Origin of the sequence: Streptomyces sp. NPDC047049 (assembly GCF_040643995.1) — a bacterium.
GTDB lineage: Bacteria > Actinomycetota > Actinomycetes > Streptomycetales > Streptomycetaceae > Streptomyces > Streptomyces mooreae.
In genome coordinates this window covers 283,110-339,151 of sequence record NZ_JBEYVM010000004.1, presented here as the reverse complement: position 1 = coordinate 339,151, position 56,042 = coordinate 283,110, and the positions used below count along the sequence as shown (strand labels likewise).

General features: G+C 69.5%; 53 protein-coding genes, 3 pseudogenes and 1 riboswitch (2 of these 57 cut by a window edge). Of the genes and pseudogenes, 26 read left to right on the top strand and 30 right to left on the bottom strand.

Annotation, left to right across the window (positions count from 1 at the left end):
* The 3 genes from ABZ851_RS13005 to ABZ851_RS12995 form a co-directional block, all read left to right on the top strand.
* A protein-coding gene (locus tag ABZ851_RS13005) for a lysophospholipid acyltransferase family protein (protein WP_361125484.1) crosses the window boundary here: on the top strand, positions 1-627 show its 3' portion. 102 nt of this gene lie to the left of the window's left edge; only the last 627 of its 729 coding nucleotides appear in the window; its start codon lies beyond the left edge, outside the window; it ends in the stop codon at positions 625-627.
* An 85-nt stretch (positions 628-712) separates the two neighbouring features.
* Complete coding sequence (locus ABZ851_RS13000; protein WP_361125481.1) at positions 713-1,765, top strand: NAD-dependent epimerase/dehydratase family protein; 1,053 nt, start codon at positions 713-715, stop codon at positions 1,763-1,765.
* Positions 1,766-1,913: 148 nt separating this feature from the next.
* Positions 1,914-2,738, top strand: a complete 825-nt coding sequence (locus ABZ851_RS12995; RefSeq protein ID WP_361125478.1) for a TIGR02452 family protein — start codon at positions 1,914-1,916, stop codon at positions 2,736-2,738.
* 166 nt (positions 2,739-2,904) lie between these two features.
* On the opposite strand, the gene ABZ851_RS12990 is transcribed toward ABZ851_RS12995, so the two are convergent.
* On the bottom strand, positions 2,905-4,545 hold the full coding sequence (locus ABZ851_RS12990) for an alpha/beta hydrolase (RefSeq protein ID WP_361125475.1): 1,641 nt from the start codon (positions 4,543-4,545) through the stop codon (positions 2,905-2,907).
* A 640-nt stretch (positions 4,546-5,185) separates the two neighbouring features.
* Between ABZ851_RS12990 and ABZ851_RS12985 the strand changes: the two genes are divergently transcribed.
* The 4 genes from ABZ851_RS12985 (at position 5,186) to ABZ851_RS12970 (ending at position 7,401) form a co-directional block, all read left to right on the top strand.
* Complete coding sequence (locus ABZ851_RS12985; RefSeq protein WP_088801471.1) at positions 5,186-5,569, top strand: hypothetical protein; 384 nt, start codon at positions 5,186-5,188, stop codon at positions 5,567-5,569.
* A gap of 43 nt (positions 5,570-5,612) precedes the next feature.
* Complete coding sequence (locus tag ABZ851_RS12980; RefSeq protein ID WP_361125472.1) at positions 5,613-6,461, top strand: hypothetical protein; 849 nt, start codon at positions 5,613-5,615, stop codon at positions 6,459-6,461.
* 70 nt (positions 6,462-6,531) lie between these two features.
* A complete protein-coding gene (locus ABZ851_RS12975; RefSeq protein ID WP_311622147.1) occupies positions 6,532-6,912 on the top strand; it encodes a roadblock/LC7 domain-containing protein in 381 nt (126 codons plus the stop codon).
* A gap of 114 nt (positions 6,913-7,026) precedes the next feature.
* Positions 7,027-7,401, top strand: coding sequence for a hypothetical protein (locus ABZ851_RS12970; RefSeq protein WP_361125469.1), 375 nt, complete (start codon positions 7,027-7,029; stop codon positions 7,399-7,401).
* Between the two features lie 16 nt (positions 7,402-7,417).
* Here ABZ851_RS12970 and ABZ851_RS12965 read toward each other — a convergent pair whose 3' ends face one another.
* From ABZ851_RS12965 to ABZ851_RS12940, 6 genes are all read right to left on the bottom strand, one after another.
* Complete coding sequence (locus ABZ851_RS12965; RefSeq protein ID WP_361125466.1) at positions 7,418-8,260, bottom strand: urease accessory protein UreD; 843 nt, start codon at positions 8,258-8,260, stop codon at positions 7,418-7,420.
* Positions 8,257-8,952 (bottom strand): urease accessory protein UreG, encoded by a 696-nt coding sequence (ureG, locus tag ABZ851_RS12960; RefSeq protein ID WP_361125463.1) that lies wholly within the window; start codon positions 8,950-8,952, stop codon positions 8,257-8,259. The genes ABZ851_RS12965 and ureG overlap by 4 nt, the downstream gene beginning before the upstream one ends.
* Before the next feature lie 54 nt (positions 8,953-9,006).
* On the bottom strand, positions 9,007-9,681 hold the full coding sequence (locus ABZ851_RS12955; protein ID WP_336049662.1) for an urease accessory UreF family protein: 675 nt from the start codon (positions 9,679-9,681) through the stop codon (positions 9,007-9,009).
* A 147-nt stretch (positions 9,682-9,828) separates the two neighbouring features.
* Positions 9,829-11,550 carry an urease subunit alpha gene (locus ABZ851_RS12950; RefSeq protein WP_361125461.1) on the bottom strand — a complete coding sequence of 574 codons (1,722 nt, stop codon included), beginning with the start codon at positions 11,548-11,550 and terminating at the stop codon, positions 9,829-9,831.
* Positions 11,543-11,854, bottom strand: a complete 312-nt coding sequence (locus ABZ851_RS12945; protein ID WP_361125459.1) for an urease subunit beta — start codon at positions 11,852-11,854, stop codon at positions 11,543-11,545. The genes ABZ851_RS12950 and ABZ851_RS12945 overlap by 8 nt, the downstream gene beginning before the upstream one ends.
* A gap of 17 nt (positions 11,855-11,871) precedes the next feature.
* Entirely contained in the window at positions 11,872-12,174 is a 303-nt protein-coding gene (locus ABZ851_RS12940; RefSeq protein WP_006608038.1) for an urease subunit gamma, read from the bottom strand.
* A gap of 534 nt (positions 12,175-12,708) precedes the next feature.
* Between ABZ851_RS12940 and ABZ851_RS12935 the strand changes: the two genes are divergently transcribed.
* Positions 12,709-13,653 carry a M28 family metallopeptidase gene (locus tag ABZ851_RS12935; protein WP_311625526.1) on the top strand — a complete coding sequence of 315 codons (945 nt, stop codon included), beginning with the start codon at positions 12,709-12,711 and terminating at the stop codon, positions 13,651-13,653.
* Positions 13,654-13,692: 39 nt separating this feature from the next.
* On the opposite strand, the gene ABZ851_RS12930 is transcribed toward ABZ851_RS12935, so the two are convergent.
* The 3 genes from ABZ851_RS12930 to ABZ851_RS12920 all read right to left on the bottom strand — a co-directional run bounded on the left by ABZ851_RS12930 (position 13,693) and on the right by ABZ851_RS12920 (position 16,965).
* Complete coding sequence (locus tag ABZ851_RS12930) at positions 13,693-14,007, bottom strand: type II toxin-antitoxin system Phd/YefM family antitoxin (RefSeq protein ID WP_361125457.1); 315 nt, start codon at positions 14,005-14,007, stop codon at positions 13,693-13,695.
* 727 nt (positions 14,008-14,734) lie between these two features.
* A complete protein-coding gene (locus ABZ851_RS12925; protein WP_361125455.1) occupies positions 14,735-15,325 on the bottom strand; it encodes an isochorismatase family protein in 591 nt (196 codons plus the stop codon).
* Positions 15,326-15,780: 455 nt separating this feature from the next.
* Positions 15,781-16,965 (bottom strand): glutamate--cysteine ligase, encoded by a 1,185-nt coding sequence (locus ABZ851_RS12920; protein ID WP_361125453.1) that lies wholly within the window; start codon positions 16,963-16,965, stop codon positions 15,781-15,783.
* A gap of 51 nt (positions 16,966-17,016) precedes the next feature.
* Between ABZ851_RS12920 and ABZ851_RS12915 the strand changes: the two genes are divergently transcribed.
* The gene (locus tag ABZ851_RS12915; protein ID WP_361125451.1) at positions 17,017-17,406 is read left to right on the top strand and encodes a tryptophan 7-halogenase; all 390 of its coding nucleotides are present in this window, start codon (positions 17,017-17,019) and stop codon (positions 17,404-17,406) included.
* 96 nt (positions 17,407-17,502) lie between these two features.
* On the opposite strand, the gene ABZ851_RS12910 is transcribed toward ABZ851_RS12915, so the two are convergent.
* The 3 genes from ABZ851_RS12910 to ABZ851_RS12900 form a co-directional block, all read right to left on the bottom strand.
* Complete coding sequence (locus ABZ851_RS12910; protein WP_361125449.1) at positions 17,503-18,249, bottom strand: hypothetical protein; 747 nt, start codon at positions 18,247-18,249, stop codon at positions 17,503-17,505.
* A gap of 588 nt (positions 18,250-18,837) precedes the next feature.
* On the bottom strand, positions 18,838-19,542 hold the full coding sequence (locus ABZ851_RS12905) for a hypothetical protein (RefSeq protein WP_361125447.1): 705 nt from the start codon (positions 19,540-19,542) through the stop codon (positions 18,838-18,840).
* Entirely contained in the window at positions 19,539-19,886 is a 348-nt protein-coding gene (locus ABZ851_RS12900) for a PadR family transcriptional regulator (protein WP_361125445.1), read from the bottom strand. The genes ABZ851_RS12905 and ABZ851_RS12900 overlap by 4 nt, the downstream gene beginning before the upstream one ends.
* A gap of 59 nt (positions 19,887-19,945) precedes the next feature.
* On the opposite strand from ABZ851_RS12900, the gene ABZ851_RS12895 reads away from it, so the two are divergent.
* The gene (locus ABZ851_RS12895; protein WP_361125443.1) at positions 19,946-20,389 is read left to right on the top strand and encodes a hypothetical protein; all 444 of its coding nucleotides are present in this window, start codon (positions 19,946-19,948) and stop codon (positions 20,387-20,389) included.
* Between the two features lie 128 nt (positions 20,390-20,517).
* Here ABZ851_RS12895 and ABZ851_RS12890 read toward each other — a convergent pair whose 3' ends face one another.
* The 7 genes from ABZ851_RS12890 to ABZ851_RS12860 form a co-directional block, all read right to left on the bottom strand.
* A complete protein-coding gene (locus tag ABZ851_RS12890) occupies positions 20,518-21,084 on the bottom strand; it encodes a hypothetical protein (RefSeq protein WP_208679798.1) in 567 nt (188 codons plus the stop codon).
* Positions 21,081-22,478 carry a hypothetical protein gene (locus tag ABZ851_RS12885; protein ID WP_361125441.1) on the bottom strand — a complete coding sequence of 466 codons (1,398 nt, stop codon included), beginning with the start codon at positions 22,476-22,478 and terminating at the stop codon, positions 21,081-21,083. Before ABZ851_RS12885 ends, ABZ851_RS12890 begins: the two co-directional genes overlap by 4 nt.
* Positions 22,475-23,284, bottom strand: coding sequence for an ABC transporter ATP-binding protein (locus ABZ851_RS12880; RefSeq protein ID WP_361125439.1), 810 nt, complete (start codon positions 23,282-23,284; stop codon positions 22,475-22,477). The genes ABZ851_RS12885 and ABZ851_RS12880 overlap by 4 nt, the downstream gene beginning before the upstream one ends.
* A gap of 32 nt (positions 23,285-23,316) precedes the next feature.
* On the bottom strand, positions 23,317-24,141 hold the full coding sequence (locus tag ABZ851_RS12875; RefSeq protein WP_361125437.1) for a zf-HC2 domain-containing protein: 825 nt from the start codon (positions 24,139-24,141) through the stop codon (positions 23,317-23,319).
* A complete protein-coding gene (locus ABZ851_RS12870) occupies positions 24,138-24,698 on the bottom strand; it encodes an RNA polymerase sigma factor (protein ID WP_361125435.1) in 561 nt (186 codons plus the stop codon). The genes ABZ851_RS12875 and ABZ851_RS12870 overlap by 4 nt, the downstream gene beginning before the upstream one ends.
* A 360-nt stretch (positions 24,699-25,058) precedes the next feature.
* Positions 25,059-25,814, bottom strand: coding sequence for a hypothetical protein (locus ABZ851_RS12865; protein ID WP_361125433.1), 756 nt, complete (start codon positions 25,812-25,814; stop codon positions 25,059-25,061).
* Between the two features lie 1,154 nt (positions 25,815-26,968).
* On the bottom strand, positions 26,969-27,265 hold the full coding sequence (locus ABZ851_RS12860) for a hypothetical protein (protein WP_361125431.1): 297 nt from the start codon (positions 27,263-27,265) through the stop codon (positions 26,969-26,971).
* A gap of 291 nt (positions 27,266-27,556) precedes the next feature.
* Here ABZ851_RS12860 and ABZ851_RS12855 point away from each other — a divergent pair.
* Positions 27,557-29,498 (top strand): annotated as a pseudogene (locus ABZ851_RS12855) (Tn3 family transposase).
* A gap of 96 nt (positions 29,499-29,594) precedes the next feature.
* Here the strand turns inward: ABZ851_RS12855 and ABZ851_RS12850 are convergent.
* Positions 29,595-30,197, bottom strand: coding sequence for a TetR/AcrR family transcriptional regulator (locus ABZ851_RS12850; protein WP_361125429.1), 603 nt, complete (start codon positions 30,195-30,197; stop codon positions 29,595-29,597).
* 153 nt (positions 30,198-30,350) lie between these two features.
* On the opposite strand from ABZ851_RS12850, the gene ABZ851_RS12845 reads away from it, so the two are divergent.
* Positions 30,351-31,196 (top strand): ferredoxin, encoded by an 846-nt coding sequence (locus ABZ851_RS12845; protein ID WP_361125427.1) that lies wholly within the window; start codon positions 30,351-30,353, stop codon positions 31,194-31,196.
* Between the two features lie 873 nt (positions 31,197-32,069).
* On the opposite strand, the gene ABZ851_RS12840 is transcribed toward ABZ851_RS12845, so the two are convergent.
* From ABZ851_RS12840 to ABZ851_RS12830, 3 genes are all read right to left on the bottom strand, one after another.
* The gene (locus ABZ851_RS12840) at positions 32,070-33,290 is read right to left on the bottom strand and encodes a hypothetical protein (RefSeq protein WP_361125425.1); all 1,221 of its coding nucleotides are present in this window, start codon (positions 33,288-33,290) and stop codon (positions 32,070-32,072) included.
* A 446-nt stretch (positions 33,291-33,736) separates the two neighbouring features.
* On the bottom strand, positions 33,737-33,937 hold the full coding sequence (locus tag ABZ851_RS12835) for a hypothetical protein (RefSeq protein ID WP_361125423.1): 201 nt from the start codon (positions 33,935-33,937) through the stop codon (positions 33,737-33,739).
* A gap of 321 nt (positions 33,938-34,258) precedes the next feature.
* A complete protein-coding gene (locus ABZ851_RS12830; protein ID WP_361125421.1) occupies positions 34,259-34,384 on the bottom strand; it encodes a hypothetical protein in 126 nt (41 codons plus the stop codon).
* 95 nt (positions 34,385-34,479) lie between these two features.
* On the opposite strand from ABZ851_RS12830, the gene ABZ851_RS12825 reads away from it, so the two are divergent.
* The 3 genes and pseudogenes from ABZ851_RS12825 to ABZ851_RS12815 all read left to right on the top strand — a co-directional run.
* On the top strand, positions 34,480-34,761 hold the full coding sequence (locus ABZ851_RS12825; protein ID WP_361125419.1) for a hypothetical protein: 282 nt from the start codon (positions 34,480-34,482) through the stop codon (positions 34,759-34,761).
* 70 nt (positions 34,762-34,831) lie between these two features.
* A complete protein-coding gene (locus ABZ851_RS12820; protein ID WP_361125417.1) occupies positions 34,832-35,473 on the top strand; it encodes a hypothetical protein in 642 nt (213 codons plus the stop codon).
* A gap of 205 nt (positions 35,474-35,678) precedes the next feature.
* Positions 35,679-35,978 (top strand): annotated as a pseudogene (locus tag ABZ851_RS12815) (site-specific integrase); the annotation flags it as partial.
* Positions 35,979-36,075: 97 nt separating this feature from the next.
* Here ABZ851_RS12815 and ABZ851_RS12810 read toward each other — a convergent pair.
* On the bottom strand, positions 36,076-36,699 hold the full coding sequence (locus tag ABZ851_RS12810) for a LysE family translocator (protein ID WP_361125415.1): 624 nt from the start codon (positions 36,697-36,699) through the stop codon (positions 36,076-36,078).
* A 43-nt stretch (positions 36,700-36,742) separates the two neighbouring features.
* A pseudogene (locus tag ABZ851_RS12805) lies at positions 36,743-38,367 on the bottom strand (transposase); the annotation flags it as partial.
* Between the two features lie 886 nt (positions 38,368-39,253).
* Between ABZ851_RS12805 and ABZ851_RS12800 the strand changes: the two are divergent.
* The 3 genes from ABZ851_RS12800 to ABZ851_RS12790 all read left to right on the top strand — a co-directional run bounded on the left by ABZ851_RS12800 (position 39,254) and on the right by ABZ851_RS12790 (position 42,741).
* The gene (locus ABZ851_RS12800) at positions 39,254-39,958 is read left to right on the top strand and encodes a hypothetical protein (RefSeq protein WP_361125413.1); all 705 of its coding nucleotides are present in this window, start codon (positions 39,254-39,256) and stop codon (positions 39,956-39,958) included.
* Between the two features lie 618 nt (positions 39,959-40,576).
* Complete coding sequence (locus tag ABZ851_RS12795) at positions 40,577-40,951, top strand: hypothetical protein (protein ID WP_361125411.1); 375 nt, start codon at positions 40,577-40,579, stop codon at positions 40,949-40,951.
* A gap of 2 nt (positions 40,952-40,953) precedes the next feature.
* On the top strand, positions 40,954-42,741 hold the full coding sequence (locus ABZ851_RS12790; RefSeq protein WP_361125409.1) for a glycine betaine ABC transporter substrate-binding protein: 1,788 nt from the start codon (positions 40,954-40,956) through the stop codon (positions 42,739-42,741).
* Positions 42,742-43,014: 273 nt separating this feature from the next.
* On the opposite strand, the gene ABZ851_RS12785 is transcribed toward ABZ851_RS12790, so the two are convergent.
* Positions 43,015-43,695 (bottom strand): hypothetical protein, encoded by a 681-nt coding sequence (locus tag ABZ851_RS12785; protein ID WP_361125407.1) that lies wholly within the window; start codon positions 43,693-43,695, stop codon positions 43,015-43,017.
* 327 nt (positions 43,696-44,022) lie between these two features.
* Positions 44,023-46,245, bottom strand: a complete 2,223-nt coding sequence (locus ABZ851_RS12780; RefSeq protein ID WP_361125405.1) for an alpha/beta fold hydrolase — start codon at positions 46,243-46,245, stop codon at positions 44,023-44,025.
* A gap of 86 nt (positions 46,246-46,331) precedes the next feature.
* On the opposite strand from ABZ851_RS12780, the gene ABZ851_RS12775 reads away from it, so the two are divergent.
* The 4 genes from ABZ851_RS12775 (at position 46,332) to ABZ851_RS12760 (ending at position 49,896) form a co-directional block, all read left to right on the top strand.
* A complete protein-coding gene (locus tag ABZ851_RS12775) occupies positions 46,332-46,895 on the top strand; it encodes a TetR/AcrR family transcriptional regulator (protein ID WP_260634589.1) in 564 nt (187 codons plus the stop codon).
* A 1,095-nt stretch (positions 46,896-47,990) separates the two neighbouring features.
* Complete coding sequence (locus ABZ851_RS12770; RefSeq protein ID WP_361125403.1) at positions 47,991-48,626, top strand: ATP-dependent Clp protease proteolytic subunit; 636 nt, start codon at positions 47,991-47,993, stop codon at positions 48,624-48,626.
* A 5-nt stretch (positions 48,627-48,631) separates the two neighbouring features.
* Positions 48,632-48,940, top strand: coding sequence for a hypothetical protein (locus ABZ851_RS12765; protein ID WP_311625528.1), 309 nt, complete (start codon positions 48,632-48,634; stop codon positions 48,938-48,940).
* 278 nt (positions 48,941-49,218) lie between these two features.
* A riboswitch (cyclic di-AMP (ydaO/yuaA leader) is annotated at positions 49,219-49,418 on the top strand.
* Positions 49,419-49,422: 4 nt separating this feature from the next.
* Entirely contained in the window at positions 49,423-49,896 is a 474-nt protein-coding gene (locus ABZ851_RS12760) for a C40 family peptidase (protein ID WP_336049654.1), read from the top strand.
* A gap of 101 nt (positions 49,897-49,997) precedes the next feature.
* On the opposite strand, the gene ABZ851_RS12755 is transcribed toward ABZ851_RS12760, so the two are convergent.
* Complete coding sequence (locus ABZ851_RS12755) at positions 49,998-50,666, bottom strand: LysE family transporter (protein WP_361125400.1); 669 nt, start codon at positions 50,664-50,666, stop codon at positions 49,998-50,000.
* A gap of 71 nt (positions 50,667-50,737) precedes the next feature.
* Between ABZ851_RS12755 and ABZ851_RS12750 the strand changes: the two genes are divergently transcribed.
* Complete coding sequence (locus tag ABZ851_RS12750) at positions 50,738-51,670, top strand: LysR family transcriptional regulator (RefSeq protein ID WP_361125398.1); 933 nt, start codon at positions 50,738-50,740, stop codon at positions 51,668-51,670.
* Positions 51,671-51,688: 18 nt separating this feature from the next.
* Here ABZ851_RS12750 and ABZ851_RS12745 read toward each other — a convergent pair whose 3' ends face one another.
* Positions 51,689-52,915, bottom strand: coding sequence for an 8-amino-7-oxononanoate synthase (locus tag ABZ851_RS12745; RefSeq protein ID WP_361125397.1), 1,227 nt, complete (start codon positions 52,913-52,915; stop codon positions 51,689-51,691).
* Positions 52,916-53,071: 156 nt separating this feature from the next.
* On the opposite strand from ABZ851_RS12745, the gene bioB reads away from it, so the two are divergent.
* The 3 genes from bioB to bioD form a co-directional block, all read left to right on the top strand.
* Positions 53,072-54,253 (top strand): biotin synthase BioB, encoded by a 1,182-nt coding sequence (bioB, locus tag ABZ851_RS12740; protein ID WP_361125395.1) that lies wholly within the window; start codon positions 53,072-53,074, stop codon positions 54,251-54,253.
* Positions 54,246-55,550: an adenosylmethionine--8-amino-7-oxononanoate transaminase gene (locus tag ABZ851_RS12735; RefSeq protein ID WP_361125393.1), complete on the top strand. Its 1,305-nt coding sequence runs from the start codon at positions 54,246-54,248 to the stop codon at positions 55,548-55,550. The genes bioB and ABZ851_RS12735 overlap by 8 nt, the downstream gene beginning before the upstream one ends.
* Positions 55,551-55,657: 107 nt before the next feature.
* On the top strand, positions 55,658-56,042 hold the 5' portion of the coding sequence (gene bioD / locus ABZ851_RS12730) for a dethiobiotin synthase (protein ID WP_361125391.1). 317 nt of this gene lie beyond the right edge of the window; 385 of the gene's 702 nt are visible here — the first part of the coding sequence; the start codon lies at positions 55,658-55,660; its stop codon lies beyond the right edge, outside the window.

Here is a 56,042-nt window from a genome sequence, read left to right as displayed (position 1 = left end):
GCGATCATCGCGGGCAATCATCTGTCGTTCGCCGATCACTTCGTGATGCCGGCGATCGTGCCACGCCGGGTGACGTTTCTGGCCAAGGCCGAGTACTTCACCGGACCCGGTCTGAAGGGGCGGCTGACCGCGGCGTTCTTCCGGGGCGTCGGGCAGATTCCGGTGGACCGGTCCGAGGGCCGTGCCTCGCAGGCGGCGATCTCTTCGGGTCTCTCCGTGCTGCGCAAGGGCCGGCTGCTGGGCATCTACCCGGAGGGCACCCGCTCGCACGACGGCCGGCTCTACAAGGGGCGTACCGGCGTCGCCTCGATGGCCATCAAGGCCGGGGTGCCGGTGGTGCCGTGCGCGATGATCGGCACCTTCGAGGCGCAGCCGACGGGCCGGCGGCTGCCGCGCATCATGCGGATCACCATCCGCTTCGGCGCACCCCTGGACTTCTCGCGCTATGCGGGGCTGGAGGACGAACGCCTGGCGCTGCGTGCCGTCACCGACGAGATCATGTACGCCATCCTCACCCTGTCCGGCCAGGAGTACGTGGACACCTACGCGGGCGAGGCCAAGGCCGCGGCGCAGGCGCGGGGGCGGGCGCACGGACGGCGGGGGCACGGCAAGGGGCCCGCGGGCTGAACGGAGGCCCAGGTCCCGGGCGTTCCCCTTGCGCCGAGGGCGAACCGTACTGCCGCCGCCTGCTGACGCTCCGTAGGGTCCGGTCATGACTTCAGGCAGCGCAGTGGTGATCGGAGCGAGCGGGCAGATCGGACGGGCGGCGGTGCGGGCCCTGGCACGGGACGGCTGGGAGGTGCGGGCCGCGTCCCGGCGCGGCGGGCGCGATGACTCCTGGCCCGAGGAGGTCCGCCCCGTGGCCGTGGACCGGGAGGACGACGCGGCGCTGGCCGGGCTGCTCGGCGACGGCTGTGACGTGCTGCTGGACTGTGTGGCATACGGGGCCCAGCACGCACAGCAGTTGACCGCGTTGGCGGACCGGATCGGTTCGGCGGTGGTGATCTCCAGCGGCTCGGTGTACGCGGACGGCCAAGGGCGCGGCTTCGCCACCATGGGCGAGCCGGACGGCGCCCCGGCCTATCCGCTGCCCCTCCCGGAGTCCCAGCCGACCGTGCCACCCGGCGACGAGGACTACTGCACCCGCAAGGCGGCCCTGGAGCAGGCGTTGCTGGCACAGGGCGAGAGGCTGCCGGTGACCCTGCTGCGGGCCGGCGCCATTCACGGGCCGTACAGTCCCCTCCCCCGTGAGCTGTACTTCGTCAAGCGGGTCCTGGACGGGCGCCGGGTGCGGGTGCTCGCGTACGGCGACAGCAGTTTCCACCCCGTGCACGTGGACAACCTCGCGGAGCTGGTCCGGCTGGCGGCTCGCCGGCCGGGCACCCGGGTGCTCAACGCGGGGGATCCGCAGGCGCCGACGGTCGCCGGTATCTCGGCGGCGGTGGATGCCGTGATGGGTGCGCCCCGGAGCGAGGTGGTGGCGGTGGACGGTGCCCCGCCCTCACCCGGTGTCGGCGACACCCCGTGGTCGGGCCCGCACCCCATCGTCTACGACCTGGCCGCGGCGGAGCGCGAGTTGGGCTACCGCGCGGTGACGACGTACGAGGAGTCGCTGCCGGAGACGGTGCGATGGCTGACCGACCGGGTCAAGGGGCGCAACTGGTGGGAGGTGTTCCCGATGCTGGCCGGCGTCTACCCCGACGAGAAGCTGTTCGGCTATGCGGCCGAGGACCGCTGGCTGGCGGAGCGGGGCCGGCAGGGCTGAGGACAGCGGCGGGCCGGCGGCAGGCGGGCCGGCGGCGAGCGGCTGGCAGGCAGGCAGGCAGGCAGGCAGGCAGCGAAATCCGATCGCGCGGCGCGCCACCGGCCCTTACCTTGATCACCATGACGCATCGGATACGGGGGTGCCGACGATGAGCGCCCGGCTGCGTGGCATCGCACAGGAAACGGAACGGATCGTCGCGGAGGGTGCCTACCGCGCACCGGACGGACGGCTGGTGGAGATCGCGGCGGCGGTCGCACGGGCGCGCGCTGAGACGCGGTTGTACGGCCCGGAGCCGGTCGCCGTGGCCGGGCCCTCGCCCGCTGTGCGCACGGAGTTCGAGGTGACGGGGGAAGGCAGCCTCACCGCCGGCCGGCGGCTCGCCGAGACGGGTGAGGGTCCGCTCGCCGTGCTGAATTTCGCCTCCGCGCGCAATCCCGGCGGCGGATATCTCAATGGTGCGCAGGCCCAGGAGGAGGCGCTGTGCCGGGGGTCGGCGCTCTACGCCTGTGTGCGCGAGGCCCCGGACTTCTACGCCGCTCACCGGGCGGATCCGAGCCCGTTCTACAGCGACCGGGTGATCCTCTCCCCCGGTGTACCGGTCTTCCGCGACGACCGTGGCACCTTGCTCGACGTGCCGTACGAAGCGGGCTTCCTGACGGCGGCCGCGCCGAACGCGGGGGTGATCGCGCGGCAGCGGCCGGGCGAGACGGGCCGGGTGGCGGCGGCACTGACGGTGCGCGCGGAGCGGGTGCTGGAGGTCGCGGCGGCCGCCGGGCACCGTCAGCTGGTGCTCGGCGCCTGGGGCTGCGGGGTGTTCCGCAATGAACCGTCCGACGTGGCACGGGCCTTCGCGGCCGCGCTGCTGGACGGCGGCCGCTTCGCCGGCTGGTTCGACCGCATTGTGTTCGCCGTGCTGGACCGCCGGGAGGACTCCCCCACCAGAGCCGCCTTCTCCGCGGTGTTTTCGGCGTAAGCAGCAGTGGTGGTGGGGCGGTGGGGCAAGCCGGGCCGAGCGGGCCGGGCACCCTCGCGCCCCGGTGACGGAAGCGGCGGCCGGGGGGTTTCCCGGCCGCCGCTCCGTACCGTCACCTCACGCCGTCATGTCATGACGGCATGACCTGCCGGTGGTGTCCCCGCCGTTACCAGGCAACGCCCGGAAGGTCGGAGGCACCCTTGGCGGCGGCCTTCCCCGTCGACTTGCCCGGCTGGGGGGTGGCGTGCGGAGCGCACGTCACGTCCTTCGCGTCGGTCTTCCCTTCCAGGAAGTACGCGTCGACCCGGTCGTTGATGCAGGGGTTGACCTGGCCGGTGACACCGTGCGATCCGGCGTCCCGCTCGGTGATCAGACGCGAGCCCTTGAAGCGGTGGTGCAACTCGACCGCACCGTCGTACGGCGTGGCCGCGTCACGGGTGCTCTGCACGATCAGAACACTCGGCAGCCCCTTCCCGGTCCGGACCTCGACCGGTCGCTGCTGCTTGGCCGGCCAGGTGGCGCAGGGCAGGTTCATCCAGGCGTTGGACCAGGTCATGAACGGTGCCTGCTGGTGGATGCGGGTGTTGTCGCGGTCCCACTTCTGCCAGCTGGTGGGCCACTTGGTGTCGTTGCACTCGACGGCCGTGTAGACGGCGTTGCCGTTCTCCGCCGCTTTGTTGCCCGCGAGATCCAGCAGGTTCGGGCCGGCGTTCTCCACCAGTGGCTTGGTGTTACCGGAGACGTACGCGCTCCAGACCTCGGCGACCGGGGCCCACATGGAGTCGTAGTACGGCGCGTTCTGGAAGAAGCCGGTCAGCTCGGCGGGGCCGACGACACCGCTGATGGGGTTCTTCTTCGCGGTCGCGCGCAGCTTCTCCCACGCCGCCTGAACCTTCTCGGGGGTGTCCCCGATGTGGTAGGTGGCGTCGTTCTTGGCGACCCACTTCTTCCAGTCGCCCCAACGGGTCTCGAAGGCGACGTCCTGGTCGAGGTTGGCCTGGTACCAGATGTTCTCGCGGGCCGGGTTGACGACGCTGTCGACGAGCATCCGGCGCACATGGCCCGGGAAGAGCGTCCCGTAGACGGCGCCCAGGTAGGTGCCGTACGAAACTCCCAGGTAGTTGAGCTTCTTCTCACCGAGCCCGGCCCGGATCACATCGAGGTCGCGGACGGTGTTCTTGGTCGTCATGTACGGCAGCAGGCCGCCGCTGCGCTCGGCACAGCCGTCGGCGTACTCCTTGGCGAGCTTGCGCTGGGCGAGCTTGTCGGCCTCGCTGCCCGGCACCGGGTCGGCCTTGGGTGCCTTGACGAACTCCTGCGGGTCCATGCAGGAGATCGGCGCGGAGTGGCCCACGCCCCGGGGGTCGAAGCCGACAAAGTCGTACGCCTTGGCGGTCTTGGCCCACAGGGCGCTCTTGTTGGTGATGCGCGCCGGGAACTTCATGCCCGAACCGCCGGGTCCGCCGGGGTTGTAGACGAGGGCGCCCTGACGTTCCTCCTTGCTGCCGGTGCTGACGGCCCGGTCCACCGCGACCTTGATCGTGCGGCCGTTGGGCCGTGCGTAGTCGAGCGGGACCGTGACATAGCTGCACTGGATGGGCTGCTTGAGGCCCCAGTCGGCGGGACAGGCCTGCCAGTTGATGCCTTTCTTGGCCGCGCGCGCGGCGGCGATCGCCACACCGCGCGCTTCGGCAGAACCGCGCTGGTGCTTGTCGCCCGCGCTGGCGGGCGTGGCGGATATCGCTCCGGCGAGGAGCGCGCCGGTCACCAGGGTGCCGGCGGCGCCGAGCGCTGCTGTTCTTCTCACGTGGCTGATTCCCCCTGCGTGGGATGCACTGGTGGCGGGATGGTTCACGGACTTACGGAGGGATCCTGACGTGTGGCCTCCCCTCCTGAACAGGCCTGACGCACACTTCTTTACCAACCTGTAGGTTTTTTCGACGCCGCCGGAGGCGGTCCGCGGGAGTACGGGCGGCCGCCCGGCCGCGGAGTGCCGCGAGTGCCGCGCCGACGCCCCGGTGGCGCGGACACGGACCCCGCCGAGCGGCGGCGAACGGCCGGAGAGCGCAGCGGAACCTCACCATTCCGGCCAACGAATCAGGGCGTCCGGTCGGAATCCCGTGTCACCCCCACCCCACCCGTGGGACGCTCAACGGGGCTGCGATGACGTGGCGTTGACGGGCCAACAGCGCAGCTCGCTGCCGGGTGAGGCCATTCGGCGCAGGGTTCACCACCCTGGCCTGACCTGCTGAAGTGCGGAGCGGCGCAATGGCTCCCGGAGGGGCGCGCAGGGGCGAGAATTCGTCAATTGCCGTGGACCTGCCCATCGGGCATGTGCCAGTCGCACGCCTTCAGTAACCTTCCGTGAAGGCTCTCCCACTCACCGCCACAAGGGAGGGCTTCGGCGTTTTCACGCCGCGTCCGGACCGTCGCGAAGGAGAGCCGAAGTGCCGGGAATCGATCAGGTGTTGTCCCAAGCAATGGGGATCCCCGGCGTCCGGTGCGCCGGACTGATCGACTGGACCAGTGGTCTGACTCTCGGCACGGCCGGGCAGGCACCGCATGACGATCACGACGCGGCCGCCGCGGACACCGCCGAGGTGGTGCAGACCGTCGCGCGCAACGCCACCTTCGACACCACCGGCGCCGCCGGCCCGGACCTCGAAGACCTCATCATCACGGCTGCGGGAAGCTACCACCTCATCCGTTTTGTGCACACGGCCTTCGACAGCCAGACCTATCTCTACCTCTGGCTGGACCGCACACAGGCCAATCTCGCCGTCGCCCGGCTCCGACTGCGCGATCTGGCGGCGGAGCTGGTCGCGTCCTGACGGCGCGCCCCGGTCACACCGCACGAACGGTAAGGGAACCGCCATGGGCCTGCCCATATCTCCTCACCCGCCCGCCCCGGCCGGGCTGCTCGACCGGTGCGCCGCCGAACGCGTCACCGGCGCCCTCAGCGGCCCGCACGGCTGCCTCTACCTTCTCGACGGTGCGGTGTACTGCATCGAGAGCACCACCGCCCCCGGACTCGGCCCACGGCTCACCGCGTCCGGCAAACTGCCGCCGCAGGGCTGGCAGTACGCCGCCGAAACGGCAGGGCCGCAGCAGGACGGCGGCCAATTCCTGGTCAGCGAGGGCTGGCTGTCGCAGGGGGAGCTGGAGATATGCCACCTCGCCGCGCTGCTCGACGCCGCGTTCTTCGCCCTGCCACTGGCCCCCGAGGCCACTTCCTTCACCCCCGGTGCCGGGCACTGGCTGGGCGTCATACGCCCGGTCAGCGTCGTCGCCCTCCAGCAGGCGACGGCCCGCCGCCGCCTGCTGCTCGACCGGCTCCTCCCCTGGTCGGCGGTCGACTCCTCACCCGTCGTTCCCGTCAGCCCGCGCATCCCGGCCCCCACCACCGGCCGCCAACGACGGCTGCTCGACCACGCCGACGGCCGGCACACGCCCCATGAACTCGCCCGGGCGCTGGGCCAGTCCGCGTTCGGGACCCTGCTCGACATCCGCCGCCTCGCCGCCGTCGGCCTCGTCCACGTCCCCCGGGCGCCCACCCCGCTCCCCCGGCGGCGGCCCGGCGCCTGCCTGAACGGCCCCGAACCCGTCGCCGCAGGAGACACCCCCGCGGCCTGGCACCTACCGGCACCGGATGTCCTCGATACCACCGATCCGGATATTGCCCTCCTTGTCCGACTGCGTACGGCGTTGGAGGAAAACCTGTGAGCCCTTGCGCACGAAGACCGTGCACCCCATGAGGCGCGTCATCAGAAGGCACGCCGTGAAAAGGAGACTGATGACGATAGAACCCCGGATACGGGAGGAATTGCATACGCTGCGCGATCAAGTACGCCATTTCCAGGGCGGGATGGTGGCGAGCGTGGACGGCATGGTGATCGCCCATGATCTGCCGGATATCGAGCCGGACGGCCTGGCCGCCCTCACCGCCGCGGCGATCGGCGTCGCCAAACGACTCACCGACGCGACCGGACAGGGCGCCTTCGAGGAATCCCTGACGCGCGGCGCCGACGGCTATATCGCGGCCTATTCGGCCGGACGGCGGGCGGTGCTGACCGCCGTGGCAAGCCCGGACACCAACGTGGGGCGGCTCCATCTGCAGGCCCGAAGGGCCGCGGAACGGATCGGCGCCCTGGTGGACGCACAGCCCCGCCGGTAGGCGTTCCCCGCCCGCACCCGCACGACCGCAGTTCCCGGACGTCCGGAGACCCGCACACCGCACACCGTGAACACCCGGCTTAACCATCAAGGAATCGAAAGGTCTGAACCCCTCATGGCTCAACTGGAAACCGCTCTCGCCGACGCGATGTCGACCATCGAGGGCGCGGTCGGCGTCGCCCTCGTCGACTACACCAGCGGAATGGCCCTGGCCACCCTGGGCGACAAGCAGGCTCTGGACCTCAATGTCGCGGCGGCCGGCAACACCGATGTCGTACGGGCCAAGATGCGCACCATGGAGATGCTGGAACTCCAGGGCGCCATCGAGGACATGCTCATCACCCTGACCGGGCAGTACCACATCATCCGACCGGTGACGGGAAAGAACGGCAGCGGCCTCTTCCTCTATCTGGTGCTGGACCGCAAGCGCGCCAACCTTGCGCTGGCGCGCCTCCGCCTCGCCCGCTTGGAGGCCGATCTGGAGGTGTGAGGCGGCGCGGCCGCCGTCACTCGGCGGCCGCACTCCCCACGGCCGCGCTCCCGGCGGCCTCGTCCAGCAGGCGCCGCAGCCGCAGCGCGTCCGGGGCCACGGCCGTGGCCAGGGCCCCCGGGCCCGCAAGCGGCGCCAGGACGCCCTGCCCCACGGCGCCGTCGGGCCGCTCGCCCGCCGCGCCGCCGAGCAGCCGCACCTCGACCGGTCGCTCCTCGAACTCCGGCCCGATGACCAGAAGTTGGCCGAGAGCGCGGTGCCCGTCCAGGACGGCCGAGGTGTCCCAGCCGGGGACGCCGGGCCCGTACGCCGTCTCCTGGTCGAGCAGGGTCCGGCCGGCCCGGCGGACGGTGAGCCGGCTGCGCAGGGCGCCGGTCGGCTCCCCGCTGCGGCCCAGGACCTGTTCCTCGCGGAGCACCAGGCATGCGGTGGGGGCCAGCTCGACGGTGGTGGTCATCCGCAGGTCGCTGCCCGCCGCCGAGATCAGCGGTTCGGGCAGCCAGTCGAGGCGGGCGCCCTCACCCACCGTCAACCACACGTCGTAGCGGGCGTGTTCCCCCGTACGGCCGGGCAGCGCGACGGTCGCGGCGGCGGCCGTGAGGTGCAGGGCGCTGCCCGCCTCGGCGGTGGCTTCGATGCCCAGCCGGTCGCCGCCGAGCGGGGCGCTCATGGCGCCCACGACGCAGACCCTGGCCTGGTTTCCGTGCCCGCGGATACGGCGCAGGGCGAACGGGCCGTCGCCGTCGAGGACGGGCAGCCGGGTGATCCCCTGCCCGTCGGCCCGCGCGACGATACGGGCGGTGGCGCACAGCCCGGCGACGGCGCGGCCCGCCTCCGGCGTGGGGAGTGCGAGGGTCATGCCGGGCTCGCGGTCCAGCCGGCCAGCCGTCCGCGGACCCACTCCGCCACCGGCCGCACGCCGTTCTCCGACTTCAGAGCGGTGAAGGCCACGGGCAGCTCGCCGCGCTGCGCCTTGGCGTCGCGGGCCATGCCCTCCAGGTCCACGCCGACGTAGGGCGCGAGATCGGTTTTGTTGATGACGAGCAGGTCGGCGGTGGTGACGCCGGGACCGCCCTTGCGCGGGATGTCATCGCCGCCGGCCACGTCGATGACGAAGATCTGGGCGTCGACCAGGCCCTTGGAGAAGGTGGCGGTGAGGTTGTCACCGCCGGATTCGACCAGGACGAGATCGAGCGGGCCGGCCGCCTCCTCCAGGTCCTCGACGGCTTCCAGGTTGGCGGAGATGTCGTCGCGGATGGCGGTGTGCGGGCAGGCGCCGGTCTCGACGGCGGAGATCCGTTCGGCGGGCAGGACGGCCTCGCGGAGCAGGAATTCGGCGTCCTCGCGGGTGTAGATGTCGTTGGTGACGACGGCGATGGACAACTCGTCGCGCAGGGCGCGGCACAGCGCGGCGACGGTGGCGGTCTTACCGGTGCCGACCGGGCCGCCTAGACCGATCCGCAGGGCGCGGCGGGTGCCGTCGGAGCGTACCGGGTCGGCGGCGCTGTAGGTGTGGCGCTCGCGGAAGGTGTCCTGGTGGTCGAGGTGCATGGTCACTCCGGTGGTGGGTGCAGCGGGGCGGGTCGGGTGGGGCGGCCGCCCGGGTCAGGACGCGAAGAGCCGAACCGGCCAGGCGGCGTGCTGTTGGGCGGTGATGTCGAGCAGCGGCGCGGAGGCCGCGGGCAGTGCGCCGGTTCCTTCGGCCGCGATCCGCAGCGCGGCCTCGGTGGCCTGCTGTGCGACCTGGTCGAGCTCGGCGGTGAGACGTGCGAGCACGGCGGTGGCGTCGAAGGGGTCCAGGCTCAGCAGCCGGACGGCCGCGGTGGCCGGGCCGCTGATGTTCTCGTAGGCCACGGCGTATGCGGCATCGAGCGGCGGCAGACCCGCGGAGCGGGCGGCCAGGCCCAGGACGACGGGCTGATGGGCGCCCCGGGGACGGGCCGCGGCGAGCGCGTCCAGCGCCTGACTCGGCCAGGTCGCACGGGCGGCCCGCATCATCTGCCGGCCGAGCCGCCGGGCGACCTGCCGCAGCGCGGGTACGGGCGTACGGGCGTCGGCGGCGTCGTCCAGGAGGAGCGGGTCGTGGCCGTCCGCGGCCGCTGCGGCGAGCCCCGCGGCGACCAGGCCCGCGGTGTGCAGCCGGCCCCGGCAGAAGGTCTCCAGGGTGGCGGCGTCCTTGATGCGTCCCGCGGTGACGGCCGGTTCGGCGCCGCCGGAGTGGGCGTGCCCTCCGGCGGGGAACCGGCCGTCGGCGAGGACGAGCAGCGCTGCGCGGCTCATCGGTGGTACGTGTCCTTCATCGCGGTGCTCATCGGGGTGTTCATCAGGGTGCTCATCGGGTCGCTGATCGGGGTGTTCATCGGCGCGCCTCCTCGGGCTCCTGGGGGCTCCGCGGATTCCTCGGATGCCTCGGATGGCTCGGTAGCCTCAGAAGAGGAAGTACCGCTGGGCCATGGGGAGTTCGGCGGCAGGCCGCGGCTCGATCACCTCGCCGTCGATGGTCACGGTGAAGGTGTCGGGGTCGACATGGACGCGCGGCAGGGCATCGTTGTTGCGCATGTCGGCCTTGGTGAGGCCGCGGGTGCTGTGGATCGCCTCGAAGGGCTTGTCCAGCACGAGGCGTTCGGGAAGCGCGTCCTCCAGGGCCTGCCGGGAGACGAAGTTGACCGAGTTGCCGCCCGGGGCCTTGCCGGTGGCGCCGAACATCGGCCGCGGCAGCACCGGCTGCGGCGTGGGGATGGAGGCATTGGCGTCACCCATCTGCGCATAGGCGATCTGGCCGCCCTTGATGACCAGCTGCGGTTTGACGCCGAAGAACGCCGGGTCCCACAGCACGAGGTCGGCGAGCTTGCCGTCCTCGACGGAGCCGACGACATGGTCGATGCCCTGGGTGAGGGCCGCGTTGATGGTGTATTTGGCGACATAGCGGCGGGCCCGGTGGTTGTCGGCACGGCCGTCGCCCGGGAGAGTGCCGCGGCGCCGCTTCATGACATGGGCGGTCTGCCAGGTGCGCAGCACCACCTCACCGATCCGCCCCATGGCCTGGGCGTCGGAGGACATGATCGAGATGGCGCCGAGGTCGTGCAGGATGTCCTCGGCCGCGATGGTGGAGGGCCGGATCCGGGACTCGGCGAAGGCCAGGTCCTCGGGGACGGCCGGGTTGAGGTGGTGACAGACCATCAGCATGTCGAGGTGTTCCTCGACGGTGTTGACGGTGTGCGGCCGGGTGGGGTTGGTGGAGGCCGGGAGCACATTCGGCTCGGAGACCATCGCGATCATGTCGGGGGCGTGGCCGCCGCCGGCACCTTCGACATGGAAGGCGTGGATCGTACGGCCGGCGATGGCCGCGAGGGTGTCACCGAGGAAGCCGGCCTCATTGAGGGTGTCGGTGTGGATCGCGAGCTGGGCGCCGCTCTCCTCGCAGACCGTCAGGCAGGCGTCGAGGACGGCGGGCGTGGCGCCCCAGTCCTCATGGACCTTGAAGCCGAGGATGCCCGCCCGCAGCTGGTCACGCATCGAGGCGAGGGAGGTGGTGTTGCCCTTGCCGAGCAGTCCGACGTTGACCGGCAGGGAGTCCATCGACGCGAACATCCGGGCCACGTGCCAGGCGCCGGGGGTGATGGTGGTGGCCTTGCTGCCCTCGGCCGGTCCGGTGCCGCCGCCGATCATCGTGGTGACGCCGGAGGCCAGCGCCTCGTCCGCCTGCTGGGGGCAGATGAAGTGGACGTGGGTGTCGATGGCACCGGCCGTCAGGATCTTGCCGTTGCCGGCGATGATCTCGGTCTCCGGGCCGATGACCAGGTCGGGGTGGACGCCGTCCATGGTGTCGGGGTTGCCGGCCTTGCCCAGGGCGGTGATCCGTCCGTCGCGGATACCGACATCGGCCTTGACGATGCCCCAGTGGTCCAGCACGACCGCGCCGGTGATCACGGTGTCGGGGGCCCCCTCGGCGCGGGTGGCGCGGGACTGGCCCATCGATTCGCGGATCACCTTGCCGCCGCCGAAGACGGCCTCGTCGCCGGCCCTGCCGGGCCCGCCCGCGCGGTCTTCGGTGATCTCGATGACGAGGTCGGTGTCGGCGAGCCGGATCCGGTCACCGACGGTCGGGCCGAGAAGGTCGGCGTACGCCTGGCGGGTCAACTCAGCCATCAAGGGCTCCTCCGGTCTCGCCCCGCAGGCCCACGACGATGCGCTTGCCCCCGAGGGGGACGAGCTCGACCTCGGTGGGGATGCCGGGCTCGAAGCGCACGGCGGAGCCGGCCGGGACGTTCAGCCGCTTGCCGTGCGCGGCCGCGCGGTCGAAGTCGAGGCCGGGATTGACCTCGGCGAAGTGGTAGTGGGAGCCGACCTGGACGGGGCGGTCGGCGGCGTTGAGGACGGTCATGCGCGTGAGGGGAAGGCCTTCGTTGAGGCGCACCGGCTCGTCGGCGTAGAGGATCTGTCCCGGGATCATGGTCTGCGCTCCCGTGATCAGTTGATGGGTTCGTGAACGGTGACGAGCTTGGTGCCGTCGGGGAAGGTGGCCTCGACCTGCACGTCGTGGATCATCTCGGGGACGCCCTCCATGACCTCGTCGCGGGTGAGCACCTTGCGGCCGGAGGACATCAGCTCGGCGACGGTGCGGCCGTCCCGGGCGCCTTCGAGGATGTGCACGGTCAGCAGGGCGATCGACTCCGGATGGTTCAGCTTCACCCCCCGGGAGCGACGTTTTTCGGCCACGTCTGCCGCCACATGAATCATCAAGCGTTCTTGTTCATGCGGGGTCAGCTGCATACGTTCCACCTCACAGTCTTTCAGCCCGGACGCATTCGCCCAGGTCACAGGCGTGGACACACCCTGTGACGATAGATGTACCACGCAGTAATTAAAGGAGGAGCAAACCGACTTCCAGCACTTGGCCATCAACAGCCCCAGGTCCGGAGAGTAGTTCGGCGGGATTTCATCGGCGTTACGACCAGGGGCCTCTTCGTGTCCCCTCTTACGCCTGATGTAACGCGGTGTCATTACCGTCCGTTACGGCGCGACAACGGATTCCCGGGGCCGCTCGAACCCCGCCTTTCCCCCGCACGCGCGCGGCTCCGCGTGGCGAAATCCGCTCCCCGAGGGCTGCGGAGACCCGAGGGAACAGACCCCTCCCACGCCTCCCCCATCGCCATGATCCAGACATAGCGGGCAAGGCCCGCTCCGCGAACTCAACTGTCCGGTATGCGCTCTTGACGGTTTCCGGAGTGATCGCAATTCTCATGTGCGCGTCAATCCATGACGCGCATCGAATCAGCTCCATCCCCCCACACCAGGAGCCACATCGTGACTCGTTCCACCCGAATACGCCGGGCCGCGCTGGCCTCGGGCGCCGTCGCCGCCCTGGCCGCCACGCTCTTCACCACGGCCGGCGCCTATGCCGGCACCGCGCCGAAGGCCGCGCCGGACATCGACGTCAAGGCCGTCAAGGGCGACCTGGACCAGTTCCAGTCGATCGCCGACGCCAACGGCGGCAACCGCGCCCACGGCAAGCCGGGCTACAAGGCGTCCATCGACTTCGTCAAGGAGAAGCTGGACAAGGCCGGCTTCACCACCAAGGTCCAGGAGTTCGACGGCGGCGGCACCAAGGGCTACAACCTCGTCGCCGACTGGCCCGGCGGCGACGAGAGCAAGACCGTGATGGCCGGCGCCCACCTGGACTCGGTGCCCGCCGGACCCGGCATCAACGACAACGGCTCCGGCTCGGCCGGCATCCTCGAGGTCGCGCTGGCCGTCGCCAAGGCGGACCTCAAGCCCACCAAGCACCTGCGGTTCGGCTGGTGGGGCGACGAAGAGGACGGCATGGTCGGCTCGCAGGCCTATGTCGACAAGCTCGGCGCCGACAAGTCGAAGATCGACTCGTACCTCAACTTCGACATGATCGGTTCGCCGAACCCGGGCTACTTCGTCTACGACGACGACACCCGCCTGGAGAAGGTCTTCAAGGACTGGTACGCCAAGAAGAACATCGCCACCGAGAAGGAGACCGAGGGCGACGGGCGCTCGGACCACGCCGCCTTCAAGGACGCGGGCGTGCCCGTCGGCGGCCTCTTCTCCGGCGCGGACTACAAGAAGACCGAGGAGCAGGCGAAGAACTGGGGCGGTGAGGCGGGCAAGGCGTTCGACGCCTGCTACCACCAGGCCTGCGACACCTCGAAGAACATCGACGACAAGGCGCTGGACACCAACACGGACGCCATCGCCAGCGCACTGTGGGAGCTCAGCTCCTGAGCCACCCGCCCCACCGCACGGTCAGCAGTCGCTGAACCGTCAGCTCTCGCGACCCGGCCGCCGGTCCCCGGCAGCCGGGTCGCGGTGTTCTGCCGCGATACCGAAGCGCCGCCGTTCGCCCGGAGCAGACGGGAGGTGCCGCACGGACGAGACCGTGCTGATCACCTGCTCCTCCTCCGCACCCTCGTCACGCTGCCCCAGCTTTTCAAGTAGCTGCAGGTCAGCGGCGGACACCAACGCCACCAGCGGCTTGCCGTGACGGGTGACGACCACCCGCTCGCCGCCGTAGACGACGCGGTTGATCAGATCCGCCAGCTCCGCTCGTGCTTGCGTCACCGGAATTTCGTAGGCCATGCTGCTAGCCTACGTAATGTTTACCTGGTCTACCGTGGTCCGTGGCGACAGCGAATGTCCAGGTCAGAGGTTCTCGCGTGCTCCCGTGCGCTCTCGTTTGTGAGAGATGCGTGAGACGAAGAGTCTTCCGGTCGCACTGGATCCTGGCGGGTCCGGTGCGGCGGAGCGCCGCGCTCCAACGGCCCCGCACGGAGTTCCGGCCAGGCCGGTGCCTGCCCGTCGACGCACCGGAGGCGCCAGTCGATCAGCTCTGCCCTCACCCCCGGAACGTGTTCGAAATCAGGGGCGGTGTAGGCGGGCACGAGCGGGTCGTCGGGGCGGGTGACATGCACCGGCCCGTCCCGCCGGCGTCCTGGGCGTTCCCGCTTGCCGCGTGCGCCCCGGGCCCGGCTCGTCCTGGGACCCGGTCGGTCCCTGCGTGCCTCCCTGCCCCCAGGGACCAATCAGGTATGCGAGCCACACGGGCTCTGCGTGAGGTCTTCACGCGCGGGCGCGTGGTGAGCCCGCTGTCGTTCACCGACACCGGCCCGTCAGCCAGCCGCATCGCAGCGTAGGCCGCGGAGTACACGACAGAGCTGGGCCCGGATCCCCAGCGGATCCGGGCCCAGCACGGGCTTCGAGGTCATCTCGCTGCCCCTTTTGCGCTTACCTTCGCTCCCCCGCCTTCGGCAACGGCTCACGCGGCCGCGAGGGACCTGCCGGTCACCCAGCAGATTTGGCAGCTGTTTCAGGCGAGGACGACCGGCTCGCCGCTCAGCGTCACACCTGCGCGACGCAGCTCGCTGATTGCAGCGCTGGTCGTGTCGGCGGCAACGCCGGCGGTGTAGTCGAGCAGGACCCGTACCGCGAAGCCCGCTCGTACGCCGTCCAGTGCGGTGGCCTTGACGCAATGGTCGGTGGCGATGCCCACGACGTCGAGATCGCTGACGTCGCGGGCACGCAGCCAGTCGGCCAGCGACGTGCCGTCCTGGGCCGAACCCTCGAAACCGCTCTTCGAGGCGGAGTGCGCCCCCTTGTAGAAAACCTCGTCGACGGACCCGGAGACGACAGCGGGCGCGAAGTTCGGATGGAACTCGCTTCCCTCGCTGCCGACGACGCAGTGCACGGGGAAGGAGTTGTCGAAGTCCGGGTGCTCGGAGAAGTGGGCCCCCGGGTCGATGTGGTGGTCGCGGGTGGCGACGATATACGCGTAACTCCCGTCAGCGCGCCCAGCCAGATCGGCGATGGCGGCGCCCCTGTCCGCACCGCCCTTCACCGGAACACTGCCGCCCTCACAGAAGTCCTTCTGCACATCGACGACGATCAGAGCACGGCGCACAGCTCCACCCTTTCCTCGCAGGAACCCATGCCCATATCCCTGCCCATCCGCTATGAACCGGCGCACCACGGGGCCCCGTCATTCACCCGACCAGCCCGGTCGGCACGCGCTTGGTCCTCTCTGCCGCACGAGTTCGGCCAGCTCGTCGCCCTCCGGACGATCTGACGGAGTGACCGGTCGGGGCACGCGGATCATGGTGATTCGACCGAAAGGCAACGCTGCCAAGTGCGGCGGCCAGCCGCCAGAGCCGGCAACAACAGAGCCGAGTGGACGGCGCAGCAGCGGAAGTCGCTGGTCAGCCAGGCAGAGCGACACGTGCTGACCTGCACAGCGGGAGGTGATCTCGAGATGCCCGGGAACGATCAGCCGTGCAACGCCATATGACGCCAGCTCAACGCATTCCGCCGGTTGACCCCAGCGGGCAGCCGAGGCGGTGCCCGGAGGCTGACCGTTGATCAGTTGTGCCCCTCCACCTCGGCGGTGGCCTTGAGCAGGTGATCGACGACGTCACCGAGGCTCCCGCGGTTTCGGTATGCGGCACGCTGACGGTCGGCCCCGTTACCCTCGGCCCGCAGGCGCGCCCAGCCCGCGCGGACCAAGTCCAGATCACCGTGGCGCGACAGGGCGGGCCGCAGCTGTACCAGTAGCCTGCCCACGAGAGTGGTGGCGGGGACAAGGCGTCGGGTGTGCAGATCGATGCCCTTGCCTGCCAGTCCGTCGCGTGCCGCGCGCCAACAGGCGGCACGCAGTAACCCCGGTCGCGGACGGAAGGCGGGCTCGGTGTCGGTCAGGGCGGTGGCGACCAGCGCTTTGACGATTGCGGCGAGCAGGACGGTGTCCTGGGCGGTGGACGCGGCGTCGGCGACTCTCACCTCCACGGTGGGCACGTGATGGGAGGGTCTGATGTCCCAGTACAACCCTCCGCGGTCCATGATGGTTCCGGTCGCGGTCAGATCGGCAACGAGGTCGTCGAAGTGGGCCCGCGACTCGAAATACGGCGGAGGGCCGGCGGCCGGCCAGCGGGCCCACGTCATCGTGCGCCAGCTCGCGTACCGGGTGTCGCGCCCCTGCCAGTACGGCGAATTGGCCGACAATGTGATGAGGACCGGAAGCCAGTTCCGCAGGTGGTTGCTGACCCGCAGTGCCTGGTCCAGGTCCGGAATCCCGACGTGCAAGTGGCAGGCGCAGACGCTCTGTTCGTCGTCCAGGGCACCGAATGTCGCGATGCTCTGCGCGTAGCGGGACTCCTCGGTGAACGGCGGTGGTAGTAACTGCCCCAGGACGGGCGTGCCGCTGGAGACGATGCCCAGCCCGTGGCGCGCGGCGGCTCGTGCCACCGTCGCCCTCATCGACCGGATTTGGTCGGCGAACTCAGCGAGACTGGTGTGCGGGTCGGTCCGCACCTCGACCTGGTAGCGCGTGATCTCCATGGTGACCTGGTCGCCGAGCTCGGCGGCGGCATCGGCCACCACCTTCTCGGACTCCGGGCTGATCTCCCGGGAAACCGGGTCGACCAGCAGGTATTCCTCCTCTGCCCCCAACGTCAACCGCTCGGTGCCCCACGCGGCCGTGGGCGCGGCATCGGTGCCGACCGGGCGGGCGTCTTTTCGGATCGGCCCTCGATGCTCCCCATAAGGCATGTAATCATTCTGTCACAGAGAGCAATCCCCCGGCTTCCCCGTGGAGGGCACGTGCGCGAGCAGACACAGCTCCTGATCGCCGGCGGGGGCCCGGCAGGCTCGACCGCGGCCACGCTCCTGGCACGGCAGGGTTTCGACGTGCGGCTGCTGGAACGCGACCGCTTCCCCCGCTACCACATCAGCGAGTCCCTGCTGCCCTCTCTCCTGCCGATCCTTGACGCCATGGACGCCCGCCACCTGGTCGAGCATCCGCTTCGTCCGCAAGACCGGAGCCTTCTACGGCTGGAGCGGGCAGGCATGGCCCCTGGCTTCGACGAACCGGGCCGACCATCCCCCTACAGCTTCCAGGCCATCCGCTCGCAGTTCGACCACCTCCTGCTCAAGCACGCCCAGGACCAGGGTGCGCTCGTCCAGGAGGAAACCAGGGAGGAGGGCGGGTGAGCGAGATCCCCCCGTTTTGACGATGCCGGCCGTCAGGCGGTGAGCTCCTCGCAGTGTCGCGGGAGGCGGCCCGGCCGGCAACTCCTGATCCGGCGGCTACTGCACCGCGATTCGGGCGGTCGGGGCCTGGCCCGCGAGCACCGAGCGGATGCGCTGCTCCAGTACGCGCGCCCAGTCCTCGGCCGACGGGCTGTCGCCCGAGCGGGGCGTGTGGACGAAGACCTCCACAGGGCCGACCTGCATACGGACGTTTGTGAATCGGTCCGTGTCGTAGCTCAGGCTGTCGTCGCCGATGCCGGACTCCTCGGGGGAGAAACACGACCATAAGGCCCGCGCCCGGGTCATGTTCTCCGTCACGAGTTTGACGCGGTCCGGTTCGGTGAGCTCGGCATCCAGGTTGTCCGAGTCCATCAGGACCTTGAGGGAGAAGTCGGCGCCGTCGCCCTTGTCCTCGTTCCCGACGCTGGAGCCCACCAGGTCCTCGGAGCCGTTGAGGTCCGTGGCCTCCAGCGCAGTGGCCCCGCACGCGGCCGCGTCCTCGCCCTCCTTGACGGCGTCGGCGGCGTCCCGCCAACCAACGGAATGTTCCCCGGACTTGACCCATCCGGCGGGCAGTTCCCCCTTCTTCGGCAGCGCCGCGATGAGCCCGTCGCTCGTGGGGACGCCGTCGTCGAGCAGGGGGTCGGCCGGAGCGGGCGAGGAGTGTGCCGGTGTGGGCGATGAGTTCGTGGTCCCGTCGGAGCGCTTCGGAGACGTCGCCTTCCGGTCGCCCTTGTCGTCGGAGCAGGAGGCGGTTCCCGCGATCACCGAAGCGGCGATGCCCAGCCCCACCACTGTACGCACGACTCTGCCCCGCCTCATCGCTCCACAACCCCCCGTATTCCCGACGCGGCCATGTATCGAAGTGCTGCATAGTAGCCCGCAGTTCCCCAAGTCATAAGGGGCACAGGTCAGTTGTGCGGAGACGGTGGCCAGGGCTCGCGACGGCCGCCACCGAGCACAAAACCGACGGCGGTGTGTTACCAGCGCTTGAGGCCGTGCTCGCCGAGTCGGAGGCAGTAGCCGCCGAAGCGCTGGTTCGCGCACGGGGTGGATGTTCACCTGAGGTTCAGACGAGACACGCGGGTTCCGCGACTCGACACGGAACTCGCCCCCGCACCGGGGATCGAAAACAGGCACTTTAGAACATGTAGGACACGGTCTAAGGCGGCGCGCAGGTCGGGGGGCTCAGCGGGCGCCGCGGGGCGGCGGCCGCCGTCAGCGTCGGCACCGTGATCCGCGACGGCTACGGCGGCCCCGGCACCTGCCACGCCCTGTACTGCGCACTGTCACGCCCCGAGTTCACCGGATGCCGCGTACGTCGGGCCGAGCGCCTGCCGTGTGGGGCAGGCGCTCGGCCCGGCCGGGGCGCCCGGCGTCCATGGCATGGGTTCAGCTGATCGTGTCAACCGGCCGGCACGTGCGGTGCCGGATCCAGGCGGTGCCGGCCGCGACTGCGGCGGGCATGGCCGCGAGTGCCACGGGGAAGGCGAGGATACCGAGTTGCCCGAAGACGATGGCGCCGAGAAGTCCGATGCCGCCGCCGACCAGTGCGGCTGCCACCACGATGAGCGGCAGCGTCCTGAGCAGCGCCCGCCGGGTGGCGTCGCGTCCGGCCGCCAGGTGGTGTTCGAGGCGGCGTGACACGCTGCGCAGGACCAGCCAGTAGGCGGTGGCGGCGCACAGCGCCCAGCCCGCCCACATCCACCAGGCGTCGAGGGTGCTGCGGCAGCCGAGCACCTCCCCGTCGGGCCCTGTCCCCCAGCCGGCGCAGGGGTCCAGGAGATGGGACCAGGACACCCAGCACAGGAGCACGGCGAGCAGGGCGGGCAGGGCGGCGCCCTTGGCCGCCGCGGCAGCGGTCTCCTTAAGGCGCCGGTGCTGCACGGGCAGCAGATCACGTTCCATCGCCCAGGAGGTCGCCAGCGCCTCGATGTCACCGCCTATGTAGTCGGCGACCGACCGGCCGTCGAGGTCGGCGGCGACCAGGTCCGCGCTCAGCTCCTCCGCCATCTCCTCGGCCGCAGCCTTGTCGACTCCCAGGCGGGACCAGGTCTGCTTGGCCTGGCGGGTCGCGTTCTCGACGGTCAGCGTCATGATTCTTTCCTTGCGTTCTGGTTGATGATGGAGCCGATGCTCGTGGCGAGTTGGTTCCAGTCGTGGCTCCACGACCGGAGTGTCTCCATGCCTGCTTCACTGGGCCGGTAGTAGGTGCGGGCGGGCCCGCCGTCCCCGCTGCGGCGCTCCACCTCGACCAGTTTGCGCTTACGCAAGCGCGCCAGCGCCGGGTAGATCGATCCGTCAGCGACCTCCAGCCCGGCCTCGGCCAGCCGGACGGTCAGCTCGTAGCCGTAGACCGAGGACTCTGCCATCAGGGCCAGCAGGCACATGTCCAGCACCCCTCGCAGCCACTGAGCACGGGGGGTGGATGTCTCTTCCATGAGGCAGTACCTTACACAGCATGAGTCTTGCTCTGCAAGCTAGTGCAGTGCAAGGTAGCGTGCGTCAACGACAGCGTGAGCACCCCAAGAGACCGGCACAACAGTCCCTTGACCTGCGAGTTCAAGTTGGCGGAGGCTCCATCCCCCACATCCGGCTCACTCGTGCGCACTCGCTCGCGGGTGAGCCGGCCGCCGCATACCGGGCAATCGACGACGCACTGGCCGCCCACGGCAACAGCGCCCCCGCCGGCGCCGACCTGCCGTCGCCGTACTGGGCCAACGCGGGCGAGAACCACCAGGCCGCGGCGTCAGCCGCCTTGAGCCTGCACGATCCGGCCCGCGCCCTGGAGCATGTCACCGCCGCCGTGACGCACGCCGACCCGTACGACGTGGGTTACGCCCACCATGACCCTGCCGGGGTCGGCTCACCTCCGCCTGTGGGGGAACTACTGCGGGAGCAGATCAGGGCGTCTGAAAAGGACGAGATCCCGCAGCATGCCTGACGCGCGCGGCCGGCCCGCCACCCCTGACGCGGGGCGGCGGTTGCGCGGTGCTCGGGCGTCGTCGCGCTGACTGAGCGCTTCAGTCGGCGAGCTTCGCCGGCTGAAGCGCTCGGCGCGGGGCGGGTCCGTTACCGTCTTGGTCCTGCGATGGCGTACACCACGGTGCCGATCGCGAACAGCGCCCACGCGGTCCCGGTGGACGCCGTCGTGGCAGGGGAATAGATCATCCACATGACCACTTCCCCCGCGGTGCCGCCCGGAGGCGGTCCGAAGAGGGTGAACGCGAGCCAGCCGGTCGGCAGGGTCCATGCGAACTGTGCCCCGCACAGCGCCGCCCCGAGCGCGGCCAGGCCGACCAGGCCCGCGCTGTCCCGGACGACGACCTCGGCGGGGGCGAGCTTCACTCCCGCCGCCTGGACCGTCAGCAGCGCCGCACCGGCGCACGCGCCGGCCAGCAGCACGTGCGCCGCCCGGCGGGGCATCCACCGGATCGCGGCCGTCCTCTCCAGCACGACGTCCCACCCACCGAGCCCGACGGAAGCGGCCGCCACGTTCGCGGTGAGGAGCAGGACCGCCATCGCCTGATCCACCGGTCCTGGGCCGTGGAGGGCCCACACCGCCAGGGCGACGAGCGCGACCGCGGCGGCCGAGGCGGGCACCTGCCGTGAACGGGCGTGCAGGATCAGCCACCTCATCGCGTCGCCTTCCCCGCCAGCACCGCAAGCTGGTGGTCCGCCGGGCAGGAGAGGGCGGCGGTGTGCAGTTCGGCGATCCGCGAGCGCTGCTCGGCCGGTGACAGCGCCATCAGCCTCTGCCAGGCGACCTCGGCGTCCGGCCAGATCGTGCGCAAGTACGCGTCGCTGCCCCTCTCCGCCAGCGGTCGGAGCCGGGAATCGTGCAGGGCCCAGCTCACGGCGACGCTCTGGACAGGGACGTTGCCTTGCCCCCCGCCCTCCCAATCGTTGTTCCCGTAGCAGCTGGGTGCCAGACCCTGGGCGATCAGCGCGCGGGTCAGTTTCTCACCCGTCGCATCGGCGAGCAGCCGGTCGTCGAAATCGACCAGCACCACATCGCCGGAGGGTTCGCGTTTGCCGGCGATCGCGCGCAGCCTGGTGTCCTCCCGCACCGCGTTCGGCGCCTTGTCACCCAGGACCTCGTGCAGCACGCGCAGCGCCTCCTTGCCGCGTCGTGCGAACTCGGGCAGGCGTGCGCGATTCGCCTGCGTCACACACACCGGTCCGTCGCAGACCAGGGCGGCGGCGGCCTTGTCGACGACGTAGGTGTCGCGTGCAGCGACCGGGAGGACCAGCAGGGCCAGGGCCGCACCGGCCAGGACTGGGATCACCGCGAGCAGCCGGGCCCGGCGGGTCACGGCCGACAGCAGTGCGAAGCCGGTGGCGAGCAGGCCGAGCAGCCAGAGCGTCTGACCGAGGTGCACGGAGCCGGACAGGGTCAGCAGCATCTCCCGCGGCTCCGCGGTCACCGGGAGCAGCTGGGCGAGCCGGTTCGGCGCGACGCTCGACGGCAGTGTCTCGTCACTGTTCTGCCGTAGAAGGGCCGTCAGCATGAGGAAGAACAAGACCAGGCCCGGCGGGGTGAGCACGGAGGGCAGGGCTCGCGCGACGCCCATGCCGAACACGGCCCCCGCGACGAGGGCCAGCGCCGCCACGAGTGAGATCGGCAGCCAATCGAGCGGCGTGTAGGTGGTCCGGCCGAGGGCCACCTGGACCCCGCCCACGAGGACCAGGAGGCCGAAGCCCGACGCCAGCGCGAGCGCCATCGCACCGGCCGGCAGCGCCGCACGGCGCCAGGCCGGCCGCGGCACGGTCGTCAGCAGTTCGGCCATCCGCGAGCGGGGTTCGCGCAGCCCGTAGACCGCTCCCGTGCCCACCGCGAGCGGCCACAAAAAGGTCAGCAGGGACCGGGTCCACAGGGCCATGGAGGTCCACTGGGCCGTCCACCCCGCGGTGCCCCTCCACCAGAGCCCGTCGTACAGACAGAAGATCGCCAGGCTGCCGCCCAGGACGACGATGCCGGGCCACGGGGCGACGGAGCGCTTCAGCTCGATGCGCAGAACACGTCCGGTCACCAGGCGCCTCCCCGCTGCCCGGAGTTGCGGAGCAGCGCCGAGTAGCCACGCTCCAGGGGGCTGTCGCCCGGGAAGTCGGTGCTGCCCGCCGCGGCCAGGTCGTCCGGCGTGCCCTGGAAGACGAGGCGGCCGTCGGCGAAGAGCACCACGTCGGAGCAGGCCGCCGCGACGTCCTCGACCAGGTGGGTGGAGACGACCACACAGGTGTCGCGGCCCAGTTCCTGGAGCAGCTCGCGAAAGCGCAGTCGCTGCGCCGGGTCCAGGCCGGCCGTCGGCTCGTCCAGCAGCAGCACCGCGGGGTCGTTGACAATGGCCTGGGCGATGCCGGCCCGCCGCACCATGCCGCCGGACAGGGTCTTCATCCGATGGTCGGCGCGGTCCGCCAGGCCCACCCGTTCCACCGCTCGCTGGACGGCCGCGGGGACGTCCGCCTTCGGGACCTCCTTCAACCAGGCCATGTACTCGACGAACTCGCGCACCGTGAAGCGCTTGTAGTAGCCGAAGTCCTGCGGCAGGTAGCCGATCCGGCGACGCAGGGCCCGGTGGTCGACCATCCTGCCCAGGGAGGTGCCGAGCAGCTCCAGTTCGCCCTCGGTGGGGCGCAGCACGGTGGCCAGCGTCCGGATCAGGGTGGTCTTTCCCGCGCCGTTGGGCCCCAGAAGGCCGTGGGTGCCGACGTCCAGGGAGAGGTCCAGGCCGTCGACGGCCATCTTCTTCCGTCCGACGCGTACTCTCAGGCCACTGGCCCGGATCTGCCCGGCATAGGTTTTCGGCGCGGTGTCGGCTGCGCTCGTAGTGGGCGTCATGCGGTAGTCCCTTGCGAGGGTCGACGATGGTTTCACAGCGTTGAGTACACGTTTCTGCGGGCGATCACGGCGCCGATGCCGAGCGCCAAGAACAGCCCCCACGCGGGCAGTTGGTCCGGCTGTAGGACACGCTCCAGGTCCACGGGGCCGTGGTCGGTGGCCCACGCGAGTACCACGACGACACCCCAGGCGCCCACCAGCCCGGTGGCGGCGCGGGTCACGCCGACCACGCTGCCCAGCGCCAGGGCGGTGGAGGTGAAGGCCAGGGAGGGCAGCAGCCACTGCGCTGCCGACATCGTTCCGGTCAGCCATCCCTCCACCACGAGCGCGGGCAGGACCACCACGAGAACCGCCGCGGTGCGCCGGAGGAGCAGGGGCAGGCCGGCTCGGGCGGTCGAGGCCGTCAGTTCGTGCGCCGGGTCCAGGCCGCGCGACCACGATGCGGCGACACCGCACAGCGGCAGCACGGGTGCGATCGCCACCACGGGAGAGACGCCGCCGAGGAACATGGGGGGCGCCACTGCGTCCAGCAGCAGCGCCATCAGGGTGACGAGGACGGTCATGACCAACCACGGGGCCATAACCGGCGTCAGCCAGGCAGCGACCCACCTCGGGCGGTGTCGCCGCGAGGGCGCCCTGACGGCCGCATCCAACTGCGGTTCCAGACCGGCCCGGACGGTGTCGACGAGCGCGGCGATACCGGGCGCCTCGGTGGCCACACAGGCCGCCAGGTGGCTCCGGCACAACGCGCAGGTCTCCAGATGGGCCTCCAACGCCCATACCGTGTCCGCGGCCATCGTCGCGTCACCACGTGCGTAGTCGTCGATCAACTGCCTCGACGCGTGTTCCCCGCTCATGTCAGCGCCTCCCGCATCGCGATCCGGGCCCGGCGGGCGCGGGTCTTGACCGTGCCTTCGGGCAGTCTGAGCAGGATGGCGGTCTCCCGGATGGAGAGCCCGTCGAGCACCGTGGCCCGTAGCACTTCTCGGAGTTCCGGCGCCAGCCGCCGCAGGGCGTCGCCGACGTCGCCGCCGACGGTCCCGGCGAGTGCCTCTTCCTCCGCCGCGGGCACCACCGCCCGCTCAGCAGCGGCGACCGGCGGTTCGGCGTGGTGGGCACGGCGCCGGAACGCGTCGACGAGGCGACGCGCCGCGATCGTCCACAGCCACCCGACGGCCGTCCCGCCGACCGCGCTCCCGGCGAACGCGTCGGCCGCGCGCCACACCGCCAGGTAGGTCTCCTGCATGACCTCGGCGACGATCTGCTCGTCCGCGCAGCGGCGGCGCAACCGCACCGCCAGCCACGGCGAGGTGCGCCGGTACAACTCGTCGAACGCCCCGCGGTCACCTCTGGCCACCAGCCGGACAAGGCGTTCCTCGTCCAGTTCGTCCAGTGCTCTCCTGCGTGATCTCACACCAGCCAGACGCCCGGTGCGGCGCGCAGGTTCTGGATCTACTGTGAACTGAGTCACAGCCCTCGCGGGCCAAGGTGTACGAGCTGGTCCGTCGCGGGAGCCCCCGTGCCGTGTGCTGCGCGTCGGCCGTAGTGCATGTGTCGTGACCGCTCCCCTGCTCCGCGTGCTCGCAAGCGGAGAGCCGGAGTACAGGAGTTGCTCATGCGGACATTTCCCGTGGCGATGCCGTCCGGGGGGTCGGCCTTCGGGAAAGCGATCGGGTTCGAGGCAGACAGGCGAGGCCGTGGCCACGATGGCACGCCCACGCCCCTCTGCTCGACAGGGGCGGGGGCGTGTGACTTCGTGCGGCCCGGGGTCGACTCAGCGGCGGTACATCACGTACAGCTTGCCGTCATGCGAGGCTGCTGTCGGCTCGTCCATCAGGCTGCCTTCGATACGGGAGATCGCGCCCCAGCTCGTCTGGTAGGACGACGCCCACAGGCGGCCGTCCGTTCCGCGGAGGAAGAGCCACATCTTGTTGTCGTGCACAGCGAGGGCGGGCCGGTGTGCGGTTTTCCAATTGCTGGGGTGGCCTCGGTCCGTCCACTCGGCGCCGCCGGGCGAGGTGCTCGTGTACACCCTGTGATCCATGCCCCGGGCGATCCGCCACAGGTGACCGTTGTAGGGGGTCATCGCGACGGGGCTGTCCACCGACCATCGCAGGTTGTTGTTGTACCGCCGGCTCCACTCTGTGCCGTCATGCGTGTTGAGATAGAGGCGCCCGTCTGTGCCGACACGCGTCATCCACAGGCGCCCCGAATATTCCGGCGCCAAAGCAGGCGCCAGGTCCGAGTCCGAACCGTCGAACGTCGCCGAGGAGTTCCAGGAGGACGTCGCCTCGTTGAAGGTGTTCCAGTACAGCTTCTTGTTCGTGCCGGTGACGGCGTAGTAGAGCCTGCCGTGGGCCACCGCGAGTGCGGGGGCCCAGTAGGTGAGGTCGCCCCCGGTCGACTGAGGGGTGCGCCAGTTCTGCCCTTCCAGGCGGGTCACCGCGTGGACGCCCCGCTCGGCGAAGAGCCGCTCAGCGGCCTGCAGCAGCGCCTCGCGCGTCGCCGCGACCTGCTCATCCCGTGGCATCTGCCGCTCCCCGTCCCTCTTCGAGCTGCGCACCCGCCAGCCGCTGGTGGACCTGCGGACCACTGTGCGAGGTCGAATCCGACAGCCCCTCGCCCCATCACGTTCTGGTCCTGCCGTGACAGAAGAGCCGCGAAGCGGTGGTCCCACATGTCACCAGCGAGATCGGATACCGCCAGCATCAGCACGTCGATGAACGCCTCCGTGCCGCCATGGGACAGGGGCAGACTCTGTTCCCCACCACCAAATACGTTCCCCACCGAGCCACAGTACGACGTCTGGGTGCTCTGGAACTGCGGCCGTGCGAGGGCGGCGCCCAGCTCTCCCCGCTGGCCACCGGTCCGGTCAGCGGAGGCCGGCGCGCCACGGGCGCCGGGTGTGCCGGGATCGCGCTGTGTGCCTCTGACAGTCACACGTCAGCCGGAGGCGGCTCGTTGCTGTCAAGATTGCACCGCCGGTCTTTCGGGCCGCGAGTTCCGGTCATTGGGTCTGTCCTGCAACTGAGCGCCAGCAAGCTGGGTGGGCCGGTGAATCCGCCGGACGACCTGACGAAGGGACTCGTTTCCATGCGGCTAAGAAAGTGGGCGTCGATGACCGGCGCTGTGCTCTTCGCGGTTACGGCACTGAGCAGCTCGGCGACAGCGGCGCCGGTAGGCGCGCCTTCCACGGCCTCCGTGTGCGGGGAGGCGTTCTATTCGAGCCGTAGCGAGGGGCACGCCTGGATCCGGTACTGCGACAACAAGACGTGGGCGTGGGCCGACGTGACGGATGACAAGGCGGACGGCAGGTGTCCGAGGCTAACAGCCCAGCTGATGTCCGGCGGGTACGTGCACTCTGCAGGAGTGGGCCCGAAGGGCTCGACTCAGTACCGGGAGGTCTGGGCTTCTGCCGGCAACCCGATCTACGTGGCGGGGCTCAGCTGGGTCAGCTGCTGACTCCCTGAGCACGCCTTCAGCGCCGCACCGGCTTGTACCAGGAGCATTCGAAATCGGCGTCGGTTGAGACACCGCACGATCCGGTCGCCGACTCATGCGCTCACTCGCCAACCGAAGCGCTTGGTCACACGTGTGCCGAAGCACCATAGTTGTCACCATCGGCATCCGCTGGCCTGCGGCTTCGGTAGGACAAAGCATGGTGGCGGTCACCGATGCGGCGCGCTACCTGTCACCAGCGGCAAGCGAAGCAGGGGCGGTGTCACCGCGTTCGGCTTCTGGTGGGAAGGGTACCGAGCGGCGGCCCTCGGCGATCACCGGCCACATTTCGCGCGCCGTACGCGAACCCCGCTCGTCCTCGACCATCAGCAGATCCTGGCCCTGATCGCGGCCGCGGGCATGGTCTGACTCGGTAGGGGCGGACCTCGTGGTGAGGTCAGCGGCGACACGGCCGTCGACGCCGGTCAGTGGCGACATCCGGTCCCCGTCCATCGGATCCGCGCCGACCTCAATCCGCAGCATGTCCCGCTGTTCGACAAAGGCAACAGCGCGACACCGTGAGCGCGGTCGGTGCTGCAGTCAGGGCAAGCGGCCCCACTCCGGGAGACCAGGAAGCCGCTGACCAACACCAGCCCGGTCGCCAGGGGGGCTTCGTGCAATGCCTCGGGGGTCCTCATGTCCGGGTGTGAGTAGTTGCGGTACAGGAAGTGCCGCTGAGATTGATCACGGTCCGGCCAGCACACCGGCCGGGGGCTCCGCAGGAGTTCGATGAAGGCCCGCAAGGCGGACTCTGTGGCTGGCTACAGTCCGCTCGTGCCGGTGGAGTTTTTGACTGACGAACAGGCGGAGGCGTACGGCGCCTTCACCGGGGTGCCCACGCGTCCGGAGCTGGAGCGCTTCTTCTTCCTGGACGACGCGGACCGTGATCTGATCGCGCTGCGTCGCTCGGGCGGGCACCGGCTGGGCATGGCGGTGCAGATCGGGACGGTCCGTTACATCGGCCGGTTCCTCGGGGACGATCCGCTGGCGGTGCCGTGGGAGGTCGTGGAGTACCTGGCCGGGCAGCTCGGCATCGAGGAAACCTCGTGCGTGAAGCGGTACGCGGAACGGCGCAGGCCGCCGTACGAGCATGCGTGGGAGATCCAGGATCGGTTCCAGTACCGCGACTTCGGCGACCGGAAGTGGGGGCGGGAGTTCCGGGCCTTCCTGTACGGGCGGGCATGGACGCACGCCGAGGGGCCGGTGGCGCTGTTCAACCACGCGGTGACGTGGCTGCGCCGGCACCGGGCGGTGGCCGGGGCGGTCACGGCGGTGGAGGCCCTGGTGCCGGAGGACGACGGGTCGGCCGAGGCGGCGGAGGGTGGCGGCCGGGCCAAGGTGTCGGTGGACAAGTTGGGTGCGGTGGGTGAGCCGGAGTCGCTGACCTGGCTGAAGCAGACCACGGAGGCGATGCTTCCCAGGGTCGATCTGCCGGACCTGTTGTTCGAGGTCCACTCCTGGACCGGCTTTCTGGACTCCTTCAAGCACGTGTCCGACCGGCCCACCCGCATGGAGGGGCTGCTCGTCTCCCTGGTGGCACTGCTGGTGGCGGAGAGCTGCAACATCGGCCTGACCCCGGTCATCGACGCCACCCACACCAACAAGGCACTGACCCGCTCGCGGCTGTCCCACGTGGATCAGAACCACCTGCGCGCGGACACTATCGCCGCAGCGAACGCCGCGCTGATCACCGCGCAGTCCCGTATCGAGCTGGCCCAGATATGGGGCGGTGGGCTGCTTGCCTCTGTCGACGGGCTGCGCTTCGTCGTCCCCGTCAAGAGCATCAACACCGCTCCCTCGCCCAAATATTACGGATACAAGCGGGGACTGACCTGGCTAAATGCCGTCAATGACCAGGTCGCGGGGAGCGGCGCGATGGTCGTGCGCGGTACCCCGCGCGACAGCCTGTTCACCCTGCTCAACCTCGACGGCGGCGTGCGCCCCAAGATAGTCGCGACGGACAACGCCTCGTACTCCGACATGCCCTTCGGCCTGTACAAGATGCTCGGCTTCCGCTTCGCTCCGCGCTTCCGCGACCTCTCGGATCAGCGGTTCTGGCGTGCTGACCTGCCCGACCGTGAGGCGCCGGCGGCCGGATACGGGCCGTTGGAGGCCGTCGCCTGCAACAAGGTGAACCTCAAGCGGATCGCCACGCACTGGCCGGACATGCTCCGCGTCGCCGGGTCGCTCATCACGAACCAGGTCCGGGCCTACGACCTGCTGCGGATGTTCGGCCGCGAGGGCCACCCGACCCCGCTGGGTGCCTCGTTCGCCGAGTACGGGCGCATCGACAAGACCATGCACCTGCTCGCTCTGGTCGACCCGGTCGACGACACCTACCGCCGGCTGATGAACCGGCAGCTGACGTGCAGGAGTCGCGCCATCGGTCGGCCGCGCGATCTGCCACGGCGGCCGCGGCCAGATCCGCCAGGCGTACCGCGAGGGCCAGGAGGACCAGCTCGCCGCCCTCGGCCTGGTCCTCGACGCCGTGGTCCTGTGGAACACCCGCTACCTGGACGCCGTCGTCGCCCAGCTCCGCACCGAGGGCCACGACATCAAGGACGAGGACCTCGCCCGCCTCTCCCCGCTCAAGGACCGGCACATCAACTTCCTGGGCCGCTACCTGTTCAACATCACAGCCAGCGGCCCCGGCCAGGGCCTGCGTCCCCTCCGGGACCCGGATGCCTTCGAGGACGACGCGGACGACGAAGGCTGACGAGGACTGCACCTGGACTCGCCGCCGGATCACTCTCGGCCTCTTCGGACGTGGGGCGCCCATCATTCTGACCTGTTGGATGGCTGAGCTCGCGGCTCATGCCTGACGGTGTTCCGGATTCGACGTATGGATACCGTTTTCGAGCGTGCGGATGACAGTGGAGACGATGCCGTGCCTCGGCAGCCCACAGGCCTCGGCGTCCTGGTACCCGGTGTACACCAGCGACCAGAGCACACGTTGGATCCAGGCGGGAGCGACGTCCGGGTCGAAGGCGCCTTCGGCTTGCCCGCGCTTGATGAGAGTGAGCACCGGGTCATCGAGAGGCTCCGGTGTCTTTGCTGCGCCGCGGCCTTCCAGAACGCGTGGATCGCCGAACAGGAATACCAGCCGCTCGCCGACCGCCACCATCGCCGTGACCAGCCTGCGCATCGCCTCGATGGGGGAGCCCTGGTCGATGGCCGCGCCGGCCACCGACTCATCGATCGCTGCGATGGAGTCCTCGATGGCTGCGCTGATGAGCCCGGTGCGGTCGGAGAAGTAGCGGTGCAGTGTCGTGCGGCCGACGCCGGCGGCGTCTGCGATATCCGCCAGCGTGGCGTGATAGTCACGGCCGAGCACAGAGGCGGCCGCGCTGAGGATGGCGCGGCGGGTACGACTGCGCGTTCGTGCTCCTGCCGCCTCGGATCCAGGCTCCTTCATGCTGGTCACTGTACTACCGGACTCCAATAAGTTACATCACTGATCATTAATGGAACATCAATGTTCCATTAGGTGATACGTTCGTCCCCCAGGTGACCTTTGCTCAGAGGAGGAACGGCGATGGCCCGCGGAGACCGGCGTCACCCTGAGAACGTGGCCGGAGACTGGTTCGTCGACGACCGCTGTATCGGCTGCGGAGGTTCGGTCTCGCTCGCGCCGACGCTGTTCGGGCCGGCAACCGACGGCGAGCATTTCGTCATGACCCGCCAGCCGGCCACCGAAGGCGAGATCCTGCAGGCACAGCTCGCTGCCGAGGTGTGCCCGTCCCGGTCGATCGGCACCGAATCCGGCGTGACGTGGCGGCGACACCACCCCTTGGAGATCACACCCGGCACCTGGCGGACGGGCTCGAACTCGCCCAAAACCGCAGGCGGCAACGCCTTCCTCGTGCAGCGCACCGAGGGCAACCTCCTCGTCGACGCGCCGCGCTTCACCCCGTCGCTCTGCGCCTGGATGGAATCGCTCGGTGGAATCACGGCGATCTTGCTGACGCACCGCGACGACGTCGGCGACGCCGAGCGCTATGCCGATGCATTCGGCTCTGAAGTGGTCATCCATGCCGCCGACGCTGACGCTGCCCCGTTCGCAGGCCGGATCCTGAGAAGTGCCGAGACCTGCGAGGTTGCCGCCGACGTGCTGGCGATCCCCACCCCCGGGCACACCGAGGGACACGTTATGTACCTGAATGACGACGGCACCCTGTTCACCGGCGACTCGCTCGGCTGGGACCCCTATCGTCATGACCTCAGCGCAGAACCGTCCGTGTGCTGGTACTCCTGGCCCGCCCAGGTCGGCTCACTCCAGCGGCTCGACGGCTTCAATTTCGCACGGGTCGTTCCCGCCCACGGCACGATGAGCCCGACGCTCGAACCGGGCGACATGCGCCGGCGGCTGCAGGCGCTGGTCGCCCGCCTGCAGCGCGACCTGGCGGACGAGTAGCACGCTCCACTCGCACGGGTTCGCGGCGCTGACGCAAACCCGTCCGAGTGGAGCGTGAGGTGTGGGCGGTCGGACGGTTCCCGCGTTGCCAGGCGCTGCCGGAGTCGGCAGTTGGCAGGCACGCGGCACCGCTGAAGCCATCCCGGGGGCCACCACGCCGACCGGTACGACCCCACCCGCGTGACGATCTTCAAGAAACCTCTGAGGAAGTCATCCGCGCCGCCCGCGACCTGCTGCCCGACCCCGGCCGCTCGATCACCTCGATCGCCAAGCTGCTGGGCGTCTCCCCCGGCACCCTCTACAACCACATCCCGGACCTCCGCGGACTACGCGCCGGCGCCGTACCCCGTCAGGCTCCGACGAAGTAGACCAACTCCAGCAAGATCAATCTCGGCGGCACTTTCTGTACGCCAACTACTCACACCCGATGCCGGCGATCATGGCCAGGATCGAGCCTGCGGCCACAGCCGTCACCGCGGCGACCACGGCTGCCCCAAAGCCCCCGACCACGGCGTAGCCGAGTACCGCGGATTGGGTGCTCGCGGCCGAGATGGCTCGAGGGCGGCCCGGTCGGTGTACTCGACGGCCTCGCCGGGCGGGCGTGGCAGTTCCTCGTGCCGTCAGATCCAGATGGCGGGCCGCCTCGACGTTTCGGACAGGCTTCTCGCACACACCGATCCCGGCTGCCTCTATGTGCGAGGCAGCCGGGATCAATCAGCCCGCTGAGCCACAGAGCATGTGCCCATGAGGTACGACCAGCTTCTTCAGCTCGACTTCAGTGCGCCGCTCGTATGGATGGGCAAGGAGCCGTTGCGGCATTCGTCGGCCACAGATGACTGTGCTTGCTTTTCACGGGCGGCTCGCTCCGGCCGACTACTGCCCAGCGGGCTTGGTGGCAGTGCACGCGGGGTCCGTGGAGTCCGTGGTGCATTTCTTGATGACGCTGTGGGCGTTGTCGACGCCCTCGACCGGCAAACTGACGGTCATGTGGTGCGTCCATGTCGACCCGACCTCGTTGCTGAATGCCCAGTCGCCGGCGGTCGTCTTGAGGGCGAGGGCGCGCGCCAGCCACGCTGTCTGGCCGGGCGGAACGTCCATGCTGACGCTGGTGCCCGATGTCTCAGTGGTGGTCTGACTCTCGGTCCAGGTGCGCTGGTATCCGGCCTGGGCGGCGGTCTGCAGGGGGCTCTTAGCCGGTCCGAGCGTGAGATTGACGCCGAGGGTCTCCGATTGGCTGATCGCGTCCGCTGTGGCCTGCGACCAGTTCATGGAGCAGCTCATGTTGCCGCCGGTAGCCCCGCTGGAGTTCGTGCAGACGGGGGAGGCCCCGTCCTTGTCATTCGAGGTGGAAACGAGTTTGTAGGGCCCGAGTTGGGCGGGCTTGGAGCTGTCGGTGATGGTGTACGAACTCCCCGTGATGACGCCGGACCCCTTGTTGTGCTGGGTCAGGGCGTACTGGGTCGCCATATCAATGACGGTCGGGCCGCTTGCGCCGTCACCGGGGGCCGCAGTCGCGGTCCACTTCTCACCGGCGAATGCATTCCCTTTGCCCGCTCCTTGTGCGCAGGTAACGGACCCCATCGGGAAGGCTTTACCGTCTTGCCGCGCGCTGTCGGGGCCCTTCAGCGTGATGCATGTGTCGTCTTCGACGCGCCGAATCAGGTAGGTGTCGGCCACGGTGTCGGTGACCGGTTGGGCGTAGAACAGCTGTTTCTTGTCGTTGGCATCGCAGATGTTCGACAAGGCGAGGTAGCCGTCTCCCTGCATTGCGACGCAGCCGCTCTTGCCGGGGGTGTTATTGGAGATTTGGAAGCTGCCGTCGTTGTTGGGGTTGGGCTTGAAGCTCCACTGATTGCTTGCCACCGTACCGGTAGTCCGCCCGATGAGGTCATTGCTGTCCGATGAGCCGTCATTCTGCAGATCGACGGGACCATTCGCGCTGAGGGGCGAATTCGGATCTGCAGGCGGGGAGGTTTCGGGGGGAAGGGACTTGAGGGTGATGCATCCGGTTTTGGAACTCTTGTCACACGAGGGGTCGGCTGCATGAGCCGGTGGGGCGGCCAGCAGTGACAGCGGTACGGTGACTGCGGCCACAAGGAACGCAGGTATCCTTCGCATCGCATTTCGCGGGACTTGTTGAGTGAGCACGAGTTGTTTACCTTTCGTCTCTTCTTCGCGTTTCCGGCAGCGCGACCACCTGACGCTGAGGCGGCCGCGCAGCAGACGGTTATGCATCCGGTGAAATGGGGGCTGCCGCTTGTTGCACGATGCCCAGCGCCGTCACCGGGACTGCCGGCGCCGCGACGGTCGTTCGCGGCCCTGGCCTCTGAGGGGTCGTCTCAGGGGTCATGATTTTGGTCCTCGTATCTTCCGGTGACCTGCGCTCTTGAGCACTGGCCCGGGAGCCCTCTCCGCGTGCCAGCCGCCCGGCATGAGGAGAGGGAACGATTGGCAAGCAGGCCATCCAGAGCGTCAATGTCCGTCAAATGTCGGTTGATATGTCGCGCGGCGTGGAGTTCGGTACCAGAGCGACAGGGGCATCACGATGCGGGCAGACGGAGGAATCGGTCGACCGATTCGGGGCCCGGCGCCGGCTCTGCCGTGGCGTGGGCGGCCACCCAGGCGGCCGACGTCCACGGCTCCGCCGACGCGGTCGCCGGGAAAGCGAGGCCCGCACCGGCCACCGTGCCGCACAGCATCGCCGCGGTGAGGCTCTTCTTCACAAGATTCTTCCTGGACATGCTTCTCCTCTATAGGTAGGGGTGGGCAGTTTTCTCCGGCCCCGAGGCGGGTCAGATGGCCGGGGCCACCGTGGAGGAAGCGGCCGCCACTGGCACAAAGGATGCGTCAACACGGATTTCATGAGCAGCTCATAAAACCGCTACCGGACGTGCCTGGTGTGCTCCGGCGGAATCTTTCGAATCCGTCATGCCGTCAGGGTCCCGACGCTGTGTAATGGCGGCTCGCTGGCCACATGGTGGAGAGGTAACAACCTCCGCGACCGCAAGTCGTGGGCTGTGCCCTTGAGGGCACCGTGTTGGCGACAGCGACCGGAGCTCGTCCTACTCGCTCAGCCCCACGACGCCCCACCCCCGTCGGGCCGCTTCGGTGAGGACACGGCTCCACTCCTCCAGCAGGTCGGCGAACGCCTCGAAGTCGCGGAACCAGCGCCGCGGGAGCGGCGGCATGCTCGCACACCTCGCCGCCGCCCTGGCCAAGCAGCACGGCAGTTCCCCCGCACATGGGAGCGCCTGCTCACCCAGGCCGCCCGCACCCCCGCCCAGTGACGACCGTCGTCCGGGAACACGAAGTCGCCTACCTGCGGCTGCGCGACATCGTCGAGACCGAGCACAGCCTGGAAATCGGCGTGCGCGTATCGAAGACCAGCCCCCGCAAGGTGAAAGTCCCGTTCGGATCCTGTCCCACCACCTGCCCCGTCCGTGCCCGACGCGCCTGGACCGAGGCCGCCGGCCTGAGCGACCCCGACGCCTACGCGGGGTCCGATACTGGTGGGCTCGCGTATTCAACTGTCGCGAGTTCGCCGAGGAGTCCGATCGACTGGTGACTTTGTGTGATCGCCAGTGGCGTACGACTCCAGGGCCCGAGACCTTCGACTCCGCTGATAGATTTCTGCGGTGAGCGAGCAACTACCCAGCGGGGGCATCGAGCTGGCACCCGACGAGATCGAAGCCCTTCCTGGCAGGTGGTCGTCCTGCTTGACCCCGAGTGAGGTCGCGCAGCAGCTGGCCGGGATCAGTACGCCTTGGTACGTGGCTGCGGGCTGGGCGCTGGACTTGTTCCGCGGCCGGCAGACGCGCGCCCATGGAGACATCGAGATCGCGGTTCCGGCCGCAAGTTTTCCCCAGGTCCGTGACCGCTTCCCCGGATATGTCTTCGACGCGGCAGGCAGCGGCCGGATCTGGGAGGACGCCACACCGGAGGCGCTGGCTGCCGTGCATCAGACATGGCTCCGCGATCCGGCCACTGGAAACTACCTGCTCGATGTGTTCCGCGAACCGCACGACGGCGACATCTGGATCTGCCGACGCGATGAGAGGGTCCGGCTTCCCTACAGCGACATCGTCCATCACACCCAGGACGGCATCCCGTATCTGGCGCCCGAACTGGTCCTGCTGTTCAAGGCCAAGCACGCCCGCCGAAAGGATCAAACGGACTTCGAGGCGACCGTCCCCCACATGACCTCAGCTCAACGCGAGACTCTTGCCGAGCTACTCGCCCGCGTACACCCGGAACACCCCTGGATTGCGGACCTGTAGCCAGCGCTTGGAACATCCGTGTCAGATCGTGCGCTAAGCCTTCGTCGGCGTTGGTGAGCGGCTGACGGGGTGCCGGTCGCGGGGCCGGCCTGAGCTTGTTCCACGGATAACGCCCTGATTATCTGCGGAAGCTTGGTTCGTCACCTGCGGTGTTCTCCGGGCCGTACGCGAAGCGGCCCTGTTATCCGTGGCAAGGGAGAATGCGGTGCCCACCGTCGTGCAACTGCCGGCCGGGAAAATGTTGACTGTCCGCGCGGCGGCCGACGCCTTACTCGACTCGCTCCGCAACCCCAACACCGTCCGCAGCTACGGGGTCGGCGTGGGCAAGACCGCCGAGCGGATCAGGGAGGATCGCCCGCTGGGGTCGGTCGCGGACGAGGAGATCGGCGAGGCCCTGGAACTGCTGTGGGGCACCGCGGCGGTCAACACCTGGAACGCCCGCCGGGCGGTGGTGCTCTTCTGGCCGGGCTGGTGCACGGAGTACGGCTACGACGGCCCGGCGGTCGAAGCCGGAGAACGTCCGCCGCTACTTCAAGCCCTCCCCCAAGGCGATCTCGGAGCTGACCAGCCTGCTCGCGCCCGGCGGTCGGCAGCGCTGAAGGTCAGGGCTGGGTCGCGGCGACCTTGAGGCCGAACCCGATCAGGACGACGCCCGTGATCCGGTCCATGGCGCGGCGCACGGAAGGCTTCTGGAAGAAGGCGCGGGCTTTGGCCAGGAGCATCACGTAGCTACCAAGCCATACGGCGGTCAGCATCGCGTGGATGAGGACCAGCAGCGCCATACCAGCGTGCGGGGACATCCCGGGCGGGGCCAGCGTCGGCAGCAGGCCGGTGTAGAAGACGGCGATCTTGGGGTTGAAGAGGTTGCTGACCAGGCCGGTCCGCCAGGGACTGCCTACCGGTGCGGCCGGGGGCGTGTCCCCCGCAGTCTGTGCCCGGTCGCGTCGGCTGTGGATCAGTGCCTGGATGCCGAGGAAGACCAGGTAGGCAGCACCGGCCAGCTTGACCACGGTGTACGCGGCGGCGGAAGCGGCCAGAACGGCGGCGAGGCCCACGACCGTGAGAACACCCCAGACCAGCAACCCCCCGGTTATGCCGCCGACGGTTCGCAGCCCGTCCCCCCATCCGGCAGAGACGGCCCGCTTTGTCACGACGGCCATATCCGGGCCGGGCACCACGGTCAGCACAGCGAGTACGCCTGCCACAGTGAGGAACTGTATGAGCATGCCGCCAGTCTCACATCCCGTAGGACAAGGCCGGGCCCCGGCCTCAGGCCGCCCTCACACCAATCTCGTCGGTGGAGTCCTTGTCGCGTAGGGGGCGTAGTCCGCCGGGCAGATCGGGAAGCTGGAAGGAGTGCCGCCCGAGCACGTTGATGTGGTGGCGCACGAACGGCGACAGCCGGGCGACATCCTGGTCATGGACCTCGAAGCCGTCCTCGCGGAGCTGGGTGAGGGCGGCGTCCATGTAGCGGGTGTTGAACAGCACGAGTGCGTTGAGGACCAGGCCCAGGGCGCCGATCTGGTCCTCCATGCCGTCCTGATAGCGCTGGTAGAGCTGCCCGGCCCGGCCGTGGAAGATCTTCCGAGCCAGCGCGTGGCGGCCTTCCTGGAGGTTGGCCTGAACCTTGATCTGGCGACGGTAGCCGGGCTCGTCGGCCGGACGCAGGATGTGCAGGGTCTTCGCGATCCGCCCGTAGTGCGCGAACGCGTCCCCCAGCGGGGGGCGGCCGTCGCGGGACGGCATCCGGATGACGTCAAGTGCGCGGACGGCTCCGGGGTGGATGGAGCCGATGATCCGCAGGATCTCCTCCCCGTGCCGTTCGACGCGGGCGAGGTCGATCCGGCCGCGGGCCGCGTTCTGGAAGGCGCCGTAGTCGGCCGCGCGATCGATGCGCCACATCTTCTGGTCGGGCAGGTCCGCGAACTGCGGTGCGTAGGCGAACCCGGCCAGGGTGAGCAGGCCGAACACGATGTCGCTGTAGCTCGCGGTGTCGGTGACGATCATCTCCGGGCGGCGGCCGCCCTCGCGGTCGTAGAGGACGTCCAGCACGTACAGCGAGGCGCGGGGGGGCCGGCCACGACCTTGTCGCCGAGCCCGGCGGCTTGGTCGTTGATCATGTTGAGCCAGGTCGCGCCGCCCCGGCGGCCGAAGTATTTCGGGTTCGGCCCTGCGTACACCGACGGCACCGGCACGACGAACCGCATCTCGTCCACCGAGGCGACCTGGCCCCCGCCCCAGCTCTGCGCGAGGCCGATGGACGCCTGGTGGTCGATGAGGGCGGCGTTCGCGGCCCGGTGGGTCACCAGCCGCAGATACGTCTGGTCCACATGGGACAGCCGCCCGTACTTCAGCGCGTCCGCGCCGCCCATCACCGGGGTGTAGCCGACGTTGCAGCCGTGGGCGACCAGCAGCGCAGCGATCGTGACGTTCAGGTCCTTCAAACGAGCCTCGCCGCCGGTGACCGAGGTGAACGCTTGGTCGGCGCGGGTCCAGGAGAACACCTCCAGCAGCACCTCGGACAGCTCCACCCTCAGCAGCATCGCGTTCACCGCGGCCCGCCAGATCCAGCAGGGAGGCCGGTTCTGGCTCCGGTTCCAGGGCGGCGAAGTGCAGACGACCGTCGTCGTCGAAGACGATCTGCGCGTTGCCGGGACCCGGGCGGCGACCTCCCGATAGGTGCCATCCAGCAGCGCGACCCGCGCCGCCAGATGCCCGCCCGCCTCCCCGGGCAGGCTGAGGGAGGCCAGCACGGTCGGCCTCGCCTGCTGCCACGCCTCACCGGCCAGCAGCTTCGCCCGGGGGTCACCCCACTCGGAGGAGTTGCGGGCGAAGACCTGCATGCTGCACAGCAGCCGGTGCAGGTGCTCCAGCACGCAGAACGTGTACGCCTTCCCGCCAGCTCCTCGCGGGCCTCGGCGAAGTCCCGCCAGCCCCCGGCCTCCTGGATCTCCCCGGCCTGCGTAGGGGCCGTGCCATCCCACTCACCGTACAGCTTCAGGCACGAGGCGTCCTCGACGTCCAACTGCTTTCAGCAGCTGATCGCGACATGACACTGCCAGGAGGCTCCTCATGAACAACGAGCCGGCGCCCGCCCACGTCCGGACCGCTGACCGCCGGGCTGCCGACGGCCCTGATCAGTCACGTGAGGAGTCCGATGATGGAAGTCAATCGGCCCGAACGGGCCCCGCAGGCACCGGAATTCGCCGCACCGTCCGCCCGACGCAATACGGAGCGCGCGCCCACTTCCCGCAGTACCCGCGCGCCGTCGGCCGCACCCACCGGCCAGGCTCAGCCAGCCCCTCGGCGTCAGCGGACCGAACGAATCCCGCTACCACCGCAGGAGCCGGTCGGCTGCCTCCCGTGCGGAAACAGGTCCCAGCGCCGGGGGGCTGTGCAGTGCCGTTCTCCCTCGAAGCGTTGATGACAACAGGCGCTCAATGGATCAGCCACGAACTGTGCAACGGCCGTCGGCCCCACCTGAAATGACGTCCGAGGCTCGGACGAATGGAGCCGCGCCGAGATCGGCTCGACGAGCGAACGACACCCTATGAGCGGGTCGTGAGCCGAACATGAGCGAGGTGGCCAATTCTCGTTGTGTGCCGATCGCAGCGGCAATTCGTATGTGCTGCGCAACCGGCAGCACTTCCGTTCCGGCCGGCTCGGAGCAGATGCACACCCCCGACGGGTGCCGCCCTCCCTGGACGGCCTCACCCGGAGTCGCGAACGGAATCGCAGGGACACAATCCGCACTTCAGGTAGAAGGCAAGAGGAAGCAGAATGAACGGACGAGTACGCAACGCTCTCCCGTCCAGCAAGGGTCGCCGGGCGAAGGCGGCCGCGGTGGGAGCGATGGCCCTTGCGGCGTCACTGTGCCTGAGCATCACTCCGGCGCAGGCGGACGGAGGCGGCTTTGGCGGGATGATCACGCAACCGAGCGACGTCCCCAAGCCTTCCGGTGGCGACTGGCTGGACGACCCGCAGAAGCGCGCTGAGTTCCTCTCGACCTGTGGTGACAAGTGCACCGTCACCGGCGGCGAGTTCATCAACGAGGCGACTGAGGGCACACCGGAGCGGGTTTCGGATTTCCACGACACCTGTGCCGCCACCGGCTCCTTCACCTACAAGGAGGAGGAGACCAACGGCAACGGCCTCGTCGTCAGCATGGGCCTGAAGATCCCCGCCGCGAAGGGCGTCGAGGTCCTGCCGAGGATCGACTACTCCCAGATCCACACCCAGACCACGGGCATCACCGACACGGTCACTCAGGACCAGCCCTACACCATCTACTGGCTGGACAAGGTTCCGATGACCCAGACCCTGCGCGGTAATTGGCATTACGAAGGGGATGGCACCAAGGGCCTCCCGGCACGCGATTTCACGGATGTCGAGGCAGACGTGACGTACAACGCCTTCCGGAAGCAGTCCCGCCCGATGACCGAAGAGGAGAAGGTCTCCCGCTGCGGCAACGTCAGCCCCTCCTGAGACTGCCGGACACTCAGCCCACCGCCCGCCTCCCCCTTCCGTGGCGGGCGGTACGGGGTTCCCGGCCCGGTGGATGGCAAGATCTGTCACCGGTGACCAGGAGGCCCCCGGTCTCTGGCCGCCGCCACGCCCACAGCAGCACCAGCGCATCGCAGCTGGCCACCGCCTGAGACCGGCCCCTTCCCCGCGCACGCCGGCTGATCTACCGCTGACACGGCCTCAGGCCCCGTGACAGAGTGCGGTGATCAGATCAGCAGACAGAGGGAGCCCCCGTGGAAGCACGGAAAAAGGGGCCCTTCCCCGTACGGGGAAGGGCCCCTTGTCAGAGCGCCCGGCAGGCCTTGCACCTGCATCTCCCACCGGCTGGTGGACATCTTTCCTTGGACCACAGACGCGCGGATCCGGCCCGAGGGCCGAAGTTGCATCATGATCATACTGCATCCGCGCGCCGGGCGGGCACCGGCGGGACCCGTCGCCTGCTTCCTGTGGTTCGGCGAACGCTCGTATCGGACATGAGTGTCGGCGAAGCATTGGCGGGGCGGGCAGAATGAGTGCCCGGTGAACGAAGACGGCCACTGTTGTGGCGACGGGCATTACAGACGTTTTTAAGGGGGAGTCGTGCGGGTTGATGTGCGAGTGGACGGCGGAGAGCGGGAGCTGCGTTCTCTGTACAACTGGCTTCGGCAGGATTCTGCCGTTCGCCGCGGAGCAGACGTGACGCTGCCCCAATCTCCCTCTGAGCCGGACCAGATGGGGCTGCTGACGGATGTTCTCCAACTCGTCACTGACAACGGCTGGAGTGCCGCCTCCTTCGCTCTCGCTCTGAGCACCTGGCGTCAAACACGGCCTGGGCGCCGGAGCGTCACCGTACAGCGGGGCGAGACCACCGTGATCGTGGAGAACGGGAGCGAGGAGGAACTGAGTCGCCTCATCGAAGCGTTGGAGCGGCCCGATGACAGTGCTGGAGGTCCTGCAGACCAGGAGGGCCGGTAGCGGTGGCGCTGCTGCCCGACGCGACGAACTCCCGCGCAGTCCTCATCGGCACCAGCCGCTACACGCACTTGGCTGCCCTTCCTTCCGTTGCCAACAACCTCACGGCACTGGCCACCGCGCTGCGCGCGCCTTCCTCGTGGGGACTGGCCAAAGAACATTGCACGGTAATCACGAATCCCGGCGACTGGACCGAGGTCCTGCATGCCGTACGGACCGCAGCCGAAGAGGCATCCGACACCTTGCTGGTGTACTTCGCCGGCCACGGGCTTCTCGAAGAGACTCGTGGAGACCTCTTCCTCGGGCTTCCCCACTCGGAGCAGGGCAGGTCCTACACAGGTGTGCCGTACAGCGCGCTACGCGACGTCGTGCTTACCGGCAGGCCAAAGCGGCATGTCGTCATCCTCGACTGCTGCTTCAGCGGGCGGGCATTGGGCACGATGAGTGGCCCCGCAGCGATCGCAGACCAGGCGGAGATCGAGGGCAGCTACCTCCTCGCCGCCTCGCCGGAGACAAGCTTCGCACTCGCGCCGCAAGGCGAAACGTATACGGCCTTCACCGGTGAGCTGCTGCGGCTGCTCCATAACGGTGTGCCGGGCGGCCCGGACCTGTTGGACTTGGACACCGTATACAACACCATGCGTGCCGCCCTGCGTGCCAAAGGGCGGCCTCTGCCGCAAAAACGAGACCGCAACACCGCAGGCCAGCTCGCGTTGAGCCGGAATGCGGCCCAGCCAGGGGTCGACCGCAACCGCGATCACCTCGTCGTCGACACAGTGCGGACTACTCCGCCCGCACCGAACGCGACGCCGGGGAGTGACCGGGGGCGTCCTGCCCAGATGAAGCCCGCTCTGGGGGCCGCGGCCGGACTGATCACTCTCGTGCTGATCGCGGGCGGCATAAGCCTCCTCCTGAACAAGAAGGACGAGCTCCTCAACAAGAAGGATGAAGGCGACTCTTCGATCACCCTCGGCTATGTCGGCCAGGACGACGGTAGAGCCGTTGCGTACCTGTGGCAGGAACTCTTAGCCAAGCGCGGATACCAGTCAAAGATCCAGGCTCAAACATCGAGTGATCTATTTGCTAAGCAGGCCCAGGGGAAAGTCGACGTCCAAGTCAATGCCCGGCTGCCGGTGACCCATAAGCCGCAATGGGATAAATACAAAAGCAAGCTTGAGGACTTCGGCGCCTGGTATAAAAATACCGCACTGCATGTAGCCGTCCCGTCTTACCTGAAGGACATCGAGTCCATCGGTGATGTAGAGGAAAATATAGAAAAATTTGGCTACCACATCTTCGAGATGGATCCCGACGAGGGTGCGGTCTACCGGGACAAGTTGCACAAGGCATACGGTCTGGACAAGGAACGCTCGCTGATCAAGACGGTTGTCGGCACAGAACCGTGGACCCAGCTGGACAGCGAGTACGCGGCGCGGGAGCCGATCGCAGTGCTCCTGCGATCCCCGCACTGGGAGTACGGCACGTACAATCTCACCAAACTGAAGGACCCCAAGGGTGCACTCGGATATTCGCGCGAGGATATTCACATGCTGGGCCGCGAAGGCTTCATCAAGGACAAGCCGCAGGTCGCCAAATGGATGAAGAATTTCCGCCTGAATGAGCAGCAGCTCAACAGTCTGGAGTTCGAGGTCCATATGGCTGCTGAAGAAGATCATGCACAGGGGCAGGACTATGCACAGGAGGGTGTGCGTGCTTGGCTCACGAAAAACCCAGAAATTCTCGGCAAGCTCGCTCCGTCAGTCGCCCCGGAAAACAGCGGTGCGGGCGCGTGATGCATCTGGCCTCATCCGGAAGGGATGGCGCAGGTATTGCGCTCGCCTAACGCCGGAGCTGAGTCATCATTTACGATCATCTACCGGGCCAGGGCTTGCCCGGGACATGGCCCACACCCAGCCCTGCTCTGCCTCTCCCGCCGCCGGGCCGACATCCTGTTCCCCATGCTCAGAGACGGCACCTTCTACGAACCCCAGCCACCCGGAGCGAGGTGAAGGCATGAGGCGGATCTCGGCGGTGCAGCGCATCGGGGGCGTTCTCGTGGACCGCCTTCAACCAAGCCTGGCCTCGACCTCCAGGTAGCGGCGGCCGCCGGGGCCACGGACCTCCACAGTCTCGAAGCCCCAGCTGCGCAGCACCGCCTGGCAGCGCTGGAGCTGCTCGTGTTCCTGGTAGCGAGCGCCACTCCCCCGCGGTCCCACCCAGCGCACCTGGACCTGCCCGGCCTGGTCACCTTCGCTGGTGCGGTATCCGGTCCGTGCCGGCTCGCCGGCCCGGTCGACGGCCGACGGGGGAAGGCCTTCGGCTTCCAGCAGCAGGCTCACCGTGCGCAGCAGCCGCCGCTGCTCCCACTCGGCGGGGCGCGCACCCGGGTCGGATCCGAGGTTGGTGAGGTAGCGGATGTTGCGGATGCCGTCAAGCGCGGATCGCAGCTCAGCTGACCGCGCCCCGGTCTGCCCCGTCTCCGCCTCGTCGGGAGGTTCAGCACCGGTGTGTACTCGCAGGCGGCCCGCTTGGCTGTGCTGGTCCTTCATCGTCACCCCGACCTGGTTGGGCTTTCTCTGTACGACGGTACGGCGCGGTGCGGGCGTTGTGGCCATGCGCTCCAGAGCGCTTCTGTCCAGGGTGCACCGGGGGTCGGCCAGGCCCGCCTCGACGAACTTGACACGGTGCTCGGGCTCGTCGAGAGAGGGAAAGGGCCCCGACGGGCGGTTGGGACGACGCGGCGACATACCGCACCTCTGCTTTCGTACGCAGGGACGGCAGGCTCTCGCCGCATTCCCTGAAGGGACCGGGACGCGGAGTGGGGCCGCCTCCCGCGTGTGCAGAGGTGGGTGCCGCCGCCGTACCGCCTCCCCGTCGCTGCGGGGCACTGGGCCAGTGGGACCGCCTTGGACAGATCACCATCACCCGGCCACCGCTGGCTCCTCATGGGAACCGCTGTACTGGCCACCCCGGACCGGATCGGTCCACTGAGGCCGGCGCGGGGCACCGGCACCGGTGCGCTCCAAGACCCGCTCCGCCGGAGCTTCGAGGCGGACGAGCCCCTATCTCGCTGTTCATCGAAGATTCTTGGAGCGGAGCCAGGTGCGGATGGCTTCGATGTGTTGCGCCTTGCTCTCGAGCGGCAGCCAGTGTCCTGCAGGCACGCACGCCACGGTGAGATCTGCGCAGGCCGCGCGCATCGGGTCGCCTTGGCGGTTTCCCGAGATGTTGCAGATCGCGTCCCACTCGCCGTTGACGAACAGCACCGGCTGCGTCAGGCGCCCGCCGTCGGGTGCTTTGCGCGCGTAAGCGATGTTGGCGTCGTCGTTTGTGTACCACGCAGAGGGAGGACGAAAGCCGTGAGTTGCGAACGCCTGCACCAGGGTGTCGAAGTCCGCCGGTGGCCAGAGAGCCGGATCGGCCGGCGTCGGCGGTGCGCGGTGCGCGGCGCCGAAGCGTCCGCCGTCGCGTGTGACCGTGGCCGTCGGTGAGATGGCGCCGATCGCTGCGGGGCTGCCCGGTTGATAAACCGATGCCAGCGTTGCCGCCGGAGCCGCGTCAAGGTCGGCGACCGCCGCTTCGAAGTGTGTCGTGTAGTAGCGGTAGTAGTCCCACTGTCCGTCCGGATACCGGTCGGCCGGGTAGAGCCGACGGTCGACCAGGGGTACGAGCGTGGCCAGGCTGTTGGCGGTGGGGTAGTAGGCCCACGAGGTCAACATCACGCCGCGGCACCGCTCCGGCTCGTGTGCGGCCACCGCTCCCGCCACGGCGCTGCCCCAGTCGTGGCCGATCCAGACCGCGGTTCTGCCGCCGAGATGGTCGTGGAGCTCCGTCAGGTCCATCACGACCTCCTCGACGGTGTAGGTGTCGGCATCCGCCGGGGCGGAGGATTCGCCGTACCCGCGCAGATCGGGCGCGACGCAATGCCACCCGTCGGCAGCGAACGCGTCCATCTGGGCCCGCCACAACAACCCGATGCCCGGCCACCCGTGGAGGAAGAACATCAGCGGTCCATCGGCTGGTCCGCACTCCAGGTAGTGCGTGGTGTGGCGAGGCGTGCCGAAAATGCGCGAGACCAACGGCGGTGCGATATCGCGGCGAACCTCGTCCTCGCCATCCCGTCGACGCGCGTGGGCGGTCCCGGCAACGAGAGCGAACAGGATCAATGCGATGTCCAGGGCTCCATACACGACGGCTGTTGGTTTGAGCCCGAATCGCTCGACAGCGAGCCCGGCGGCGAGCGCAGGCACACTGAAGGCGAGATAGCTGACGATGTACATCGTCGCGAACACCTGGCCACGTCGGGCGATCGGTGCCGCCTCACCGAGGGCATGGACGGCGAACCGGAACGTCGCCCCGAACCCGAATCCCGCGATCAGCGATCCGACGACGTAGAGCGGCAGTACACCCGTCGGCATGGCTGCGACAGTGACCAGGACGCCAAGGGCGAGGGGCCCGAGGCCGAACCATGCGCGGTGTCGTGGCGGAGCGAAGGCCGACGCGACAGTGCCCGCCGTCCCCGCGACGAAGAAGGCGCCGAGGATGACGCCCGCGGTGAAGTGGCTGTGCACGTCGAGGACGGTGGCGAGGATCGACGATCCGAGCGAGAGGTACAAGCCGCCAAGGGCCCACGTCGCACTGATCGACGGCAGCAGTGCGACGAAGACCGGCCGCGTGGCCCGCGGGAGTTGAGCGCTGGGCAGCAGTGACCGCCAGATCGTTTCCCGGGTTGGCAAGTCGGATCGAGCTTGGTCGGGAACCAGCCAGACGAGTGCCGCGAGCACCAGGGACACGACGGTGAGGATCCAGAAGACGAGTTGGCGGGGCAGTGGCGCGAACTCCACCAAGGCGCCGGCGAGGACAGCGCCGATCGCTATCCCCAAGGAAGGGACCGCGCTGCTGATGGTCGAGCCGAGCCGGGGGTTCGGCGCGGACTCCATGATCAGGGCGGTAGTGGCGCCGGCGGCTGTCCCCACGGCAAGGCCCTGCACAATGCGCGCGGCCATCAGGCCGCCGACGCCTGTGGCGACGGCGAAGAGCAGCATGCCCAGAGCGAGCAGCACCAGGGCACCGCAGGCGACAGGCCGACGGCCCACCCGGTCGGAGACCGATCCGACGGTCAACAGGGCGGCGAGCAAGGCGAAGACGTAAACGGCGAAAACGACCGTCAAGGTGAACGCGGAGAGGTCCCACAGGCGCTGATAGACCGGGTAGAGGGGGGACGGCGCCGAAGCGGCCGTGAGCGTGGCCGCGCCCACGGCCCCGGCCAGGAAGAACGAAACTGAACGGTTGAGCACGCGATCTCCAGCAAAAAGCAATGATCTTTGCTTTAACTCGGTGGCCCATCCTAGTAGAAGCAAAGATCTTTGCGTATGCTGGTGACGTGTCTCACCATGCAGCCGCCAGCCGCCCCGGAGGGCGGAGCAGTCGAGTACTGACCGCGATCTACACCTCGGTCGGTGAACTCGTGGGCGAGGGCGCCGAAAAGATCACGTTTCCCGTGGTCGCCGAGCGGGCCGGAGTCAACCCGACGACGCTCTACCGACGCTGGGACAGCGTCCACGCTCTCCTTGAGGAAGTCGCTGTCGCCGCCCTGACCCGGGACGGTGAGTCAGCGCCCGACACCGGATCCCTCCAGCAGGATCTGACCGAGTGGGCGCAGGTCATCGCCCGCGACATCACACGTCCCCACCGAGCCCGATACCTGCGCGCGATGGTGTCGGCCCGCACCGAGATCGTCGCGAGTTGCCCGGTCACGGAGAAACGGCGCGAGCAGGCATCGGAGGTGGTGAGCCGGGCCCGCGAACGCGGTGAGAAGACACCGAGCGTCCCGCAGATCCTCGACCATGTCATCGCGCCTCTGTACCACCACGTCGTATTCGCCTTGCCCGTCGATCGCGAGTACGCGCGACGTCTGGTCCGCGATGTTCTGGCTATGGCTGAGTGACAGGCTGTCCCGCACATGCTGGACGCGCTGCTGGACCTGCACGGCGGCGTGAGCCGGAGACGGTGATGCCCGACCCACCTCGGTACCGATGTTCCCCGAGGCCGTCTCAGAAGCGGTCCTTTGCCCGAGCAAGATCAAACGTCACGGCCCGGCGGACGCGAAGCGCCGTTCTGGTTCCCGGAACTCGTTCTCACGCAAAGGTAATTCGGGGCACTTCTGAGAATGACAGCATGCCGGGCATGACGGCCCCTCAAGAAGCCTCCCCGAGCGACGCGGAGGACGTCCAGCGCCACCCCTGTCCGCGCTGCCGGGCCGAATGTGGAGACCGTGGACTTCGACAGCGCCGCGTCGGAACCGGGGGCTTCGGCGAGGGTGTTCTCCACGTCCCAGGTGGACAGGCCGCGGACGAACGAGGCGATCACCGGCGACTCCAGCACATTCGCCCGAGTCACCGCGGCGCCGAACAGACGCGAGCGAACGCCTCCGTGGTGCCCCGCACCCTGGGACGGGCCACCGTCACCGGTCCGGACGTCGTCTTGATGGCCACCTCGCGACGCCCGTTGCGGCGCCCGGCCCGCACCACCGGTCCGGCCCCCTCCGTCTCACCGGCCTCACCCTCAGCGGCGGCACCGGCGCACTCGCCGTGACGCACCTGGAGCTTGCCGAAGGGCCCAGGTCCCACTTGATGTCGGCCAGGTCGAGTCTGCATGCCTCGCTCACCCTGTGCCCGACCTGCGACATCAGTTTCGATGCGGTGTAGTTCCGTGCGTGAGGGCGAACTTGCGGCAGGTCGCCAGCCCGCCACCCCAGCCGGTGAACAGCGCCTGGCCACGGGCTCGGCCGGCGGGATCCGCAGGGCGGCGTCCTTGGTTACCCGCGGGCGGTCCGTCCCGTCGAGCGAGCATCGACGACCCGCCCGGTCATCCGAAGGGTCTCAACCTTGTGCCGCAGTTCGAGGAGAAGCTGTGAGATATCCGCCCTCAGCGAACAGTTAAAACTGCCTCTGACCTGGGACTTGTAACTGATCACCAGGATCTGCTGTCATTCTGACGGAACGTACGTCCTGTACATTTTTTACGGAGGAGAGGAGCAGACATGCTGCGACCGACGGCCCGCTATGTCCTTCCGGAGTTCACCGAGCGCACCGCCCAGGGGACGCGCACCATGGACCCGTATTCCAAGCTGCTCGGCGAGCGCATCATCTTTCTGGGCACCCCGATCGACGACACCTCTGCCAACGACGTCATGGCGCAGTTCATCCACCTCGAACACGCCGCGCCCGACCAGGACATCTCGCTCTACATCAACTCCCCCGGCGGCTCCTTCACCGCGATGACCGCCATCTACGACACGATGCATTTCGTGTCGTGCGACGTGGAGACCGTCTGCCTGGGGCAGGCCGCCTCGTCCGCCGCGGTGCTGCTGGCGGCCGGCACTCCGGGCAAGCGGCTGGCGCTGCCCGGCGCCCGGGTCCTGATCCATCAGCCGTCGTTCAGCGAACCCGTCCAGGGACAGGCCAGTGACCTGCAGATCCAGGCGACGGAAATGCTGCGCACCCGCGACGTACTGGAAGAGATGCTGGCGAAGCACACCGGGCAGACCCGCGAGCGGATCGCCACCGATATCGAGCGCGACAAGATCTTCGACGCCCCCGCCGCCCAGGAGTACGGCCTGATCGACCAGATCACCCGTAACCGCAAGCTGTCGGCGCTCCGGCCCGGGGCGCGGTGAGCCCGATGCTGCCGCCCGAACCACCACCGCTGCCCGCCCTGACCCGCGCGGAGGGGGAACTCATCGACAGCTACCTGGAAGTGATCGACCTGCTGGGCCGGATCAATCCGGCCCGCTGCGGGGGCACCTACAGCGGGCTGCGCGCCGCCCAGGCGCTGGTCGGCAAGGCCACCCGGCTGCGGGACGCCCTGACGCTGATGCACCAGCGGGGCGAGACCGAACTGCACCGCGCGACGCTGACCCGGGCACTGCGGGTGCTGGACGGTGAGCGGCGGGCCGGACTGGTGACGATGCCGCCACCCGAGGAAATCTGACCCGGCGCACGCTCCGAGGCTGCGCATACGGCGTAGCCTCCGCCCCCGATCTGAGGAGGCGACGAATTGCGCGGCGCGGACCCAATTCCTGCGGTCTCGGATGTTTCGCCCCTGGTCCGCGGGGTGCAACGCTCCGCGCCGCGGCACCTGAGGGAACAAATCTAACCATTCGGGCCAATTGTGACCCATCTCACATACGGCATTTTCAACTCGGAATTCGGCTGCCAGGTGCGTGACGATCCCTTCGACGACAAGACCCCGCCACAGCGACGGGGCGGTCCGGACGGGCGCCTAATCCCGCCGCCGTGCCGGACGTCCGGTCGACGAGGTGGACCGGCGGGAGCGGAGGACCCGAGCAGGACGGGGTCCCGGCCTACACGGCCGAGGGCTCCTTGGGGTGAAGCCGTACGCACGGCCGGGCATCTTCGCCTGCCCGAACCCGACAGGTCTTCCTTCGCAGGCGGCTGACGAAGGGTTTGCGCATGACCATGCGCATGCATACGCCGAATCTGCTGGCGCGCGCCGGCACCGTCACCGCTCTGACGCTGGTCACGCTCGGCGGGACCACCGTTGCGCCAGGAGCGGCCGGGAACGCCGAAGCCGCATCCGTGTCCGCCCATGCGCTGCGGATCGCGGCTTCCCAGAGCGGAGCCCCCTACCGGTACGGCGCCCAGGGGCCGCACGCCTTCGACTGTTCGGGGCTGATGCTGTACTCGTTCAAACGCGCCGGCCGGTTGCTGCCACGCACCGCCGCCGCACAGTACGGCCGCACCCGGCACATCCCGCCCGGCGCGCGCCGGCGCGGCGATCTGGTCTTCTTCCATTCGCGCAGCGGCATTTACCACGTCGGCATCTACGCGGGCCGGGGCCGGATGTGGCATGCGCCCAAGGCCGGGAGCGTGGTGCGGCTCGAACGGATCTGGAGCCGTTCGGTCTGGTACGGGCGGGTGGGCTGATCCTGCGCATTCATCTCACGATCGGTCAATTGCCGGTGCGTTCGGCAGATTTCCCCCGTGCCCACCGCACCCCGTGAATAGCCCTGGGCGCACCACCTCCCTCAGGACAGCGCCAGCTCGACGAGCAGGATGCCGCCCAGCGCCGTGAGCAGCGCTCCGGTGGTGGCTTCCAGGGCACGGGCCACCGAGGGGCGGCGCAGCCAGACGCCCAGCCGGTCGACCAGCAGGGCGACGGCGGGGAACCAGACCAGCGCCATGGCGACGACCATCGTGGCGAGCAGCAGCGTACGGGGCAGCGCGGGCGCTCCCGCCGGAACGAACTGCGGGAGCAGGCTGAGGAAGAGCACGGGTGCCTTCGGGTTGAGCGCATTGGTCAAGAAGCCCTGGCGCAGACTCCGCGTGGTGCCCAGGAGGGCGGTGTGCGGGCGGCCGTCGGCCGGGGTGCCCGCCGCCGTGCGGGCCGTGCCGTCCGTGGTGGCCGCCGGGCGCCGGACGGCCGCGATCAGGGCGCGGGTGCCGAGGTACAACAGGTAGCCGCCGCCCAGGAGTTGGACCGCGCCGAAGAGCGCGGGCACGGCGACCAGCACCGCCGCGAGCCCGGCCACCGCCAGAGCGGTGTGCACCAGCAGCCCGCCCGCGACTCCGACGGCGGCCGCCACCCCCGCCCGGCGCGAATCGAGCGCATGGCGCACCACGACCGCGAAATCCGCGCCCGGCATGGCGACCATGCCCGCGGCGACTCCGGTGAAGGCGATCAGCTGTCCGTCCATAGGAGCAGCTTCGCCGGTCGGAGGCTTTAATGGGTATTGGCAATGTTCTTGGTGAGCCTGAAGAGATTCTTATGTACGACCCCACCCGGCTGGCCGCCCTGGTAGCGGTGGCGGAGGCCGGTTCGATCACCCGCGCCGCCGCCCGGCTGGGCTACACCGCTCCGGCGCTCTCCCAGCAGCTCGCCAAACTGGAGCGGGAGGCCGGGGCGGCCCTGCTGGTGCGCCACCATCGCGGTGCCCGGCTGACGGCGGCCGGTGAGCTGCTGCTCGTACGGGCCCGGCGGGTCCTCGACGAACTGGACCAGGCGCGGCACGAGCTGTCCCGGCTGGCGGGGCTGTCCGGCGGGCGGCTGCGGGTCGGCACGTTCATGACCGCCGGCACGCATCTGCTGCCGCCCGCGCTCAGCGCGTTCCGGCGGGCCCACCCCGATGTGGAGCTGAGCGTGACGGAGTACGTCCCGCCGCAGGCGAGCGCGGCGGTGGCGCGGGGTGAGGTCGATCTGGCGCTGACGCACGAGTATGTGCCCGGCGAGGCGATGCCGGCGCCGGAGGGCGTCCGTCTGGAGCCGCTGCTGACCGAGGAGCTGGTGCTGGTCACCGCGCCCGGTCATGCGCTGTCGGCGGGCTCCGGACGCCTGCCGCTCGCCGAGCTGGCCGGTCAGCCGCTGGTCAGCATGGCACCGGCCAACCCCAACCGGCGCGGGGTGGAGGCCGCGCTGGCGGCCGCCGGGGCGAGTGTGGCGGTGCGCTGTGAGTCGCCGAGCTATGCGGTGGTGTGTGCGCTGGTGAGCGCCGGGCTCGGGGTGGCGGTGGTCCCGGAGATGGTGGCGGAGGGGTCGATGACACCGCTGGGAGTCCGCCGGGTGGACCCACCGGAACTGCACCGCCGGATCTCGGTGGCCTACCGCCCCGGAGGCACCCCCGCCGCGGACACCCTGCGCGCCCTGCTGCGCGGCGCCTTCCTCCGCCACTCGCCCGGGACGCCGGACACCGCCTGGGGCTGACTCCGCGCGGCGCCGGCTTCAGACCGTCGGCGCGGTGGCCACGATGGTGTCGACCGCCGTGTCGAGCTGTTCTTCCGTCAGGTCCGCGCGGGCGGTGAGCCGGAGCCGGGAGATTCCGTCGGGGACGGACGGCGGGCGGAAGCAGCCGACCGCGAGTCCGGCCGTACGGCAGTCGGCGGCCCAGCGGAGCGCCGTTGCCGGCGACGGGGCGCGGACCGAGATCACAGCCGCGTCGGGACGTACCGCCGTCAGGCCCGCCGCGGTGAGCCGGTCGTACAGCCCCTGGGCGACCGCGACGGCCCGGGTGGCGCGCCGGGGTTCGCGGCGCAGCAGCCGGAGCGCGGCGAGGGCGCCGCCGACCGCCGCCGGGGCGAGACCTGTGTCGAAGATGAACGACCGGGCGGTGTTGACCAGATGCTCGATGACCCGGGCCGGGCCGAGCACCACACCGCCCTGGGAGCCGAGCGACTTGGAGAGCGTCACGGTGGTCACCACGTCGCCGTCGCCGGCGAGACCGGCCGCCCACGGCGCGCCGCGGCCCCCTTCGCCCAGCACCCCCAGTCCGTGTGCGTCGTCGACGAGAAGTCCGGCGCCCCGTGTCCGGCAGGCCTCGGCCAGCGCGGGGAGCGGCGCGGCGTCCCCGTCGACCGAGAACACCGAGTCGGTCACGACGAGTGCCCGGCCGTCGTGGCCGGTCAGCGCGGCGCGTACGGCCAGCGGATCGGCGTGCGGGGCCACTTGGGTACGCGCCCGGGAGAGCCGGCAGCCGTCGATGAGCGAGGCGTGGTTGCCGGCGTCGGAGACGATCAGGGAGCCGGGGGCGGTGAGCGCGGTGACCGCGGCGAGATTTGCGGCATAGCCGGAGGACAGCACCAAAGCGGCCTCGAAGCCGCAGAACGCCGCGAGTTCCGCCTCCAGCCGGGCGTGCAGCTCGGTGCTGCCGGTGACCAGCCGGGAGCCGGTCGCGCCGGCGCCCCAGCGGTGCGCGGCCTCGGCAGCGCCGCGGGTGACCTCGGGGTGCCGGGCGAGGCCGAGGTAGTCGTTGCCGGCCAGATCGAGCAGCGGGGAGTCGGCCGGACGGGGGCGCAGGGTGCGCACCAGCCCGGCGTCACGGCGCTCCGCACTGGCCACATCCAGCCAGTCGAACGCCGCGTCGTACGCCGGGCGGGCCGGCTCGGCACACGGCTCGGCGGGCCTCGCCGGGGGGGTGTCGCTCAGCAGCGGCGGGGCGGAGTCCTGCGGCATCGGCGTCCTTCGTCTGTCGGCCTCGATTGTGGGCTGTCGATAGACGTTAGCGGTCGTTCCGCAGGCCCACGGTGTGGCGATACACACACCTCGATCGCGGCACCTTGTGGGAATCCTCCTTGGCCGGGGGCGGTGGCGTAGGCCAGGATCAAGGCCATGGACCTGCTGAGCACACTGGTGGACAAGGGACTCCGGCGCGAGTTGCCGACCCGCGAAGAGGCGCTGGCTGTATTGGCCACCTCCGATGACGAACTGCTCGATGTCGTGGCCGCGGCCGGAAAGGTGCGCCGCCAGTGGTTCGGGCGGCGGGTCAAACTCAACTATCTCGTCAACCTCAAGTCGGGCCTGTGCCCCGAGGACTGCTCGTACTGTTCGCAGCGGCTGGGGTCGAAGGCGGAGATCCTGAAGTACACCTGGCTCAAGCCGGACGACGCCTCCAAGGCGGCCGCCGCGGGGGTCGCGGGTGGCGCGAAGCGGGTCTGTCTGGTGGCCAGTGGCCGCGGCCCGACGGACAAGGACGTGGACCGCGTCTCGGAGACGATCTCCGCCATCAAGGAGCAGAACGAGGGCGTGGAGGTGTGCGCCTGCCTCGGTCTGCTCTCCGACGGCCAGGCGGGGCGGCTGCGCGCGGCGGGCGCCGATGCGTACAACCACAACCTCAACACCTCGGAAGCCACTTACGGCGACATCTGCACCACCCACGACTTCTCGGACCGGGTGTCCACCGTCCAGCAGGCCCAGGCGGCCGGCATGTCCGCCTGCTCCGGGCTGATCGCCGGTATGGGCGAGAGCGACGCCGATCTCGTCGATGTGGTCTTCGCGCTGCGCGAGCTGGACCCGGACTCCGTTCCGGTGAACTTCCTGATCCCCTTCGAGGGCACCCCGCTCGCCAAGGAGTGGAACCTCACCCCGCAGCGGGCGCTGCGCATTCTGGCGATGGTGCGGTTCGTCTGCCCGGACATCGAGGTACGGCTGGCCGGCGGCCGCGAGGTGCATCTGCGCAGCATGCAGCCGCTCGCCCTGCACCTGGTCAACTCCATCTTCCTGGGCGACTATCTGACCAGCGAGGGGCAGGCCGGCAAGGACGACCTCGCGATGATCGAGGACGCCGGCTTCGAGGTCGAGGGCTCGGACACCACGACGCTGCCCGAGCACCGCAGGCCGTGCGGCGGCCACGCGGACACCGGGGCCGCCACCGAGGACACCGGTGTCCCTGCGGCCGCGCAGGACGCCGGAGCCCCGGCCGCCACCGTCCCGGCGCCGTCCGACGAGGCCCGTCGCGACCTGGTCTCGGTGCGCCGCCGCGGCGCGGGTACCGACCTTCCGCCCAATGCCTGAGCCACTCACCCCCGACGCGCTGCTCGCGCTCGACCGGCAGCATGTGTGGCATCCCTACGGGCCGATGCCCGGCAAGGCCGCACCGCTGCTGGTGGAGTCGGCATCCGGCGTCCGGCTCCGGCTGGCCGAACCGGTCGAGGGCCGGGACGAGTTGGTGGACGGGATGTCCTCCTGGTGGTCGGCGGTGCACGGCTACAACCACCCGGTGCTCAACGACGCCGCGCGGGACCAGCTGGAGCGGATGAGCCATGTGATGTTCGGCGGGCTCACCCATGAGCCCGCCGTGCGGCTGGCCAAGCGGCTGGTCGACCTCACCCCCCAGCCGCTGCAGCATGTCTTTCTCGCCGACTCCGGCTCGGTGTCGGTCGAGGTCGCCGTCAAGATGTGCCTGCAGTACTGGCGCTCGCTCGGCAAGCCCCGCAAACAGCGGCTGCTGACCTGGCGGGGCGGCTATCACGGCGACACCTGGCAGCCGATGTCGGTCTGCGATCCGGACGGCGGGATGCATGAGCTGTGGCAGGGGGTGCTGCCGCGGCAGATCTTCGCGGACACACCGCCGCCCGGCTTCGACGCAGCGCCCGACGAGGCGTATGCGGCACATCTGCGGGAACTGATCGGCCGGCACGCCGAGGAGCTGGCCGCGGTGATCGTGGAACCCGTGGTGCAGGGAGCGGGCGGGATGTCGTTCCACTCCCCCGGGTATCTGCGGGTGCTGCGGGAGGCCTGCGACGCCCACGACGTGCTGCTGGTCTTCGACGAGATCGCCACCGGCTTCGGCCGTACGGGCGCACTCTTCGCCGCCGACCACGCGGGGGTCGCACCCGATGTGATGTGCCTCGGCAAGGCGCTGACCGGCGGTTATCTGACCCTGGCGGCGACGCTGTGCACCACGGCCGTCGCCGACGGCATCTCCCGCGGCGCGCTGCCGGTGCTGGCGCACGGCCCCACCTTCATGGGCAACCCGCTCGCCGCCGCCGTCGCCGACGCCTCGATCTCCGTGCTGCTGTCCCAGGACTGGGAGCAGGAGGTCAAACGGATCGAGGCCGGGCTGCGGGACGGCCTGGCACCGGCCGCGGGCATCGCCGGGGTGCGCGAGGTACGCGTACTCGGCGCGATCGGTGTCGTCCAGCTCGATCACGAGGTGGACATGGCGGCCGCGAGCCGGGCAGCGGTCCGGGAGGGCGTGTGGCTGCGTCCGTTCCGGGATCTGATCTACACCATGCCGCCGTACATCACCGGTGACGAGGATGTGGCGCGCATCTGCGCGGCGGTGTGTGCGGCGGCCCGCGAGGGCTGAACGCACCGCACCGGCTGCGTACGCGTGCCGGTCACAGGCGGGCCGGCCACCAGGAACCATTCGCACCATCCCCGCGCGGGACCGCCGCGCAGAGTCGGAGGCAGACCATGTCGGTGCTGTTCGTGACGGGCACGGGCACGGAGATCGGCAAGACCGTGACCACGGCCGCGATCGCCGCGGCGGCGCTCGCCCGGGGACGTTCGGTGGCGGTGCTCAAGCCGGCCCAGACCGGGGTCACGGCGCACGAGAGCGGCGACGCGGCGGAGGTCGAACGGCTCGCCGGGCCGGTCACCACCGCCGAACTCGCCCGTTTCCCCGACCCGTTGGCGCCCTCGACGGCCGCACTGCGGGCCGGTCTGCCGCCGGTGCTCCCCCAGGACATCGCCGAGGCCGCCGCCAAACTGGACGCCTCGCACGACCTGGTCCTGGTCGAGGGCGCGGGCGGGCTGCTCGTCCGCTTCGACGCCGACGGGCATACGCTCGCCGACGCCG

What these genes read in the sequence shown, in the direction of transcription:
- ABZ851_RS13000 (WP_361125481.1), top strand. Translation starts at nt 713, where the DNA reads ATGACTTCAGGCAGCGCAGTGGTGATCGGAGCGAGCGGGCAGATCGGA.
- ABZ851_RS12995 (WP_361125478.1), top strand. Translation starts at nt 1,914, where the DNA reads ATGAGCGCCCGGCTGCGTGGCATCGCACAGGAAACGGAACGGATCGTC.
- ABZ851_RS12980 (WP_361125472.1), top strand. Translation starts at nt 5,613, where the DNA reads ATGGGCCTGCCCATATCTCCTCACCCGCCCGCCCCGGCCGGGCTGCTC.
- ABZ851_RS12975 (WP_311622147.1), top strand. Translation starts at nt 6,532, where the DNA reads ATGACGATAGAACCCCGGATACGGGAGGAATTGCATACGCTGCGCGAT.
- ABZ851_RS12970 (WP_361125469.1), top strand. Translation starts at nt 7,027, where the DNA reads ATGGCTCAACTGGAAACCGCTCTCGCCGACGCGATGTCGACCATCGAG.
- ABZ851_RS12965 (WP_361125466.1), bottom strand. Translation starts at nt 8,260, where the DNA reads ATGACCCTCGCACTCCCCACGCCGGAGGCGGGCCGCGCCGTCGCCGGG.
- ureG (WP_361125463.1), bottom strand. Translation starts at nt 8,952, where the DNA reads ATGCACCTCGACCACCAGGACACCTTCCGCGAGCGCCACACCTACAGC.
- ABZ851_RS12955 (WP_336049662.1), bottom strand. Translation starts at nt 9,681, where the DNA reads ATGAGCCGCGCAGCGCTGCTCGTCCTCGCCGACGGCCGGTTCCCCGCC.
- ABZ851_RS12950 (WP_361125461.1), bottom strand. Translation starts at nt 11,550, where the DNA reads ATGGCTGAGTTGACCCGCCAGGCGTACGCCGACCTTCTCGGCCCGACC.
- ABZ851_RS12945 (WP_361125459.1), bottom strand. Translation starts at nt 11,854, where the DNA reads ATGATCCCGGGACAGATCCTCTACGCCGACGAGCCGGTGCGCCTCAAC.
- ABZ851_RS12940 (WP_006608038.1), bottom strand. Translation starts at nt 12,174, where the DNA reads ATGCAGCTGACCCCGCATGAACAAGAACGCTTGATGATTCATGTGGCG.
- ABZ851_RS12930 (WP_361125457.1), bottom strand. Translation starts at nt 14,007, where the DNA reads ATGGCCTACGAAATTCCGGTGACGCAAGCACGAGCGGAGCTGGCGGAT.
- ABZ851_RS12920 (WP_361125453.1), bottom strand. Translation starts at nt 16,965, where the DNA reads ATGCCTTATGGGGAGCATCGAGGGCCGATCCGAAAAGACGCCCGCCCG.
- ABZ851_RS12905 (WP_361125447.1), bottom strand. Translation starts at nt 19,542, where the DNA reads ATGACGCTGACCGTCGAGAACGCGACCCGCCAGGCCAAGCAGACCTGG.
- ABZ851_RS12900 (WP_361125445.1), bottom strand. Translation starts at nt 19,886, where the DNA reads ATGGAAGAGACATCCACCCCCCGTGCTCAGTGGCTGCGAGGGGTGCTG.
- ABZ851_RS12890 (WP_208679798.1), bottom strand. Translation starts at nt 21,084, where the DNA reads ATGAGGTGGCTGATCCTGCACGCCCGTTCACGGCAGGTGCCCGCCTCG.
- ABZ851_RS12880 (WP_361125439.1), bottom strand. Translation starts at nt 23,284, where the DNA reads ATGACGCCCACTACGAGCGCAGCCGACACCGCGCCGAAAACCTATGCC.
- ABZ851_RS12875 (WP_361125437.1), bottom strand. Translation starts at nt 24,141, where the DNA reads ATGAGCGGGGAACACGCGTCGAGGCAGTTGATCGACGACTACGCACGT.
- ABZ851_RS12865 (WP_361125433.1), bottom strand. Translation starts at nt 25,814, where the DNA reads ATGCCACGGGATGAGCAGGTCGCGGCGACGCGCGAGGCGCTGCTGCAG.
- ABZ851_RS12860 (WP_361125431.1), bottom strand. Translation starts at nt 27,265, where the DNA reads ATGCTGCGGATTGAGGTCGGCGCGGATCCGATGGACGGGGACCGGATG.
- ABZ851_RS12850 (WP_361125429.1), bottom strand. Translation starts at nt 30,197, where the DNA reads ATGAAGGAGCCTGGATCCGAGGCGGCAGGAGCACGAACGCGCAGTCGT.
- ABZ851_RS12835 (WP_361125423.1), bottom strand. Translation starts at nt 33,937, where the DNA reads ATGTCCAGGAAGAATCTTGTGAAGAAGAGCCTCACCGCGGCGATGCTG.
- ABZ851_RS12830 (WP_361125421.1), bottom strand. Translation starts at nt 34,384, where the DNA reads ATGCCGCCGCTCCCGCGGCGCTGGTTCCGCGACTTCGAGGCGTTCGCC.
- ABZ851_RS12810 (WP_361125415.1), bottom strand. Translation starts at nt 36,699, where the DNA reads ATGCTCATACAGTTCCTCACTGTGGCAGGCGTACTCGCTGTGCTGACC.
- ABZ851_RS12800 (WP_361125413.1), top strand. Translation starts at nt 39,254, where the DNA reads ATGAACGGACGAGTACGCAACGCTCTCCCGTCCAGCAAGGGTCGCCGG.
- ABZ851_RS12785 (WP_361125407.1), bottom strand. Translation starts at nt 43,695, where the DNA reads ATGTCGCCGCGTCGTCCCAACCGCCCGTCGGGGCCCTTTCCCTCTCTC.
- ABZ851_RS12770 (WP_361125403.1), top strand. Translation starts at nt 47,991, where the DNA reads ATGCTGCGACCGACGGCCCGCTATGTCCTTCCGGAGTTCACCGAGCGC.
- ABZ851_RS12765 (WP_311625528.1), top strand. Translation starts at nt 48,632, where the DNA reads ATGCTGCCGCCCGAACCACCACCGCTGCCCGCCCTGACCCGCGCGGAG.
- ABZ851_RS12760 (WP_336049654.1), top strand. Translation starts at nt 49,423, where the DNA reads ATGACCATGCGCATGCATACGCCGAATCTGCTGGCGCGCGCCGGCACC.
- ABZ851_RS12755 (WP_361125400.1), bottom strand. Translation starts at nt 50,666, where the DNA reads ATGGACGGACAGCTGATCGCCTTCACCGGAGTCGCCGCGGGCATGGTC.
- ABZ851_RS12750 (WP_361125398.1), top strand. Translation starts at nt 50,738, where the DNA reads ATGTACGACCCCACCCGGCTGGCCGCCCTGGTAGCGGTGGCGGAGGCC.
- ABZ851_RS12745 (WP_361125397.1), bottom strand. Translation starts at nt 52,915, where the DNA reads ATGCCGCAGGACTCCGCCCCGCCGCTGCTGAGCGACACCCCCCCGGCG.
- bioB (WP_361125395.1), top strand. Translation starts at nt 53,072, where the DNA reads ATGGACCTGCTGAGCACACTGGTGGACAAGGGACTCCGGCGCGAGTTG.
- ABZ851_RS12735 (WP_361125393.1), top strand. Translation starts at nt 54,246, where the DNA reads ATGCCTGAGCCACTCACCCCCGACGCGCTGCTCGCGCTCGACCGGCAG.